General features: G+C 73.1%; 82 protein-coding genes and 1 pseudogene. 59 read left to right on the top strand and 24 right to left on the bottom strand.

Features of this window, described 5'->3' with window-relative positions; all coding sequences use genetic code 11:
- Window positions 1-374 precede the first annotated feature (374 nt).
- The 25 genes from AB0J24_RS23810 to AB0J24_RS23690 all read left to right on the top strand — a co-directional run bounded on the left by AB0J24_RS23810 (window position 375) and on the right by AB0J24_RS23690 (window position 11893).
- The gene (locus AB0J24_RS23810) at window positions 375-575 is read left to right on the top strand and encodes a hypothetical protein (protein ID WP_358685004.1); all 201 of its coding nucleotides are present in this window, start codon (window positions 375-377) and stop codon (window positions 573-575) included.
- Window positions 576-654: 79 nt separating this feature from the next.
- Window positions 655-1410 carry a DUF2786 domain-containing protein gene (locus AB0J24_RS23805; protein WP_358685001.1) on the top strand — a complete coding sequence of 252 codons (756 nt, stop codon included), beginning with the start codon at window positions 655-657 and terminating at the stop codon, window positions 1408-1410.
- Between the two features lie 74 nt (window positions 1411-1484).
- Window positions 1485-1664 carry a hypothetical protein gene (locus tag AB0J24_RS23800; RefSeq protein WP_358684999.1) on the top strand — a complete coding sequence of 60 codons (180 nt, stop codon included), beginning with the start codon at window positions 1485-1487 and terminating at the stop codon, window positions 1662-1664.
- A gap of 88 nt (window positions 1665-1752) precedes the next feature.
- Window positions 1753-2085: a hypothetical protein gene (locus AB0J24_RS23795; RefSeq protein WP_358684996.1), complete on the top strand. Its 333-nt coding sequence runs from the start codon at window positions 1753-1755 to the stop codon at window positions 2083-2085.
- Between the two features lie 67 nt (window positions 2086-2152).
- The gene (locus tag AB0J24_RS23790; protein ID WP_358684994.1) at window positions 2153-2389 is read left to right on the top strand and encodes a hypothetical protein; all 237 of its coding nucleotides are present in this window, start codon (window positions 2153-2155) and stop codon (window positions 2387-2389) included.
- The gene (locus tag AB0J24_RS23785) at window positions 2386-2643 is read left to right on the top strand and encodes a hypothetical protein (RefSeq protein WP_358684992.1); all 258 of its coding nucleotides are present in this window, start codon (window positions 2386-2388) and stop codon (window positions 2641-2643) included. Before AB0J24_RS23790 ends, AB0J24_RS23785 begins: the two co-directional genes overlap by 4 nt.
- 109 nt (window positions 2644-2752) lie before the next feature.
- Entirely contained in the window at window positions 2753-2902 is a 150-nt protein-coding gene (locus AB0J24_RS23780; RefSeq protein WP_358684989.1) for a hypothetical protein, read from the top strand.
- Complete coding sequence (locus AB0J24_RS23775) at window positions 2892-3290, top strand: hypothetical protein (protein ID WP_358684987.1); 399 nt, start codon at window positions 2892-2894, stop codon at window positions 3288-3290. The genes AB0J24_RS23780 and AB0J24_RS23775 overlap by 11 nt, the downstream gene beginning before the upstream one ends.
- 2 nt (window positions 3291-3292) lie before the next feature.
- Window positions 3293-3637 (top strand): hypothetical protein, encoded by a 345-nt coding sequence (locus AB0J24_RS23770; RefSeq protein WP_358684984.1) that lies wholly within the window; start codon window positions 3293-3295, stop codon window positions 3635-3637.
- On the top strand, window positions 3634-4134 hold the full coding sequence (locus AB0J24_RS23765; protein ID WP_358684981.1) for a hypothetical protein: 501 nt from the start codon (window positions 3634-3636) through the stop codon (window positions 4132-4134). The genes AB0J24_RS23770 and AB0J24_RS23765 overlap by 4 nt, the downstream gene beginning before the upstream one ends.
- A 71-nt stretch (window positions 4135-4205) precedes the next feature.
- Window positions 4206-4595 carry a hypothetical protein gene (locus tag AB0J24_RS23760; RefSeq protein ID WP_358684979.1) on the top strand — a complete coding sequence of 130 codons (390 nt, stop codon included), beginning with the start codon at window positions 4206-4208 and terminating at the stop codon, window positions 4593-4595.
- A gap of 699 nt (window positions 4596-5294) precedes the next feature.
- The gene (locus AB0J24_RS23755; protein ID WP_358684976.1) at window positions 5295-5654 is read left to right on the top strand and encodes a hypothetical protein; all 360 of its coding nucleotides are present in this window, start codon (window positions 5295-5297) and stop codon (window positions 5652-5654) included.
- The gene (locus AB0J24_RS23750; RefSeq protein ID WP_358684974.1) at window positions 5651-5890 is read left to right on the top strand and encodes a hypothetical protein; all 240 of its coding nucleotides are present in this window, start codon (window positions 5651-5653) and stop codon (window positions 5888-5890) included. The genes AB0J24_RS23755 and AB0J24_RS23750 overlap by 4 nt, the downstream gene beginning before the upstream one ends.
- A gap of 82 nt (window positions 5891-5972) precedes the next feature.
- Window positions 5973-6812, top strand: a complete 840-nt coding sequence (locus AB0J24_RS23745) for a hypothetical protein (RefSeq protein ID WP_358684971.1) — start codon at window positions 5973-5975, stop codon at window positions 6810-6812.
- Entirely contained in the window at window positions 6809-7246 is a 438-nt protein-coding gene (locus AB0J24_RS23740) for a hypothetical protein (protein WP_358684969.1), read from the top strand. Before AB0J24_RS23745 ends, AB0J24_RS23740 begins: the two co-directional genes overlap by 4 nt.
- Complete coding sequence (locus AB0J24_RS23735) at window positions 7243-7689, top strand: hypothetical protein (protein WP_358684967.1); 447 nt, start codon at window positions 7243-7245, stop codon at window positions 7687-7689. The genes AB0J24_RS23740 and AB0J24_RS23735 overlap by 4 nt, the downstream gene beginning before the upstream one ends.
- Window positions 7674-8213 (top strand): hypothetical protein, encoded by a 540-nt coding sequence (locus AB0J24_RS23730; RefSeq protein WP_358684964.1) that lies wholly within the window; start codon window positions 7674-7676, stop codon window positions 8211-8213. Before AB0J24_RS23735 ends, AB0J24_RS23730 begins: the two co-directional genes overlap by 16 nt.
- A complete protein-coding gene (locus tag AB0J24_RS23725) occupies window positions 8210-8446 on the top strand; it encodes a hypothetical protein (protein ID WP_358684962.1) in 237 nt (78 codons plus the stop codon). The genes AB0J24_RS23730 and AB0J24_RS23725 overlap by 4 nt, the downstream gene beginning before the upstream one ends.
- Window positions 8443-8787: a hypothetical protein gene (locus tag AB0J24_RS23720; RefSeq protein WP_358684959.1), complete on the top strand. Its 345-nt coding sequence runs from the start codon at window positions 8443-8445 to the stop codon at window positions 8785-8787. The genes AB0J24_RS23725 and AB0J24_RS23720 overlap by 4 nt, the downstream gene beginning before the upstream one ends.
- Window positions 8774-9373: a dCTP deaminase gene (dcd, locus tag AB0J24_RS23715; protein WP_358684957.1), complete on the top strand. Its 600-nt coding sequence runs from the start codon at window positions 8774-8776 to the stop codon at window positions 9371-9373. Before AB0J24_RS23720 ends, dcd begins: the two co-directional genes overlap by 14 nt.
- Window positions 9370-9585, top strand: a complete 216-nt coding sequence (locus AB0J24_RS23710) for a hypothetical protein (RefSeq protein ID WP_358684955.1) — start codon at window positions 9370-9372, stop codon at window positions 9583-9585. Before dcd ends, AB0J24_RS23710 begins: the two co-directional genes overlap by 4 nt.
- Window positions 9585-9992 carry a hypothetical protein gene (locus tag AB0J24_RS23705; protein WP_358684953.1) on the top strand — a complete coding sequence of 136 codons (408 nt, stop codon included), beginning with the start codon at window positions 9585-9587 and terminating at the stop codon, window positions 9990-9992. The genes AB0J24_RS23710 and AB0J24_RS23705 overlap by 1 nt, the downstream gene beginning before the upstream one ends.
- Window positions 9993-10549: 557 nt before the next feature.
- A complete protein-coding gene (locus AB0J24_RS23700; protein ID WP_358684950.1) occupies window positions 10550-10999 on the top strand; it encodes a hypothetical protein in 450 nt (149 codons plus the stop codon).
- A 182-nt stretch (window positions 11000-11181) separates the two neighbouring features.
- A complete protein-coding gene (locus AB0J24_RS23695) occupies window positions 11182-11373 on the top strand; it encodes a hypothetical protein (RefSeq protein WP_358684947.1) in 192 nt (63 codons plus the stop codon).
- Window positions 11374-11410: 37 nt separating this feature from the next.
- Entirely contained in the window at window positions 11411-11893 is a 483-nt protein-coding gene (locus AB0J24_RS23690) for a DUF1353 domain-containing protein (protein WP_358684945.1), read from the top strand.
- Window positions 11894-11914: 21 nt separating this feature from the next.
- Here AB0J24_RS23690 and AB0J24_RS23685 read toward each other — a convergent pair whose 3' ends face one another.
- Both AB0J24_RS23685 and AB0J24_RS23680 read right to left on the bottom strand, forming a co-directional pair.
- Window positions 11915-12565, bottom strand: a complete 651-nt coding sequence (locus tag AB0J24_RS23685) for a hypothetical protein (protein ID WP_358684943.1) — start codon at window positions 12563-12565, stop codon at window positions 11915-11917.
- Between the two features lie 590 nt (window positions 12566-13155).
- On the bottom strand, window positions 13156-13332 hold the full coding sequence (locus AB0J24_RS23680; RefSeq protein ID WP_358684940.1) for a hypothetical protein: 177 nt from the start codon (window positions 13330-13332) through the stop codon (window positions 13156-13158).
- 376 nt (window positions 13333-13708) lie between these two features.
- On the opposite strand from AB0J24_RS23680, the gene AB0J24_RS23675 reads away from it, so the two are divergent.
- The 7 genes and pseudogenes from AB0J24_RS23675 to AB0J24_RS23645 all read left to right on the top strand — a co-directional run bounded on the left by AB0J24_RS23675 (window position 13709) and on the right by AB0J24_RS23645 (window position 20115).
- On the top strand, window positions 13709-14764 hold the full coding sequence (locus AB0J24_RS23675) for a tyrosine-type recombinase/integrase (protein WP_358684938.1): 1056 nt from the start codon (window positions 13709-13711) through the stop codon (window positions 14762-14764).
- A gap of 143 nt (window positions 14765-14907) precedes the next feature.
- Complete coding sequence (locus tag AB0J24_RS23670; protein ID WP_358684935.1) at window positions 14908-15495, top strand: hypothetical protein; 588 nt, start codon at window positions 14908-14910, stop codon at window positions 15493-15495.
- Window positions 15496-15693: 198 nt separating this feature from the next.
- Window positions 15694-15834: a hypothetical protein gene (locus AB0J24_RS23665; RefSeq protein WP_358684933.1), complete on the top strand. Its 141-nt coding sequence runs from the start codon at window positions 15694-15696 to the stop codon at window positions 15832-15834.
- A 4-nt stretch (window positions 15835-15838) separates the two neighbouring features.
- Window positions 15839-16042 (top strand): hypothetical protein, encoded by a 204-nt coding sequence (locus AB0J24_RS23660; RefSeq protein WP_358684931.1) that lies wholly within the window; start codon window positions 15839-15841, stop codon window positions 16040-16042.
- Window positions 16039-16188: pseudogene (locus AB0J24_RS23655) on the top strand (hypothetical protein); the annotation flags it as partial. The gene AB0J24_RS23660 and the pseudogene AB0J24_RS23655, both read left to right, overlap by 4 nt.
- 16 nt (window positions 16189-16204) lie before the next feature.
- Entirely contained in the window at window positions 16205-18010 is a 1806-nt protein-coding gene (locus AB0J24_RS23650; protein WP_358684929.1) for a glycoside hydrolase family 16 protein, read from the top strand.
- Window positions 18007-20115 (top strand): hypothetical protein, encoded by a 2109-nt coding sequence (locus AB0J24_RS23645; RefSeq protein ID WP_358684927.1) that lies wholly within the window; start codon window positions 18007-18009, stop codon window positions 20113-20115. The genes AB0J24_RS23650 and AB0J24_RS23645 overlap by 4 nt, the downstream gene beginning before the upstream one ends.
- A gap of 67 nt (window positions 20116-20182) precedes the next feature.
- Here the strand turns inward: AB0J24_RS23645 and AB0J24_RS23640 are convergent, their stop codons facing one another.
- From AB0J24_RS23640 to AB0J24_RS23605, 8 genes are all read right to left on the bottom strand, one after another.
- The gene (locus tag AB0J24_RS23640; protein ID WP_358684925.1) at window positions 20183-20431 is read right to left on the bottom strand and encodes a hypothetical protein; all 249 of its coding nucleotides are present in this window, start codon (window positions 20429-20431) and stop codon (window positions 20183-20185) included.
- Between the two features lie 83 nt (window positions 20432-20514).
- Window positions 20515-21027: a hypothetical protein gene (locus AB0J24_RS23635; protein ID WP_358684922.1), complete on the bottom strand. Its 513-nt coding sequence runs from the start codon at window positions 21025-21027 to the stop codon at window positions 20515-20517.
- A complete protein-coding gene (locus AB0J24_RS23630; protein WP_358684919.1) occupies window positions 21024-21842 on the bottom strand; it encodes a ParA family protein in 819 nt (272 codons plus the stop codon). Before AB0J24_RS23630 ends, AB0J24_RS23635 begins: the two co-directional genes overlap by 4 nt.
- A 469-nt stretch (window positions 21843-22311) precedes the next feature.
- Entirely contained in the window at window positions 22312-23259 is a 948-nt protein-coding gene (locus tag AB0J24_RS23625) for a hypothetical protein (protein WP_358684916.1), read from the bottom strand.
- 4 nt (window positions 23260-23263) lie between these two features.
- Window positions 23264-23623 carry a hypothetical protein gene (locus tag AB0J24_RS23620; RefSeq protein ID WP_358684914.1) on the bottom strand — a complete coding sequence of 120 codons (360 nt, stop codon included), beginning with the start codon at window positions 23621-23623 and terminating at the stop codon, window positions 23264-23266.
- A gap of 457 nt (window positions 23624-24080) precedes the next feature.
- A complete protein-coding gene (locus tag AB0J24_RS23615) occupies window positions 24081-24974 on the bottom strand; it encodes a Scr1 family TA system antitoxin-like transcriptional regulator (protein WP_358684912.1) in 894 nt (297 codons plus the stop codon).
- Between the two features lie 4 nt (window positions 24975-24978).
- Entirely contained in the window at window positions 24979-25521 is a 543-nt protein-coding gene (locus AB0J24_RS23610; protein ID WP_358684910.1) for a DUF6879 family protein, read from the bottom strand.
- Window positions 25515-25721: a hypothetical protein gene (locus AB0J24_RS23605; RefSeq protein ID WP_358684907.1), complete on the bottom strand. Its 207-nt coding sequence runs from the start codon at window positions 25719-25721 to the stop codon at window positions 25515-25517. Before AB0J24_RS23605 ends, AB0J24_RS23610 begins: the two co-directional genes overlap by 7 nt.
- Before the next feature lie 268 nt (window positions 25722-25989).
- Here AB0J24_RS23605 and AB0J24_RS23600 point away from each other — a divergent pair, with 268 nt between their 5' ends.
- The 8 genes from AB0J24_RS23600 (at window position 25990) to AB0J24_RS23565 (ending at window position 30948) form a co-directional block, all read left to right on the top strand.
- Window positions 25990-26223 carry a hypothetical protein gene (locus AB0J24_RS23600; protein ID WP_358684905.1) on the top strand — a complete coding sequence of 78 codons (234 nt, stop codon included), beginning with the start codon at window positions 25990-25992 and terminating at the stop codon, window positions 26221-26223.
- Window positions 26205-26453, top strand: coding sequence for a hypothetical protein (locus tag AB0J24_RS23595; RefSeq protein ID WP_358684903.1), 249 nt, complete (start codon window positions 26205-26207; stop codon window positions 26451-26453). Before AB0J24_RS23600 ends, AB0J24_RS23595 begins: the two co-directional genes overlap by 19 nt.
- A gap of 6 nt (window positions 26454-26459) precedes the next feature.
- Window positions 26460-26714: a hypothetical protein gene (locus AB0J24_RS23590; RefSeq protein ID WP_358684900.1), complete on the top strand. Its 255-nt coding sequence runs from the start codon at window positions 26460-26462 to the stop codon at window positions 26712-26714.
- Window positions 26715-26971: 257 nt separating this feature from the next.
- A complete protein-coding gene (locus tag AB0J24_RS23585; RefSeq protein ID WP_358684897.1) occupies window positions 26972-27283 on the top strand; it encodes a hypothetical protein in 312 nt (103 codons plus the stop codon).
- Window positions 27280-27720, top strand: coding sequence for a hypothetical protein (locus AB0J24_RS23580; protein ID WP_358684894.1), 441 nt, complete (start codon window positions 27280-27282; stop codon window positions 27718-27720). Before AB0J24_RS23585 ends, AB0J24_RS23580 begins: the two co-directional genes overlap by 4 nt.
- A 1-nt stretch (window position 27721) precedes the next feature.
- Window positions 27722-28693: a hypothetical protein gene (locus tag AB0J24_RS23575; protein WP_358684891.1), complete on the top strand. Its 972-nt coding sequence runs from the start codon at window positions 27722-27724 to the stop codon at window positions 28691-28693.
- A 117-nt stretch (window positions 28694-28810) separates the two neighbouring features.
- A complete protein-coding gene (locus tag AB0J24_RS23570) occupies window positions 28811-29191 on the top strand; it encodes a hypothetical protein (RefSeq protein WP_358684889.1) in 381 nt (126 codons plus the stop codon).
- The gene (locus tag AB0J24_RS23565; protein ID WP_358684887.1) at window positions 29188-30948 is read left to right on the top strand and encodes a hypothetical protein; all 1761 of its coding nucleotides are present in this window, start codon (window positions 29188-29190) and stop codon (window positions 30946-30948) included. Before AB0J24_RS23570 ends, AB0J24_RS23565 begins: the two co-directional genes overlap by 4 nt.
- A gap of 74 nt (window positions 30949-31022) precedes the next feature.
- Here AB0J24_RS23565 and AB0J24_RS23560 read toward each other — a convergent pair whose 3' ends face one another.
- From AB0J24_RS23560 to AB0J24_RS23495, 14 genes are all read right to left on the bottom strand, one after another.
- Entirely contained in the window at window positions 31023-32003 is a 981-nt protein-coding gene (locus AB0J24_RS23560) for a hypothetical protein (RefSeq protein ID WP_358684885.1), read from the bottom strand.
- Window positions 32004-32415: 412 nt separating this feature from the next.
- Window positions 32416-33006, bottom strand: coding sequence for a hypothetical protein (locus AB0J24_RS23555; protein ID WP_358684883.1), 591 nt, complete (start codon window positions 33004-33006; stop codon window positions 32416-32418).
- Window positions 33007-33067: 61 nt separating this feature from the next.
- Window positions 33068-33424 carry a hypothetical protein gene (locus tag AB0J24_RS23550; RefSeq protein ID WP_358684880.1) on the bottom strand — a complete coding sequence of 119 codons (357 nt, stop codon included), beginning with the start codon at window positions 33422-33424 and terminating at the stop codon, window positions 33068-33070.
- Complete coding sequence (locus AB0J24_RS23545) at window positions 33421-33843, bottom strand: ribbon-helix-helix domain-containing protein (protein WP_358684878.1); 423 nt, start codon at window positions 33841-33843, stop codon at window positions 33421-33423. The genes AB0J24_RS23550 and AB0J24_RS23545 overlap by 4 nt, the downstream gene beginning before the upstream one ends.
- Before the next feature lie 65 nt (window positions 33844-33908).
- Complete coding sequence (locus AB0J24_RS23540; RefSeq protein ID WP_358684875.1) at window positions 33909-34733, bottom strand: hypothetical protein; 825 nt, start codon at window positions 34731-34733, stop codon at window positions 33909-33911.
- Window positions 34734-34814: 81 nt separating this feature from the next.
- Window positions 34815-35021 carry a hypothetical protein gene (locus tag AB0J24_RS23535; protein ID WP_358684873.1) on the bottom strand — a complete coding sequence of 69 codons (207 nt, stop codon included), beginning with the start codon at window positions 35019-35021 and terminating at the stop codon, window positions 34815-34817.
- A gap of 72 nt (window positions 35022-35093) precedes the next feature.
- Window positions 35094-35297, bottom strand: a complete 204-nt coding sequence (locus tag AB0J24_RS23530; RefSeq protein WP_358684870.1) for a hypothetical protein — start codon at window positions 35295-35297, stop codon at window positions 35094-35096.
- A complete protein-coding gene (locus AB0J24_RS23525; RefSeq protein ID WP_358684867.1) occupies window positions 35294-35545 on the bottom strand; it encodes a hypothetical protein in 252 nt (83 codons plus the stop codon). Before AB0J24_RS23525 ends, AB0J24_RS23530 begins: the two co-directional genes overlap by 4 nt.
- 80 nt (window positions 35546-35625) lie before the next feature.
- On the bottom strand, window positions 35626-35883 hold the full coding sequence (locus AB0J24_RS23520; protein ID WP_358684864.1) for a hypothetical protein: 258 nt from the start codon (window positions 35881-35883) through the stop codon (window positions 35626-35628).
- 58 nt (window positions 35884-35941) lie between these two features.
- A complete protein-coding gene (locus tag AB0J24_RS23515) occupies window positions 35942-36346 on the bottom strand; it encodes a hypothetical protein (RefSeq protein ID WP_358684862.1) in 405 nt (134 codons plus the stop codon).
- A gap of 185 nt (window positions 36347-36531) precedes the next feature.
- Window positions 36532-36819 (bottom strand): WhiB family transcriptional regulator, encoded by a 288-nt coding sequence (locus tag AB0J24_RS23510; protein ID WP_358684859.1) that lies wholly within the window; start codon window positions 36817-36819, stop codon window positions 36532-36534.
- A 93-nt stretch (window positions 36820-36912) separates the two neighbouring features.
- Entirely contained in the window at window positions 36913-38211 is a 1299-nt protein-coding gene (locus tag AB0J24_RS23505; protein WP_358684857.1) for a hypothetical protein, read from the bottom strand.
- Between the two features lie 93 nt (window positions 38212-38304).
- Entirely contained in the window at window positions 38305-38976 is a 672-nt protein-coding gene (locus AB0J24_RS23500; RefSeq protein WP_358684854.1) for a hypothetical protein, read from the bottom strand.
- 43 nt (window positions 38977-39019) lie between these two features.
- On the bottom strand, window positions 39020-39409 hold the full coding sequence (locus AB0J24_RS23495) for a hypothetical protein (protein ID WP_358684851.1): 390 nt from the start codon (window positions 39407-39409) through the stop codon (window positions 39020-39022).
- A gap of 1229 nt (window positions 39410-40638) precedes the next feature.
- Between AB0J24_RS23495 and AB0J24_RS23490 the strand changes: the two genes are divergently transcribed.
- The 19 genes from AB0J24_RS23490 (at window position 40639) to AB0J24_RS23400 (ending at window position 51712) form a co-directional block, all read left to right on the top strand.
- A complete protein-coding gene (locus tag AB0J24_RS23490) occupies window positions 40639-41775 on the top strand; it encodes a hypothetical protein (RefSeq protein ID WP_358684849.1) in 1137 nt (378 codons plus the stop codon).
- A 449-nt stretch (window positions 41776-42224) separates the two neighbouring features.
- The gene (locus tag AB0J24_RS23485; RefSeq protein WP_358684846.1) at window positions 42225-42494 is read left to right on the top strand and encodes a hypothetical protein; all 270 of its coding nucleotides are present in this window, start codon (window positions 42225-42227) and stop codon (window positions 42492-42494) included.
- A 56-nt stretch (window positions 42495-42550) separates the two neighbouring features.
- On the top strand, window positions 42551-42940 hold the full coding sequence (locus AB0J24_RS23480; protein ID WP_358684843.1) for a hypothetical protein: 390 nt from the start codon (window positions 42551-42553) through the stop codon (window positions 42938-42940).
- 87 nt (window positions 42941-43027) lie between these two features.
- Window positions 43028-43369 carry a hypothetical protein gene (locus AB0J24_RS23475; RefSeq protein WP_358684840.1) on the top strand — a complete coding sequence of 114 codons (342 nt, stop codon included), beginning with the start codon at window positions 43028-43030 and terminating at the stop codon, window positions 43367-43369.
- Complete coding sequence (locus tag AB0J24_RS23470) at window positions 43366-43809, top strand: hypothetical protein (protein WP_358684838.1); 444 nt, start codon at window positions 43366-43368, stop codon at window positions 43807-43809. Before AB0J24_RS23475 ends, AB0J24_RS23470 begins: the two co-directional genes overlap by 4 nt.
- An 81-nt stretch (window positions 43810-43890) precedes the next feature.
- Window positions 43891-44175, top strand: coding sequence for a hypothetical protein (locus AB0J24_RS23465; RefSeq protein ID WP_358684835.1), 285 nt, complete (start codon window positions 43891-43893; stop codon window positions 44173-44175).
- Between the two features lie 20 nt (window positions 44176-44195).
- Window positions 44196-44975 carry an FAD-dependent thymidylate synthase gene (thyX, locus tag AB0J24_RS23460; protein ID WP_358684833.1) on the top strand — a complete coding sequence of 260 codons (780 nt, stop codon included), beginning with the start codon at window positions 44196-44198 and terminating at the stop codon, window positions 44973-44975.
- On the top strand, window positions 44972-45313 hold the full coding sequence (locus tag AB0J24_RS23455) for a hypothetical protein (RefSeq protein WP_358684831.1): 342 nt from the start codon (window positions 44972-44974) through the stop codon (window positions 45311-45313). The genes thyX and AB0J24_RS23455 overlap by 4 nt, the downstream gene beginning before the upstream one ends.
- Before the next feature lie 50 nt (window positions 45314-45363).
- Complete coding sequence (locus tag AB0J24_RS23450; RefSeq protein WP_358684828.1) at window positions 45364-45729, top strand: hypothetical protein; 366 nt, start codon at window positions 45364-45366, stop codon at window positions 45727-45729.
- Window positions 45729-46259, top strand: coding sequence for a hypothetical protein (locus tag AB0J24_RS23445; RefSeq protein WP_358684826.1), 531 nt, complete (start codon window positions 45729-45731; stop codon window positions 46257-46259). The genes AB0J24_RS23450 and AB0J24_RS23445 overlap by 1 nt, the downstream gene beginning before the upstream one ends.
- Before the next feature lie 155 nt (window positions 46260-46414).
- On the top strand, window positions 46415-46954 hold the full coding sequence (locus AB0J24_RS23440; RefSeq protein ID WP_358684823.1) for a single-stranded DNA-binding protein: 540 nt from the start codon (window positions 46415-46417) through the stop codon (window positions 46952-46954).
- A gap of 138 nt (window positions 46955-47092) precedes the next feature.
- Window positions 47093-47599, top strand: coding sequence for a hypothetical protein (locus AB0J24_RS23435; protein ID WP_358684820.1), 507 nt, complete (start codon window positions 47093-47095; stop codon window positions 47597-47599).
- On the top strand, window positions 47596-48006 hold the full coding sequence (locus tag AB0J24_RS23430; RefSeq protein ID WP_358684818.1) for a hypothetical protein: 411 nt from the start codon (window positions 47596-47598) through the stop codon (window positions 48004-48006). Before AB0J24_RS23435 ends, AB0J24_RS23430 begins: the two co-directional genes overlap by 4 nt.
- Entirely contained in the window at window positions 48006-49754 is a 1749-nt protein-coding gene (locus AB0J24_RS23425; protein ID WP_358684815.1) for a DEAD/DEAH box helicase, read from the top strand. The genes AB0J24_RS23430 and AB0J24_RS23425 overlap by 1 nt, the downstream gene beginning before the upstream one ends.
- Window positions 49751-50101, top strand: coding sequence for a helix-turn-helix transcriptional regulator (locus AB0J24_RS23420; RefSeq protein WP_358684812.1), 351 nt, complete (start codon window positions 49751-49753; stop codon window positions 50099-50101). The genes AB0J24_RS23425 and AB0J24_RS23420 overlap by 4 nt, the downstream gene beginning before the upstream one ends.
- Window positions 50098-50340 carry a helix-turn-helix domain-containing protein gene (locus tag AB0J24_RS23415; protein WP_358684810.1) on the top strand — a complete coding sequence of 81 codons (243 nt, stop codon included), beginning with the start codon at window positions 50098-50100 and terminating at the stop codon, window positions 50338-50340. Before AB0J24_RS23420 ends, AB0J24_RS23415 begins: the two co-directional genes overlap by 4 nt.
- Window positions 50337-50765 (top strand): RusA family crossover junction endodeoxyribonuclease, encoded by a 429-nt coding sequence (locus AB0J24_RS23410; protein ID WP_358684807.1) that lies wholly within the window; start codon window positions 50337-50339, stop codon window positions 50763-50765. Before AB0J24_RS23415 ends, AB0J24_RS23410 begins: the two co-directional genes overlap by 4 nt.
- A gap of 198 nt (window positions 50766-50963) precedes the next feature.
- Window positions 50964-51116: a hypothetical protein gene (locus tag AB0J24_RS23405; RefSeq protein WP_358684804.1), complete on the top strand. Its 153-nt coding sequence runs from the start codon at window positions 50964-50966 to the stop codon at window positions 51114-51116.
- Window positions 51113-51712, top strand: a complete 600-nt coding sequence (locus AB0J24_RS23400) for a hypothetical protein (RefSeq protein ID WP_358684801.1) — start codon at window positions 51113-51115, stop codon at window positions 51710-51712. The genes AB0J24_RS23405 and AB0J24_RS23400 overlap by 4 nt, the downstream gene beginning before the upstream one ends.
- The last annotated feature ends 55 nt before the right edge of the window (window positions 51713-51767 follow it).

Below are 51767 nucleotides of genomic sequence, written 5' to 3'. Positions count from 1 at the left end.
GAAGAATAGTCCAACGGCAGCCGCTGAAACGACAAGAAGACCGATGAGTCCCGCGACCCACCTGCGCCTCCGGCGCCCCTGTTGAATCCCGTGCACGGACGAAACTCGCAATCTGCTAGAGCAGCGTTACACCGGGCGGACGGCAAGTCGATCTAGGTTGCATCGAACTTCTCGAGCGGCGAGGCGGCTCGCGGTGAGGGTGGCGAAGCGGGCGCGCGGATCCGAGTGGCGAGGCGGCGGGCGGGGACCGGACTACTTGTCGGATCCATTCCAGGCCGGACTGGTTCCGATCGAATCACCGGAGGGTGTTGACGTAGCCGGACGCCGTGATGTACCGTATAGATGTACGCACCGCCGATCACCCGGAGGACGACATGACCACCCGCCCCGCCACCGCCGACCAGATCGCCGACCGCATCGCCGCGGTCGCCGCCAGCTTCGAGTTCGACCTCCCCACCGCCCCCGCCCGCCCCGGCTGGGAGCGCCGAAACGCCGAGCTCAAGGAGTTCATCGCCGACACCCTCGCCCCGCAGCTCCGCGCCGCCCAGGCCGCCGAGCGCGCCACCGCAGCCTGACCACCCCCGGCCCGGGGGGCGGGCCCCATCCCGCCCCCCCCGGCCACGCACGCCACACCTCGCACCCCAGGAGAACCCCATGACCAACGCCACCAGCCACGTCACCCCGCCCGCCACCGGCGGCCCGTCCGAATCGACTCTGTCCCGGATCCGCGGACTCCTCGCGCAGGCCGAGAACACCCCGTACGCCGAGGAGGCCGAGGTGTTCCGCGGCAAGGCGTTCGAGCTGATGGCACGGCACGCCGTCGACGAGGCCCTCGTCACCGGGCCGGTCGAGGCCGACGAGATGGGCGAGACGTCGGTCGACATGTCCGGCGCCTACGGCCGGGCACGGGCACGGCTGCTCGGTGGGATCGCCCGCGCCATGAACTGCTACGTGCTGGAGTGGCACCGCAAGCGGGCCCAGGACCCGGAGCGGTGCACGGTCTACGGCCGCCGGTCGGACCGCGAGCGGGTCGAGCTGCTGTACACGTCGCTGCTGCTCCAGGCGACGAACCAGGTCGCCCGGGTGCAACCGCGGAACGTCATCGGGGCCACCGCGGCGGACGTCCGTGCGGCGCGTCGCGCCTGGTACGTGGGGTTTGCGTCGGCGGTGGAGGAGCGGCTCACGGAGAAGGTCACCGAGGCGGCGGCGGGCACGGGTGCGGAGTTGGTGCTGGCGGACCGGTCGGCGGCGGCGGAGAGCTACGCCCGGGGGCTGCACGCGGCGGTCGGTAAGCCGCGGTCGAGCCGGGTCACCGATCGGGAGGCGCTGCTGGCGGGCGTGGAGGCGGGGCGGCGCGCGGATCTGGGGACGAGTCGGCTGGGTGGTCGGCCGGCCCGCCAGCTCCGGTAGGGGTGTTGACGTAGCGGGGGCGAGCGACGTACCGTAAGGGTATACGCACGAACGGCACCCCAGGAGGCAACACCATGAACCGCGCCAAGGACTTCACCCCCGCCAACCTCGGCCGCTCCGTCGAGAACACCCGCACCGGCGACGTCGCCGAGTTCCTCGGCACCTCCGCCCTCGACCCCAACGTCATCAACATCGCGCTCCTCGACGGCAGCGAGATCGCCGCCCCCGCCGCCGACTGGGACCTCGTCTACTGACGGACCCCCCGGGCATCCTGCCCACACCACCGGCGCCGCCCCGGCCCCATCCGGGGCGGCGCCACCCCACCACCCCAGGAGCACCACCATGACCGTCCTCGCCGACCGACCGGCGCCACCGTCCCCCGCCGTCATGCCCACCCGCACCGCCGTCCGCGTCGAGATCCGACGCCCCCGCTCGTGCGTGTCCTGCATCCGCCACGACGGCGGCCGCGCCCGCCCACACTCCGCGGTCCGATTCCACACCCGCACCGGCGCCGCCGCCGGTGAAACGACCGTGTGGCGGCCGATCGCCGAATGGATCGCCGACCAGGCCGCCCGCGGCTGGGACGTCATCGCCCACGACACCGACACCGGCGAGGCATACCTCGAGCACCGCGACGGCCGCACCGCGCACGTCGCCGCCCGCACCAGCCAGTAGCCCGCCCCCGGCGCGCCGCCCCCATCGGCGCCCGGACCGGCACCACCTCGCACCCCAGGAGACACCTGTGCCCACCCTCGACGTCCTCGACGTGCCCTCGGCGCTCGACCGCAAGCACGAACCCGACCCCGAACCCGGCCGGCTCCACCACCCCACCTACGGCGTCCCCGCCGGGCACACCCGCTGCCTCCGCTGCGGCTGCACGTTCCCCGTCGACGGCCCCATCCCCGGTGGCCGCTGCGAGGTCCGCGGCGCCGCGTGGGCGCGGATGGCCGAGCGCGACGAGCGGGCGACCGTCCGATGAGCGCCCCCGCCCTCACCTCGACCCGCACACCGCTTCTCACCGTCGCCGACCTGCGCACCCTCCGCGCCCGGCACCTCGCGAACGCCGTCGAGTGCTGGCGGCACGCCGACCGGCACCGCCCCGGCAGCGACCCCCACGAGGTGTGGGCGTCCCGCGCGATCCAGCACGGGAACTGGGCCCGGCAGCTGCGCGTCATCGCCGACCACCGCACCCGCACCGGCACTGCCCCGGCGGGGGAGGTGTTCCCCCGATGATCCGCATCGTCGTCGTAGCCACCGCCGCCGCGGCCGCCGCCGTGGCCGCGCTCCTCGCCGCCGCCGGCTGGGCGGTCGCCCAGGAGGCCGACCACCAGCGCCGCCACCGGTGACCGCGGTCGCCCGGGACGTCGCCGCCGCCGCGGTCGTCGCCGCGCGGTGCGCCATCGAGCCGTGGCTCGCGTTCGCCGTGATCTTCGGCGGGATGTTCCTCCCGCCGCCCGCACCGACCCGACAGGAGAGCGCCCGTGACCAGTGAGGGCGACATCGTCACCACCGCCGACCTGGACCGGCTGCCACTCGGGACGGCCGTCGTACTGGAGCCGGACCCGCCGCGGTACCTCGCGCCGGCCGGGGCGCTGCTGCGGATGCCCGAGGGATGGCGGTCCGCCGACGACGACGGCGCCGTCCGGAACCCGACGCTGCCGGGCCGGTTCCGGGTGCTGTTCGTCGGCGCCCACGACGACGCGGCCACCGCGGTCGTCGACCCCGACGACCGATGCCGGTGCGGGCACGTCGCCGCGAACCACGAGCGGGTGGCGGGCCGCTGCCGACACCGGTCGTGCGGGTGCACGGTCGTCCGGTGGCGGCCGGTGCCCCCACGTGGCCGTAACGCCACCCGCCCCAGGGAGACAGGGAGAGTGTGACCGTGACGACGATGTCCCCCTGGCTGCGCCACACGGCGACGTTCCTCACCGGCGCGGCCGTGTCCGCGGCCCTGTGCCTCGGGGTGATCGCACCCGCCCTACAGGAGACGCCGACCCCGCCGTCGGACGTCGCCGCCTACATCGACGAGGTCCAGGACGTGATGCAGTCCCAGTGGCCGTCGCGGGAGCTGGTCGCGATGGGGGAGATCGCCTGCGGCATGAAGGGCACTCACACCCAGCAGCAGCAGCTCGACGCCGTGTCGGACGCGTACCCGTCCCTGGGGCGTACGGAGGTCGTCACGGTGCAGGTGACCGCGTTCGGCCGACTGTGCCCGGACCGGCCATGACCACCGGCTGGGACATCGTCAACGCGATAGCGCAGACGATCGGCGCTCTCGGCACGGCGGGAGCACTGATCGTCGCAGTCCAGGTCTATCGGCGACAGGTCAACGACCAGAGGCGCGACCAGGCAGCCCAGGTGGTGGTGACCTACACGGAGGGCGTCGTGCTGTTGAGGAACCATTCCGACCGTCTTATTCGGCCGTTGATCGTGGCTGGTGCGGACGAGGGGAGTCAGCGCGGCTTCACGCTGGTGCCGTCCGTGCTCGGGCCCGGCGAGCTCCGCGAGATCCCGATCCCCGCCGGGTCCCTTGGAGATGACGAAGGGAAGCCGTCGAATCACGCCGTGGTGACCTTCGTCGATGTGCGTGGTCGCGTCTGGATGACCGACAGCCGGGGGACGCTGATGGAGGGGGGCCTGCCGCCGGTGCTGGAGTGCCTCGCTCCCGACGTCAGGAGAGCAAGGCTGCGGCGCCAGAGGCTATGGGCTCGACGCTTTCGATAGCTTTAGCGCATACTCACTGGTGAGGTCCTCGCTGCCGCACGGCGAGGGACTGACCTATGGGGAGGTCCGTCATGCCGATCCGCCCTGACCAGTTGCACCGTTACCCGCCGGACTGGGATCGCATCGCCTACGACGCGAAGGTCCGCGCCGGGTGGCGGTGCGTGTGCCTCGGCGAGTGTGGCCGCGTGAACGGCCACCTGGAGCCGCTCGACGGGCGGTGCCGGAACCGGCAGGGGATGCCGGCGTACGGGTCCGGTGCGCTGGTGATCTTGCAGGCGGGGCATCGGAACCACACCCCGGAGGACGTCCGCCCGGAGAACATCGCGGCGTGGTGTCCGGGGTGCCACCTGGCGCATGACCGCCCCCGGCAGGTCGCGGACGCCCGGGCTCGTGCGCTCGCGGAGTTGGGCATGGTGCCGTTGTTCGATGCGGCGGATCTGGTGGGGGCGTCGGCCGGTTGACGCGCGGGGGGCGTGTGCCGGGTAGCACAGGTTGGTGAACCGGCGGTTCGTCGGGCGCGGTTCGGCCCGGTGGGGCGGTTGCGTATATGGGGGGCCGTTGGTCCCTATCGGGCGTCTGACCTGCGGTGTTACCGCCGTAAGGTGACTGCAAGATGCAACATCGGCCATGGTGGACATCACAGAATCCACATTGGCGCGTGATCGTTCTTGCGCTCTCAACCGTCCCACCTGCGCACAAATGAGACAGAACAACCCAGACCGCAAGATCAACCGCAGCGACCCGGGCCCGTCACCCACTGGAGTGGTCCTGCATCACACCGCGCGCGGTGTAGAACGGCAACGCACCTGATCGGTCCGCCCCCATCCGGGCCCCAACCCGGGGACCGAACAGATGCAACACCTGCCGAACAACCCCAAGGCGGCACACGCATGGCCCAACCCCAGGCCGGCCCGTCACACCCCGACGGAACGGACCCACACGCCCCGCGCGCCACCCCACGCACGGAGCCGAACCGCCAGGCAGGCCCAGACCGCGCCGGGCGACACCACGTCGCCCGGCGCGATCAATGACCGCTTGCTCGGTCTCGCCCGGGACGCCGTTACAGCGCTCCTCACCGCGGCAACCATCGCCGCGCTGACACCGCTCCTACGCCGACCCCTCGCGCCCTCTCACCCCCATCCCTGTGAGGACGAACCCGCATGCTCGACGCGCTGCTGCGCGCCGCCGGAATCACCGCCGGTGACGACACCGCCCCCCGCCCGGTCCCGAACCGGGCCGACCACCGCCGCGCCGGACGACGCGGCACCACCGGCGGCCCCCGCCCGGTGAACCGCCCCGGCCCACTGCCTCGGCACCCCCTCGCCCGCCGCGACGACTGGACCGCCGCCGACCGCGCCGCCGCGGCCCGCCTCGACGCCGCCCACGCCGCGAACGCCGCGCTCCCCGCCGACGAACAGGAACCGTGGATCTCCCCGGCCGTCGAACAGGGCTACCGCGACCGCCGCGCCCACCGGAAGGCCCAGCGCGCCGCACGCCGCGCCACCCGAGCCGCCCGGTGAGCGACATCCGCCTCGTCCTCGCGCACCCCGGCGAGCAGGTCCGCCCCGCCGCCCCCGGCGCCGGCTACGTCGCCGAGTTCGACGCCGCCGTCACCGCGGGCGCACTCTGCGTCTGCGGCGGAGTCGTCGGTGGATACCGCACCGACGCCCCCCACCGCGAGAACGGCGAACCCCGCGGCGTGTGCCGGTGCTTCCGGGCCCGCGCCCGCCAGGTCCCCGCCGGCGCACGCCGCTGATCCACGCGGCCGGCCCGGGGTCCGCACCCCGAGCCGCCCCGGGCCGGCCGCCACCCACCAGGAGCAAGGACCGCACCCCCTGATGCCTGAGCACGACCCCACGCTCCCCGCCGGCGCCACCGGCCGATGCGTCCGCGAACGGGACTGCGTCGACGCCGTCAAGGCGGCCGCCACCCCCGGCGGCCCACCCGTGTACGTCGGCGCCCCCACCACCGGCGGCGCGTTCTGCGACACCTGCGTCCGCTACCTGCGGTACGCGATCGCCGGGCTCCCGTACGACGTCGCCGAGCTGTCCACGCTGCTCGCGCCGTCCCTCGCGGTCCGCTACCGGTCCCCGGACCTCCCCGGCCCGCCACCCCGGGTGAAGCTGCACTCCCCGATGCCGTTGGACGGCACCGCCCTCGACCTCCAGGCGCTCATCGACCACGAGGTCACCTCGTGGGCGGAATCGGTCGCCGACTTCGCCGGGGTCGACTGGGACTCCGACGTCGCGGCCCGCTCCTCGCAGCGCCGCCGCGTCCACGACGGCGCCCAGCTCCTCGCGTACCGCTACGAGTGGCTCCTCGGGATGCCACCGGTGTGGCACCGCGTCCGGTCCGCGGGGGAACGCCCCACCGACGGCTGGCCGGTCGAGTCGATCGACCGCATGGAACCCGACGACCACGGTGACCTGTGGATCGAACGGGACGGCGTCGAGGGTGCCCTCGTGATGTTCGCGCTGCGCCGCACCGTCGAGGGATTCGCCGGCCGCACCCCGTCGGACCGGTGCAAGCTGCCGTGCCCGAAATGCCAGCGTCCCGCCCTGGTCCGGGAACACCGCAACCGGCGGATCGTGTGCCGGTTCTGCTGGCACCCGATGGGCGACAACGAGTACGAGCGGATGCTCGACGAGCTCGCCGGTGGCCTCGGGGTGCTCCGGTGATCGCCCAGCGGCGCCCCACCCGGGACCAGCGCACCCGCCACGACCGGCACGACCGCCGCACCGCCCGCCCCGGACGGTCGGCGTGGCCGATCCCGACGGACCGGCCCATCGACCGGGCCCGGACCCTCGCGAACGCCGCCCTCGACGCCCTCGCCGCCGCCGACCCGGCGGCGGCGGACCGGATCCGCACCCAGGCCCACCAGTACGGCGAAACGTGGCTCGGTGCCGCACCGCAGCCGGCGGCGGGGGAGTGGTTGACCCGGGAGGACGTCGCCCGCCTCGCCGGGGTCGAACCACAGACGGTGTCGCTGTGGACGACCCGCGGCACCCGCGCCGGGCACCTGATCCGCCACCCGGACGGCTACGCCGAGCGGGAGGTCGTCGACTACCTCGCCGCGCTCCGCGGCGCACCCCCCACCGAGGAGACTCCATGATCCACATGTCCGGGCGGGCACTCGCCTGGGGCGCCTGCACCGTCGCCGTGATCATCGCCCTGGCGTTCATCGCCGTGTACGGGTTCGGCACGTTCCGGAAGGAGACCGCCGAGTTCCGCGGCGACGTCGCACAGAACGAACGCGTCACCGCGGACCCGAACTACCGGATCGCCGCCCACGACCGGTTCTACGACCTGTGCGCCGCGATCCAGTCCCGCGAGGCGTCGATCACCGCGCAGCGCGCCGAGCTCGACACCACCGACGACCCCGCCCGCGCCGGGCAGCTCCGCCAGAACCTCACCGCCCTGGAGGCATCCCGGGCGTCCGCGATCAACCAGTACAACGCCGACGCCCGGAAGGAAGGGACCCGCGCCGAGTTCCGGGCGTCGGACCTCCCCGCCGAGATCCCCCAGGAAGGGCCCACCCGATGCGACGCCTCCTGACCGCCGCCGTCGCGGCCGCCGCCACGCTCGTCCTCGCCGGCTGCGACTCGCAGCCGTCCACCGCCGACCGTGAAGCCACCACGAACCTCGGTGCCTACGACCAGCTCCAGGCCAACCAGCCCGCCGCCGGGATGTCGTACTCCCCGGCCCGGAACACCCTGAACCGGTGGGCGGAGCAGTGGTCCGAACCGGGGAAGCTGTCCTACGTCTACCTCCTCGCGCAGGGCACCGGGCAGCCGATCGGCTACTACGTGCTCGAGGGAATCCCGGTGTCGTACTGCACGTCGCTGACCCCGACCGAGCAGCTCCACCGGTTCGGCGCCGAGGGGGCCGGTGTCACGCGGCTCCCCGGGATCGACGGCACCTACTACTCCGGGTCCGGGTGCGATCAGTACTTCGGCCTGGAGGCCGGCACCGGCACCATCCTGGAGTTCGGCGCCGGGGTGTCGTACCTGCTGTCCGAGCGGCCCCTCCAGCTGGACGCGGCGCCGCTGGCGACGACGACCGTGGAGTCCGCCGGATGAGCATCGACCACCGCGCCACCGCTGACCGGTTCCTCGACCTGGCCCGGTCCGAGTGGGACGACGGCCACCACGAACGCGCCGCGCAGGCCGCGACCGTCGCCGTGCCGTTCCTCATCGAGGCCGCCCTCCAGCAGGTCACCCTCACCCGGGACCCCGCCGCCGGGGTCGACTGGGTCGGGATGATGCGCGGCGCCGCCGAGCACCGTGCGGCGGCGGGGGAGGGGCACCTGTGATCCCCGAGCAGATCACGATCCGGCCCGGGGCGGCGGTGTCCCCTCGGGTGCTCGCCGCCGAGTTCCCACCCGAACCGGGTGGGAACGCGATCGCCGTCGACCACCGCGGAGTCGCGTTCCAGCGACTCCCCGGGGAGATCGACCGCTGGTCCACGCGCCGGGATGTTCTGTGGTTTCCCGCGCCGCGCCCGGAAGGGTTCCGCGGGGAGTCCCGCACCTGGCGGCAGCTGCACGCCGACGGCCCCGTGATCGTCGTGTGGGAACCCGAGGGGCGGGACCGCGACGCCGCGGCCGCGCTCGCCTCGTGCGCACCGGAAGGGGCCCCGGATGCCGCTGTCTGACAGCGAAATCGAGCGCGTCCAGTTCGAGCGGATGCTGGTCGACCCGTACGACCCGGCGCTCGTGCAGCCGGCGTCGCTGGACGTCCGCCTCGGCGGCGAGTTCCGCACGATGCGGGCACCCGGGCTGCTGCCGGGCGACTCCCCGTCGATCGTGTACCCGTCCCGCGGGGTCTACCCGAGCTGGGACACCTGCCACCTCGAGTCCCGCGACCCGGACGGGCGGCGGCAGGTGTTCGTCATCGAACCCGGCGACTTCGTGCTCGCCCACACCCTGGAAACGGTGCGGCTCCCCGCCGACGTCGCCGCGAAGCTGGAGGGGAAGTCGACCCTCGGCCGGTGCGGGTTGGTCGTGCACGCCACGGCCGGGTTCATCGACCCCGGGTTCCACGGCCAGATCACGTTGGAGTTGTCCGTCGTGGGGCCGTGCCGGATCGCGCTCGAACCGGGGATGCCGATCGGGCAGCTCGTGTTCGACGTCCTCGACCGGCCCGCCGAGTACCCGTACGGCGCCGCCGAGCTCGGATCGCACTACCAGGGGCAGCGGGGCGCCACCGTGCCCGGCGGCCGGACGGCGGACGCCCGGTGAGGGGCCCGATCCTCGCCGCCCGCGTCCTCACCCCGGACGAGCCGCCACCGGGCCGGCCCGCGGTCGTCGCGACCCACCGAGATGGCATTCGGGACTGGACGGTGGTGTGGCGTGGCCACCGCGGGCAGCGCCGCGAGTCCCGGTTCGGGCGGTACCGGACCGCCATCCGGTTCGCGACCGACCTCGCGCGGCTGCCCGAGCGGAGCCGGTGATGGGGGAGCGCGCCGACTTCGACCGGACCGACCGGCCCGCGACCGCGCAACCACCGCCGATCCCGACCGGTGGGGCGTCAGTGCACGTCGCGGCCGCCGACGACGCGACCCGGTACGGCTACGTGAGCATCGCCGGGATGCTGCGGGACCGCGCCGAGTTCGGGCTCCGGAAGTACGGGACCCCGCTGACGGCGTGGAACGGGAGGGACCCGGTGTGCGACGCCGCGGAGGAGGCCGCCGACCTGGTGGCCTACCTGCGGCAGGCGATGGACGAGGGTCGCCCCGTCGGTCACCTGTACTGGCCGGTGCTCGCGATCGCCGAGCACCTGGCCCGCGCACAGGACCAGGACGCCGGTACCCGGCGGGAACGACCGGATGCAATTGCGGACACGCCCGCCCCCGGGTGATCCACTGCGGCCGAAACGGTTTCGTGTATCGTCCCGTCACGTCGGCAGAGGTGTCCCCGCACACCGGCCCGACCCCCGGACGAACCAACGCCCCGCGCCCCACCAGGTGCGGGGCGTTCGTCGTTTCCGCATCCCCTGACCTGCGAGAACCCCGACGGGGTGGCGCCTTGCTGGCGCAACCACATGGACGACCGCGCGGCGCGTCCACCCCGCCCGTTCCGCAGCCCTACCCGTCTCCGTCGACAACCGTCCGATGACGCCCCGGTGCGGGGGGCGTCCGGCGACAGCTCCGGAGACGCGGAGCGCCTGGCCAGCGACCCCCCGGAGAGACAACCGGCGGAGGGCGCGGCCAGGCGCTCCACCCCATCGACCTCGGCCCGCCGTTCCCCCTCGCGAACCCACGGGTTCGGCGGCGGCCACCGGGGGATCGGGTCGCCCGGCACCTGCACCAGCCGCCCGGACAAGCCGGTCGGCACTGAGTACAGACGAGCATCCGACGTTCTCGCCGGGCGACCCGCACCCCCTGCCACCGCACCCCTGACCAGGAGGAACCCCGCATGCCCGTGTCCGTCCGCTACGCTCACCCCTTCGGCGACACGATGGCGACGCTCGTGAAGGAACACCCCACCGGGGTCCGGGTCGTCCGCACCACCCACGGCGACGTCGAGGTGCTCGACGGGTCGAACGGAGTCGTCGGCGTATACGGGCCGGGCGCGTTCGTCACCGCCGACATCCGCTCGGAGCCGGCCGCCCCCGAGGCCATCGACGACGCCGTCCTCCGCGCCAGCCAGATCACGTTCTACGGGCCCGCGGACGGATTCACCGACACCGCCGACCCGGCGGGCCCCGACGGTGACGCGGCCGCCGACGAGGACGACGACGCCATCGTCGGTCTCGTCGACAAGCTCCTCGCCGCCGTGGAACGCCGCGCGAACCGCAACCGCAGCATCGACACCCCGGACGGCCGCGACCCCGGCAGGTGCGCCACCGACTGCTGCGGCGGCTGACCCGGCCATGACCCGCCACACCGGCCGGGCCCTGGACCGGGCGGGCCGCGCCGTCATGACGCCGGCCACTGGATCGGGACCCGCGTCCACTGGACGGCCGGGGTCCGCACCACCCACCTCGGGCTCCGCCTCCACCTCACCGGCCGGTGGCTTCTCGACCGCGCGGCAGCGGCGGGGGAGCGGTGACCCCGAACGCCGTGTTCGCGCTCCGGCTGATGGGCGCCGCGCTGATGCTCATCGCTGGCCGGCAGCTGATCGTCGCCGTGCTCGGCCCGGTCCCGGACTGGGCCACCGCGGTCACCGCCGGCGCGTCCCTGTCGCTGACCGCGGCGTCGCTGACGTTCGCCGTCGCCGCCCGCCGCGACCAACCGTGAGGGGGTCGGGATGCCGTTCACCTCGGACGTTGTGACCGTGACCAGCACCAGCGGTCCGCTGTGGGTGCTGAATGAGCCCCTCGAGTACGACGGCCGGTGGCAGCACTTCACCGTCCCCGCCGGGTTCGGCACCGACTTCGCGACGATCCCGCAGGTGCTGCGGTGGTTCATCGACCGGACCGGGGCGCACACCCGGGCGGCGATCTTGCACGACTGGTTGGTCACCGACGGCATCGAGACGGGCGTGGTGACGCACCGGGACGCGGATGGGATCTTCCGCCGCGTCCTCCGGGAGACCGGCACCCCGTTCGTCCGCCGCTGGATCATGTGGTGCGGCGTCCGGTACGGGTCCCTGTGGGGCGGCCGTCGTGACGGCTGGTGGCGGGATCTCCCGCTGGTCGCCGCGACCACGGTGCTCGCCGCACCTGTCGTTGTCCCTCCGACCGTCCTCGCGGCCGCCGCCTACACGGCGTACTGGCTGGCCGAGGCCATCGTCGGGATTCCGGCCAGGCGCCGGTGAGCCGGGCCACCGGGCCTCGGCCTACCCGCCGAGCGCCTTGAGGTCCGGTGGGTTCCCGTGCCAGCCGTCCGGCCACCATGACCCGTCGTGCAGCCGGGGATGGCGGCGGTGGCGGGCGAGTGCCCACGCGACGAACACCAGCTCCGCCCACACGGAGTTGACCGCAAGCTGTACCGAACCGTTGGGGGTCATGCCGGTGAACGCGAACACCTCGGGCTGAGGAAGGTCCCCCTGCGGGATCGCCCCCCACGGCCAGGTGAAGAACCCGTTCGTCGACTGCATGTACATCCCGAGGTAGCTGACGAAAATGGTTCCCTGGTCGACGACGTGCCAGTGGGGAACCATCGCGGCGGCCGCCTGCTGCCGACGCCGCTTGTTACCGGCGGCGCTGGCGCCGAGTGTGGCGGCCAACATCGTCATCCCCAATAGACCAGTGCCACCGACGATGGTGTGTCTCGTTTCGTAGGTCCCGTCACCGGTCGCGCTGAATTCCTCAAGGGTGTAAGGGCCCTGGACCCAGATCCGTTCGTTGGGGGCGAACATGGGAGCGAAGTCCGTGCGGACTTCGATCTCGGGCGGCGGAACCCGGTTCGCGAACAGGTGGCTGGCGATCTTGCTGGTGTAGTGCAGGGCGACCGACCGAGCGTCATGTCGAGGGGCAGGCGGTTCCACACGGTGTCCCATCGTCGAGGGAGGGCGCGACAGTGCGTCGTCGACGGCGCGGCCGTTGTTACGTTTAGCCGCTGCGTCAGCACCTCATCGTAGGCCGACCCCTGTCATTTCGGCATGAACTGGTTGCCACCCGGCGCCTGCCCCGCAATGCTGTTCCGGTCGGAGAGCACGCTCCGACCCGGGTATCGGCGAACGGGGCGTGACGGTGAGCAACGCACGAATCTTTTGGATCATCTGGTGCACCATGTGGGCGCTCGGATGGTTGCTGATCGGGTTCCTGACCTTCGGCATGGGCTGGCTTATGGTGCCGGTGTCACTGCTCGCGATCCTCATTCCTGTTGGGCGGCAGGATCCTCCGCCGAATCCGCAGTGGAACGCCCCCGGACAGCAGCACTTCCCCTCGGCCGGGCCCACCGGCTGGGTCCCGGGACCGCCGCCCGCCCTGCCGCCCGGAGGCCACCACGGAGGCACCCCGGGGCCGGCGCATGAGCCGCACCGGCACCGAGCGGAGGGCGACCGCTGACCCCAGACGGCCCCACCCGGAAACCGGGCGGGGCCGTCGTGTGCCTCGGGCGGGTGCGCCGCGCCGGCTATGCGGGCGGGACGATCACCCCCGCGGTCCAGCCGACCGCGAAGACCAGGATGGTCACGAGGACGAGCAGGACGCAGACCCGGCGGAACGCGACGCCGTCCCGGCCGTAGATGATTCCGCCGAAGGATTCCGGGTTTAGATACCCGGGTGCGCCCCGGTTACTGAGGTCGCTCATAGCGAGTTATCCTGTCTATAGTCGGTCATCCGATCCCGAGTTCGCTCGGGCGACACGACGAGACGCGAGGGGCAGGGCCGTGCAAGGGCCCTGCCCCTTCGTCGTGGCGCGGGAGGAGCTCGGTCTTCGCCACCAGCTGCACGCTGACCGGGACGGTCTGCAGTGCGGTGTTGGTGCGGCTCCAATGGTAACGGTCGAGGCTCGATGACATCATCGGTGACAGCACAGCCGGGATATGACGTCATTCGTGACGTCACTCTGCGGCTTGTCGGGCAGGTGCGGAGCGTGGACGTCGGGTCCTGCCATCGCTCGGCGGGCTCTGGATTTGGCAGCCGATAAGGCATCTTATCGGCTGTTGAGCGGGTAGGATCGGCGCATGCCGCACCCGCCCGAACCTGTCAACGCCACTGTGGTGCCCGTCACCGCCTCGGGTTCCGGGGCCGCGCCGGTCCCCTACACCGCCGTCGACCGACACCTCGACGACCGCACCCGGCAGATGATCGCCGACTCGGTCCCCGACAACACCAGCCGCACCTACAAGGCCGCCCGTGCCGAGTGGCTCGACTGGTGCGTCGACAACGACCGCGTCCCTCTGCCCGCCACCCCGGAGACACTCACCGAGTTCGTCCGGCACCTCATCGACCGCGACCGCGCCCCCGCCACGATCTCCAGTCGCGTCGGCGCCATCCGCACGATGCACCGGCTTGCCGGGCACCGAGACCAGCCGGCCATCGACGGCGCACTCCAGCTGCTCCGCGGCTACAAGCGCACCCGCGCCCAGGCCGGCCGCGGACAGCGCGAGGCTCGCCCGATCACCCGCGACGACCTCGTCCGGATGGTCGGCACATTCCCGACCGACACCTACGTCGGCCTGCGGAACCGCCTCGTGCTCGTGCTCGGGTTCGCGATGATGGCCCGACAGTCCGAGGTCGTCAGCCTCCACCTCGGCGACATCGCGACCGTCCCCGACGGGCTCGAGGTCACCGTCCGCACCTCCAAGACCGACAAGGATTCCGCCGGCCGCGTCGTGCCATTGCCGCCGGCGTCCCTGCCCGCGGTCTGCCCCGTCACCGCGTACACCACGTACCGCGCCCGGCTCGGGGAGCTCGTCACGGACCCCGCCGCCCTCGAACCGACGACGCCACTGCTGCGGTCGGTCACGAAGCACGGCACCCCGCGCGCCGGCGCCATGCCGGTCCGGGTCGTGTGGGAGATCGTCCGTACCGCGATCACCCGCGCCGGGATCCCGGACCCCGAGGCGTACAGCCCGCACAGCCTCCGCGCCGGCGGCCTCACCGCCGCGCTCCAGGCTGGCATTCCGGTTGGCATCGCAGCACGTCACGGTGGGTGGAGCCCAACCTCGCCCGTCGTGATGAAGTACGCCCGCGCCGCCGACCGTTGGCGCGACAACGCGATGCGGGGCGTGCTGTGACTACCCCCGCGCCCGCGCAACCTGTCATAAGTAAGGGCCCTCTGGCTCCCCCCGGACCCGCTGAGAGCGCCTGGCTGATCCACTTCACTGGACGGCCCGAGTGGCGACGCCCGAACCCCGGGCGCGATCCGAAGATAGCGGAGATGACTCCACAAGATCGGCTGACGTCGATCCTCTGGGACGGTGCGATCCGCTCGACCATCCCGTTCGGGGCAACGCAGCACGCCGTCAGCATGTCCGAGGCATCGGCGGATCACATCGCCTGGCTGGTGAAGGAGCAGGGGTTCCCGCCGTGGGGCGTGATGTTCGGCCGGCAGGCGGTCTATGACGCCGGGGGCGGGCCGGTCTGGTACGCGCGTCCCGAGCAGTTCGCCGCCGTCCGGGGCACCGCCGCCGCCGAGTGGGCCGTCCGCTACGAGACGACCCCGACATCCCGATCGGATTGGACTCATGAGCGGGAGTGGCGCATCCACGGCCCGACGGTGAATCTCCGTGAGCTCGTCCCGTTCGGGGTGCTCGTCGGCGACGAGGCTTGGCAGCCGCTCCGTTGGGAACGGCACATGGTCACCGCAGACGGCACGCCGACGCTGGACCACTCGGCCGCCGTCGACGAGCGTGAAGGCTATTGGGTTCCGGCCCGACCGATGTGGCCTCTGCTCAAGTTCCACATCAGCCCCGACACAGGACGTCTTGCGCCTGCGGGATGGACCCTTCCTGCCGTAGGCCAATAGCCGACGGGGTGTCGGTACCCGGTGGCATCGTGGCAACCGTGGCGTACCACGCGATCACCTGCACCGACACCGAGTGCGACCCGTCCTGCGAGATCGGGGACCCCAACACTCCCGGCGGCCCACGCGCCGCCTCCTGACCCACACCCCCGAGGGCCCCGTCGACCGGCGGGGCCCTCGCCATGTCCGGAGGACGTCACGATGCGCACGAGGATGATCGCGCTGGCCGCGTTGGCGGCGTCCGCGCTGCTGATCGGTGGCACGTCCGTCGCGAACGCAACACAGGACGAACCCGCGGATGCGCCGACCGCGGTGTGCGTCGGCTTCCGCCGCGGGGGGTGACGGCATGGTGCTCCAGCTCGCGTCCCGCCTGGACGTGTTCATCGCGCTCTGCGTGGCCGTCGCCGTCGGGGTGATCGTCGGGATCCCGATCGGCACCTGGATTCAGTCGATCACCCGGCCGTGGTGTTGCGACGGGTGCGCCGCCGCCCTCGCCGCACGCCGCCACCGCTCCCCCGCACCGCGCCGCAAGGAGGCACCGCACCCATGACCGCCGAGCGCCCCACCGACGGGATCGCCGACCTCGGTGAGATCGTCGCCGTCCCCACGGGGAAGCTGCGGCTCGCCGACGACAACCCGCGCCGTATCCCGCCGGCCGCGGTCGACGCGGTGGCCCGGTCCCTGGCCCGGTTCGGGTGGCAGCAGCCGATCGTTGTCGACCCGAACTATGAGGTGCTGGCCGGGCACACCCGGACCGGCCGGGCCGTGGAACGCGTCGCTGTACCAGGTAGGCGCCCAACCCGGCCGCGGAATCTCGTTCGCGCTCCGCCCCGGCGACGGAGGCGAACCGGAACCGCCCGACTCCGACGAGGCCGCCGTCCGGTTCGGCTGGGGCGCGCCGCTGCCGGCGTCGGACGAGTTCGACACCCCGGGACTGCCCGACCCGGTCCGCTGGTCGACCTACGGCTACGACCACGACGCCAACGGAGGCGCCGGGGCGCACGGCACCTGGCCGAACCCGCACGGCAACGGGCTGCGCAACTCGCAGAACGCCTCCGTCATCACCGAGGGCGGTGAGACGTTCCTGCGGTTGCGTGGCGATGCCAACGGCGACCAGGGTGCCGTCGCGTCCCGGTTCGACCAGCAGTACGGCCGGTGGGAGATCCGGGCCCGGTTCGACCGGGACGCCGCGACGGGCACCCGCCCGATGAACGCCCTCGGCATCATCTGGCCCGAGAGTGAGGTGTGGCCCGAGGACGGCGAGTACGACTTCCTCGAGACCCCGTCCGGCGCGGCGGCGGCGCAGGCGTGGATCCACTACCCGCACCAGGCGTGGACCCCGCAGCGGAACAGCCAAGAGCAGGCGATCCACCCCGGCGGGATCGACCTGACCGAGTGGCACAACTACGGCTTCGAGTGGGACACCGACGGCGTGCGGTGCTGGGTCGACGGGGAGTTCTGGTACGAGTTCTCCGGGATCGGGGACGGCGCCGTCCCCGATCAGTGGCCCGGCGAGGAGGAGGACTACCGGGTCGCCCCGATCCAGGACATGCCGTCCGGGCACCTGACGCTGCAGTACGACAACTTCGCCGACGGCATCACCGACACGCCGCAGGCGGGCACCTACGACATCGCCTGGGCCCGGATCTATCCCCCGGCGGCGCGGCAGATCGGGCCCGGCGCGTTCGCCGGCCGGGACCGCGCCGTCGGTGTCGGTGACACCGTCACCGTGACGGGGTACGCCGGGGCGGCCGCGACCGGGCATGCCTGGTCGATCGTGTCCGGCCCGGACCGTCACGGCGAAACCGTGGCGACCACGGCGGTCGCGGAGTTCACCCCGACACTGCCCGGGACGTACGTGCTCCAGTACGCCGCGACCGGCGGCGGCACGTCCACCGACAGGATCAAGGTGCGGGCCCTGCCCGGGCCAGAGTCCACCGTCCGCGTCAACCTGGCGTTGAACCCCCAGTTCGGCGCCGTCCCCGGGTCGGGTCCGGCGATGTGGTGGGGCGGCGAGCAGGTCACCGTGACCGGCGTCGACGGCGTCACCACCGGCCTGGGAGCCGACGAGGGCGAGTGCGCGACGGGCCGCTTCCTGGTGTCGGACTCGAACTGGCACGACGGGGACGACCGGATCACGGTGTCCGTGGTCGTGATCGCCGAGTCCGCGACGACGGTCACGTGCGGGGTGGACTTCTACACGGCCGTCGATGGTGGCTCGTTCATCCCGGACGGCGCGCGGGTGTCCAACTCCACCAGCGTGGAGTGCCCGGCCGGCGTGCCGACGCGGATCGTCATCCGCGACCAGCCCCGCGACCCGGGCGCCCCGCCCAACCCGGTCACCGGTGAGCCACACCCCTACAGCCTGCGGCAGCCGATGATCGTCCCGTCCAACGCGGTCGCCGGGCTGGTCACGGCCCGGTCGGCGGATGGTGTCCCGTTCGTCATCACCGCGCTCATGCCGGAGGCCGGTGTCGACGCGCCCACAGGTAGCCCCGGACCAGGAGGTGGGCAGTGACCCGACCGTATTTCGACGGCACCCATCCCGACGCGGAGTGGACCGGCGCCCCGCACAACTCGACGTCGTGGACCGACGCCGAACCGGCCCCGCCGGTGGTCATCGCCGTACCCGAACCGGCGGACGGGTCCGGCACCGCGGCCACCCCGACAGCGGGCGTCGACGTCGGCACCGGCGGGGCACCCGGGGCGGGCGCCGCCACCCCGGGCCGGGTCGCGGTCACCGCGGCAGCGGCGCCGGCCAGCGCGAACGGCTCCGCGGCGACCCCCGGGCTGTCCGCCACGGCGCACGCCGAACCCGCCCCGGCCACCGGGTCGGGTGCCGCGGCCGCGACCACCGCCGTCACCGTGACAGCGTCCGCGACCGGTGCCGGCTCGACCGCGACACCCACGGCGTCGGGTCGAGGTACCGCCGACGCCCCACCGGCGACCGGGTCCGGGCAGACGGCCGCCGCCGCCCGGGTGACGGTGCCCGCGGTGACCGCCGCGGGCGTCGGGGCGGCGAGCGCCCCGGCGGTGTCGGTGCCCGGTGTGGCGCGCCCCGAGCCGGCTCACGGTTCAGGGACGGCACCGGACCCGGCCACGACCACGACCACAGGCCCGGTGGGCGCGGCCGGGACCGGTGTCGCGGCGGACGTCGAGGTGTCGACGTCGATCCGTCGCACCCCAGCCGCCGCCGACGGTGTGGGCGCGGCGGCCGCGCCGGTCACGATGGCCGCTGCCGTCGCCGACTCGGCTACCGCGGTCGGGACGTCCCCCGAGGCGTCAACGGCCGTCACGGTGACCGCTGGCCCGGCCCGCGGTGCGGGTGCAGCCCACGCCGCCGCGACCGGAGCGGCCACCACCGAGGTCGTCGCCGACCCGGCCCACGGGTCCGGCACCGCCGACGCCCGACCGGTGACGGGCGCCCTACCGGGACCGGCCCGCGGTGACGGCCGGTCGACTCCGCCGACGGGCCGCACACGCCGACCCGTCACCACCAGCGGCACCGGTGCCGCGGCGGCCGCCGCCGGGATCGCGGCCCGACCCGACCCGGCCAAGGCCGCGGGCACCTCGACCGCGACCGTCGCGGCCAGCGCGTCGATGGGCACCGCCACCGGCACCGGTTCGGCCGCGGCGGCATCGGTCGTCACCGCCCACCCCGTCCCGGCACACGGAGCCGGTGCTGCCACCGCGTACGTCACCGGCGCGACCGGTCGGCCGGCGCCGGCGCACGGGCACGGTGGCGCCACCACCACGCCCGCGGTGTCGACACCGGCGGCCCCGGCGGTCGCGGCCGGGCACGCCGCCGACCCCGGCCCGGAGGTGGACGCACGCCCCACCGCGGGGCGGGGTGTCGGGACGCCCGCCGCAGCGACCACCACGGTCCGGTTGGGGGCGGTCCCCGCGGCCGCAGGCGGAACCGCGGCCGCGGGCAGCGTCGTCGCCGCCTCGGCGGCCACCCAGCTCGGCCACGGTGAGGCGACGGCACCCGGGACGCGGGTCACCGCCACCGCGGCAGCCGCGACCGGCCACGGTGACGCCCCCGACCCGGAGGTGTCCGCCTCGGTCCGGGACGTCATCGACGCGGCGACCGGTGACGGTTCCGCTGCCGCGTCGACGGCCGTCGACGTCCACCCCGACTCACCGGGTGGGCACGGCACCTCGACGGCGCCCGGCCCGCGGGTCGTCGCCCGCCCGGCCCCGGCCCGCGGATCGGGTGGGGCGACCGCTCCCCCGGTGCGGATCGACATCCGGTCCGGCACGGCGGCGGCGTACGGCGCCGCCGCGGCGAAGGCGAAGGCGAAGGCGCTGCCGGCGTCGGCGCGTGGCCGTGGGATCGCCGTACCGGTCGACCTGTTCGGCCGGTTCGTGCGGATCATCCCGGCCCACGGTGTCGGCACGGCACCGGTGCTTGCGCCGACGTCGACCCGCACCGTCTCCCCGGACGGCGCGGTCGCGACCGGCGTTGCCGGGGATCCGGCGGTGTGGGTGATCGCCCGACCGGAACCGGCGCGCGGGTCGGGCACGACCCGGGATGTGCGGGGGCCGTCGTCGTGGCAGCCGCCGTACCGGGTTCGGGCCCGTCGGGTCCACGACGTGACGGCGCGGATCGCGGTGTCCTGACCGGGAACGAGATCGGCCCCCGCCTGCACCACTCGGTGCGGACGGGGGCCGTTCGTCGTGCCAGTGGTCAGACGGCGAGGCCGGCCTTCACCACACCGGACGCGAACGCCGTGTACGTCAGGAACGGGTCCTCTTGCTTGGCGCGGACGAACGCCTCCCACAGCGCGGTGCTGGCCTCCTCGTGGAGGCGGACCGTCGACGGCGGTGTCTTCCGTCCGCGACCGACGGGGCGCGGCGGGGGCGGGCTGTGCTCGGGGTCCGGTGGGGCCGCGGACCAGGTGATCGTCCCGGTGATGGGCTGGGTCGGTGCGGGCATGGGGACCGCTCCTTTCCTGGGGTGGTCCTACCTAATCGGCCGCTGTTGCGGTGTTGCAACCGACGCGCCGGGCCCGTCTTACATCACTGGCCCGGTTTGCGTGGCTTGCGTCCGCGGCGCTTCGTCGCGGGCGGCATCCGGAACGGTTTCCCACCGTTGAGCCGCTGCTCCAGCTCGGCCGCGACCTCCAACATGTGCGCCTCGACGTCCGCGCTCATGTTCTCGGCGACCTCGTCCGCGGTCTCCGGATTCCGTGACGCCCAGTAGATCGCCGCCCGGTACCGGGCGAACGGGGCGTCGTCGACGTAGAACGACCGGTAGTCCTTGCGGCCCGGCTCGATGTCCGGGTCCTCCAACGCGTTCAACACCGGTGGCGTCGGCCGCGCGGAGCCGGGGCGGCGGGTCGCTCGTCGCGGCGTGGGCCGGGACGGCTCGACGGCCGTCTCCTCCGGGGTGGCCGGTTCGGGCTTGGCGGCCGGCGCCACCGGTGCGGGGACGATCGTGGGGACCGGCGGGGCCTCGGGCGCGTCCGGGTCGACCGGGGCCGGCCGGTTGAGGCGCTGGCGGAGCCGGTCCGCCTTCGACGGCGGGTTCACCGGAGCACCCCGGCCGGGTGGTCACCGCGGCCCATCAGGTCCCGCTCGAGGAACCCGCGGAAGATCCCCGCGAGCCCCTGTGCGGCGACGTCGGGGCGGTCGCCGAGGCGTTCGCCGACCTGGAATGCCTCGTTCACTGCGGCCCGTCGTGGCACCTCGGCACGGACGTCGTCGCCGAACTCGTCGAGGGCCTCCGCCCGGATCGCGTCCTCGATGCCGGTGCGGACGTCGAACCCAGTGATGACGACCCCCGCCCACCGCAGGGCGTGCGAGCGCTGGATCTTCCGGACCCGATCGCGGGCCTCGCGGGCCTTCCGGATCGCGTCGGTTGTCGGGCCGATCGGGGCGTACGCGACGTCGGAGGCGTACATGGCCTGTGTGACGAGGGCGCCGGTGCGGCCTCCGGTGTCGATCAGGATGAGGTCGTACCGCTCGTAGAGCTCGGCGTCCTCGAGGATGTCGTGCAGTAGGTAGGCGTCGCCGATGGCGACCTGGGAGAACCCTTGGAGGCTCGCGCCGGCCGGGATCAGGTCGACCCCGGGCCACGCGGCCGGTCGGATCTCGGCGAGGGCCCGCTTCGCGCCCTTCTCCGAGTCGTCGGCCCCGGAGGCGATCCCGGCGTCGTTCAGCACCTCCCCCAGCCCGGTCACGTGCGCCCCAGCCCCTTGCCGGTGCGAGAGGTTCTGCTCCGGGTCGATGTCGATCAGCAGCGTCCGGTAGCCGGCGCGTGATGCCTCGCCCGCCATCGTGAGCTGCCACAGCGTCTTGGCCGTCCCGCCCTTCCCCGACAGGACGACCGCGGTCGTAGCGGTCATGTGTTCCTCGCAAGTTGGATATGGCGGGCGTGCGGGGCCCGCATCGCCCGGCAGGCTAGCGGGGCACGGCTGGCGTACCTAACACCTCGGGTGTGGCACGCCCGCCAGGTGTTGCACGCCCCTCGGGTCTGACACGCGTGCCAGGCATTGCTCACTTGGCATGCGTTCCTTGTGATCCACGCGTTCGTAGCCCTTGACGCGATCAACGTTCTGCACGCATGGCACATCACCGTTGCGTGCTGGGCCTGCCTTGCCCATGTTGCAAGGCAGGTGTTCCGGGCCTCCAACGTGTCGCACACTTCCGACACTTCTCGGGCCTGATCTACAAGACGGGCTCTAGTTACGTTCGATGCCCGCCGGGCGTCCCAGGCATGGCACCTGTACCGGGCCCTAGACACACGAAGGGCCCGCCATGCCCTCCGGGTGACGGAGGCATGACGGGCCCGGTGTGCCCGCGATGTAAGAGACGCTAGACGGTCGTGAGCTGCGGTTCTGCGGTGCGCTCCGACGGTGGCACGATCCCGCGGTCAGCGAGTCGGCGCTTCACGCCGGACGCGGTGCGGTTGCCGCCGACGACACGGTCCGCGGTGAGGAGGACGGGTTCGTTCCCGAGCGCCCACTCCTCGGTGAGCCAGTGCTCGAGCTTGGCCACCTTCGTGTCGCCGGGGAGGGCGTCGTAGCGGGCCTGCCAGGCCGGGGATCCGGGTTCGTAGTCGGCGGAGTCGTGGACGTACACGCGGGGGATGGGCCCGGTGGCGACGTCCGGCTCCGGCGCGGTGGCCGGTTCGGGGGCGATGTCCGGCTCGGGGGTGGCGGTGGGCGTCTCCGGTTCAGCCTCGACGGCGGCGGGGGCCGTGACCGGGGCGGCGAGGCGGGCGGCGTCGGCTTCCTTGCGGACGAGGATCAGGGCGTGCGCCATCCGGTACGCCAGGACGGGGAAGACGATCCCGACCGCCATCGAGATCACGAGCAGCGCCCATGCGGCGACGGCGTCCGGTCCGGTAAGCAGGTCGAACAGTGCCCGGGTGCGGTCGAGGAGGAGCTCCAGGCCGCGGTTTTCCAGCCCGATCGGCGAGGTGGGTCCGGGTGCGAAGGTCAGGGCCCGGTCGAGGGCGTTCCCGACGATCGAGGCGGCGATCATCTGGCGGGCCAGGGTGCGGCCGTACCTTTCGATGTCGCTGCCCTGCTCGCCGGTCACCCACATGACGACGCCGACGACGGCGCCGGCGTCCAGGGCGACGGGCAGCAGCCATGCGACCCACCCGGACACTCCGAGCCACATCGCCAGCATCGTGAGGTAGTAGCCGGACATCCCGAGGCCGGCGAGGAACAGGGCACCGGCCGCGATGTACACGGTTCGGCGGGCCCAGGGTGACATCCCGGCGGTGATGGTGGCAGCGGTGCGGGCTGCGGTCACGGTGCTAGTCCTCCGTGGTGCGGTCGTAGCGGGATGGCCGGGTGGGGTCGCCGTTGTCGACGCGCTGTTGCACGGCGGACCGGGAGATGCCGACCTTGTCTGCCATGCCCCGGTAGGTGGCGAGGCCGGGGTTGCGGACGGCCTCGTACATGCACGGGTCGTAGGCGCCGGTGACGCGGGCGGCGATGTGGGTGAGGTCGACCTGCCGCTGGATGTAGTCGTCGGCGGTCTCGGGGGCGGCGATGATCTCGTCGATGAGGCGGAGGGCGCGGGCGGCCTTGCCGCTGGGCGGGGTCGGGGGTGTGGGCGGTGCGGGGCGCAGCGCGCGCGGTGCCCGCTTCGCCGCGGGGCTGCTGTCGGTCACGGTGTTCTCCTTCGGGGGTGCGCGTACATCCTTGCAGTACCCATACTCATATACCGTTCCGGTACATCGCAAGGTGCTGCACATGAACGCACCGACCGAGTGAGCACGCGCACGCCGCCGCGCACGCACCGCACACACCCCGTGTGCGCGGCCGGCACACACACCCGTGCGCACCGCCGTGCGTGCCGCACACACACCCCGTGCGCGCGCCGTGCGCGAGCACTGCGCGTGCGCGTGCGCATCGCCGTGACCTGCGAAACTCACCCGCGCTCACGCGCAACGCGCACCCGGACCGACTGCTGCGCGTGCACGCCGAGCTCGTGGAAGCTCACCCGCCGGGGTGCGCGCACCGGCGCCCACACTGCGTGCGTGTGCCCGCCCGGGCTGCGCGTCCGCGCACCGACCGAGCTGGGTGCGTGCGCGCCGGGGTGCGCGCACTCGCGCTCACCCGCGGCGCTCACCCGCGGGCCCACCGGAGACGATCACCGATGCGCGCCAGCTCCCCGAGCATCGCCTCCCCACGCAGTGCCCACCTGCGGAGCACACCGAGCCGTTCGCGGGCCTTGTCGATCGCACCCGGGTCCGCGGTGTTCCCCGGCCCGACCAACGACGCCAGGACCGCGTGGGGGTCCTTGTCCGGGTACTCGTAGAGGTCGATGCCGGCCATCGGGAACAGGTACACCGGCCGGCCGTCGTCGTCGGTGACCTCGTCGGGGACAAGGCCGATCTCCCACGCGGGCCGGGTGCGTTCCAACTCGGCGATGTGCGCGAGCTGCGCGAGCCGCACGTCGAGCGGCATCGACGCACCGGTCAGTGCGCCCGTGGTGAACAGCTGCACCGCGGGCAGCTCCGCGCGGGCGACCTGCCGCCGCACGCGTTCACGCACGAACTCGTCCTCGGCGGCCGCGTCGATACCGGTGCCGCTGCGCGCGATCGCGCGCATGTACTCCTCGGTCTGGAGCAGGCCCGGCACCATCGACGTCTGGAAGGTGGTCACGGTGTGCGCGTCGCGCTCACGGTGCCGCCACCGCCGCTGTCCGAGTCCGGGGCGCTGCGTGAACACGGTGCGCACCGGTGTGAACCCTGCGCGCTGCTCGTGCACGTCGCGCGCAAGCCGGATCGCGCGCTGCACATCCGCACGCGCAGCGCCAAGCGCAACGGCGAGCCGGCCCGCGTCCATCGGGGTCGGGGCGAGTGCCCCGGATTCGAGGCGCGCCACCTTGGACTGGCTGAAGCCGGCCAGCTCACCGGCCGCGGCCTGGGAGGTTCGAGGTGTGCGTGCGGCGCGGAGCTCGCGCAGTAGTTGCGCAAGCTCCGCGGCCGCGGTCCCGTCGTTGCCTCCCGCCGTCATCGACTCAGGCGACCCGCGCGGTGCCGGTGTGCGTGCCCGCCCACCACTGCGTGAACGGCTGCGCGCGCTCCCACAGCAGGTCGCGCACACCGATGAGTGTGTCGGCCTCGGTGCCGTGCTGGATCTGCGCGCCCTGGAGTGCGCCGTGCGCGTCGTACACGGAGCGGATGACGTGCCGGTCGTCCAGGACGAAGAAGTCCCCGACGCGTTCGTGGGTGCGGTCCCCGGTGGGGACGACGAGCACGCGCACGTCCTCGCCGGCGGCGACGTTGTCCGGGTATCCCCAGGTGCAGGCGTACCGCTCGTAGTCGGTGATCGGGGTGTGGATCACGCGCAGTCGGCGCCATGCGCGTCCGGCTGCGGTTGCCGTTCGCAGGGTGTCGAGCCACGCGGTCTTGTCGACGGTGGGGCCGGGTTCTCCGCGGAGGAACCGCTCGTAGTCGCCGCCGTCGGATGCCGCGGAGTACGCCGGGAGGGTCTCCAGGCGGAACAGGTCGCGGTGGTGGTGCTCGCGGATGTACGCACCGAGCTCGGCGAGGGTCAGCACTTGCGGGCCTCCTCGTACACGTCGCGGGGGATGATCAGGGCGGTCTCGTTGGCGGGGAGAGGTCCCAGCTCAGCGAGTGTTTCCGGGTCGGCAACCCGATAGCCGCGGACGAGGATTTCGCCGCTGTCCAGCTCGTAGATCCGTGCGCAGTCGATGCCGTTCGGGCAGTCCTCCGCGGCAACCGTACGGATGATCTTCATGGGCCTTCCCCTCCCAGATGACACACCGGTCACGTGAGTGTCCGGGGGTCGTCGCGCGCCAGTCAACGCCATCCGTGCATGACGCGTCACGGCGGGTCTCGGGGCGCGATCCGGGTGGAAGCACGCCTTGCACTATGCACGTTCATCCGTGCATAGTCGAGACAGCCGCCCAACCCGGGTGACTCGGACCCGGCCGGACCTTCCCCCCGGCCGGTGCCACCCCCGGGTTGGGCCCGGCTCACGCCCCACCGCACAGGAGGCACCGCACATGCCCACCCCACTCACACCGGCACCGAACGGCAGCGCACCCGCGCTTGCCGATCGCGTTGCCGGACGACTGTTCGCCCTGGTCGCGGCCGTGTTCGTGGCCGCGATGGTCGGGGCGGCGGCACTCGATGCCGCCGGCCTGCCGCAGGGCTCCCTCGACCGCGCCGCCCTCGGGGTGGTCGCCGCCGCCGCCGCGACCGCCGCGGTGTCCCGCGCGTGGTCGGTGAACCGCTGATGGCGGCCGAGCTCGTGCAGCTGGAGGTGTTCCACGACGGCCTGCGGGTCGGGACCACCGACACGACTCGCCTGGACCTGGACGATGACCGGTCGACGAAACAGCTCGACTCGCTGCTCACGTCGGCCGCGGAGCGGCACGGCCGCGGCCCGTTGTCGGGCTACCACCTACGGGTGTTGGACCGGCATGGGAACCGGGTGTTGCTCGACAACTTCCGCGTGACGGGCTGACCTGCGATGACGGGACGCCGGAAGGGCACCGGACAGGCCGTGCGCCGGGTGGAGTCGATGCGGCGGGCGATCGCGATGCACACGGCGCGGGTCGCCGCCGCGACCACCCCCGTCGATCAGGTGCGTCACGCAAAGGACCTGGCGGTGGCGATGATCCGGCGGGCCGCGCCCACCCACCCGGCGGCCGCCCGGCGTGCCGCGAACCGCATCGTCCGCGAGGTCGGCCGCACCGTCCGCGACCTGGAGAAGGAGATCCGATGACGACCGTCGAGGAGTCCTCGTCGTACACGCCGGTCGAACCCGAACTGGGCCAGACGGCAAGCGCACGAGCACGAGCAGCAGCAAACCCGGAGAGCGCCACCGCGGGGCCCCTACGCGCGCAGCCGCGCGCGGGCGCGCGCGCGAGGCAGACGGTAGCCGCTGCCGGTGCGAAGTACCAGCAGGCACGCGAACATCGGCGTGCCGTCACCGCCGCCCGGGGGAGTGGACCCGCCGCCGTCGAGGCGCCCCGGGAGTCGGTGTGGGAGATCCAGCCGCCGTCGCTGGCCGAGCTCACCCGGCAGGCCCTCGCCGGCCCGACCCGCACCCTCCACCTCCCGGACGGCAAGGTCGTCGAGGAGTCCGTGGACTGGCCGGACTGGCAGGTCACCGCCTGGAAGGCGTGGCAGCTGTTGACGCTGGTCCTGATCGGGGTCCCCGGTCACATCCTGCTGTGGGCCGAGCAGCGGCCGTCCCGGTTCCTCGCGCTCCTGTCGATCGTGGGGCTCGCGGTGTTCCTCGGCTGGTACGGCGGCGAGATCGCCGCCACGACCCCGGAGGTGACACCGTGATCGACGCACTCGGATCGGTCATGTTGAACGCGGGGTTCCTGCTCGTCGGGGTCCTCGGGTGGCGCATGTTCCGCGGGTCCCCGCCGCGGCTGCCGAAGCTGGCGACGATCCTCATGGGCGTCGGCGGTGTCGCCGTCGCCACCCCGATCGCGTGGGCGCTCGGGTTCGTCCAGGGGATCCTCCCGTCAACCGTCGCCGGGTTCTTCACGCTGGCGCTGGCCGTCGTCACCGTGGTCGTCGCGTGGGACGTCATCAACGAGCTGCTGCCGAAGATGGGCAAGGTCGCCGGCGGGTCCGCGACCTACGCGACCGGGTTGAAGGCGGCCGCCATCCCGGGGCTGGCCGTCGCGACGGGCATCGTCGCGGCCAGCTGGTACGCGTCGGCGTTCTCCACGGTGGGGAGCACCCTCGCCGACATCGCCGCGCAGGTGACGTGACGTGGAGCTGATCCTGGCGTTCATCGTCGCCCACATGATCATGAAGGCGCGGGGGGACACCGCGGCCCTCTCGACCGACCCGCCCGCGAACGCCGGCCGGATGACCCGCTGGGCGCGCCGCACCATCGACGACGCCGTGAACCAGCCACCCCGACGGCCGCGCCGCCCGCGCCCCGGTGCCGCCGGGATCGCCGACCGGTTCGCGAACTGGCGGGACCGCACCGCCGCCCGGCTCCAGGGCCGCGCGGAACGGCAGTGGGACCGCATCGAACACGATCAGCGCAACCGGCGACGGCTCCACGGCGGCGACGACCCGCGCAGCTGGTGGCGCCGCACCCGGGACCAGGCGCGGACCTGCCCGAAGTGCGGGCACGGCGGCATCACCGGTCACCGCGGCGACTGCACGTGCACGGCGTGCCGGTGCCGCCACCAGGTCGAACCCCACTGGGGCGCGACCCCGCGCCCGGCCACCCCGGATCCCGACACCACACCGACACCGACCGGGTCCGACGGCCCGGCCGCCTCCACCGACCCCACCGCGCCGGCCCCCACCGACCCGGCCACACCGCACGCACCGCACACCACCGATGAGAGGACCCACCCGATGACCGCACCGACCTCACCGTCCGCCCCGGTATCTCCGATGTCGCCCGCCCCGGTGTCCCCGGGCGCGACCCGCCCCGCCGCCACCGGCGGTGCGGCGTCGACGAACAACCTGCCGCCGCTGGACGCCTCCGACATCCGCCTGTCGGATGCGCGGGCGCACTTCAACGCGTACGCCGCGAACGTCACCCTGATCTCCGAGGGGCTCCGGTCCCGGGAGGTCGACGCCCAGACCACCGGCAAGATCGCCGACCTCGCCGCGCAGTTCCGGTCCCTGGTCGCGGACATCAACCGCGAGTACGGCGCCGTCGAGCAGGCCGTCAACGACTCCCGCCACGTCGCGCAGCGCGACGCGTACCGGCACCGCTGACACCCCCGCCCCAGTCCCCGGGGGACCTGCTCCTCCGGGGTGGTGGTTCCCACCCCACCAGGCCCGGCCGGGCCCCAACCCGGCCGGGCCGCCCCACGTTCGGAGAGGACCCGCACCGTGCTCACCCGATCCCGCCCCCAGGACCCGCACTACCGGGCCGAGCTCGAGGTCATCGGCGACGTGTTCGAGCAGGCCGCACGCCGCCGCGAGGCCGAGCAGCGCCGAACCCGGCCGTCGTGGTGGCGGCGTGCCCTGCGGGCCGGGTGGGTGCACCGCGCCCAGGCCGTCCCCGTCGTCGTGATCGCCGCCCTGCTGGTGGCCGGGTTGGGGATCCGCGCGGCCGCCGTCCCGGTGGCGTTGGTCGCCGGCCTCGGAGTCGCGGCGCTCGGGGGATGGTTCTGGCGGTGGGGGATCGCCGCCGACCACCCGGCCGCGGCCGCGCTGCGCCCGGTCCTCGCGGTGGCGTACCTGGTGGCGTCGGCCGTGGTGGCGCCGTGAGCATCTGGCAGGCGGTGCACCCGATCCTGGACCCGGCGCTCGTCGTCGGCGGCGCGGCACTGTCGGTGTCGTGGTGGGCGCGGCACGCGATCCGCCGCCCGGTGGAGCTGCCACCGCCACCGATCACCGAGCTCGCCGAGACATGGCTCGAGCACGTGTGGCGGACCCGGGTCGCCGGCGACGAAGAGAACGGCCGCGGGTGCCTGCCGGGGACGACCCTGGAGGACGTGCGGGAGTTGACGACCGGGCTGTCCGGGTGGGAGGCGACGATCCGGCTGCGGCCCGGCCGGCAGACGACCCGCGACGCCGAAACGGCCGCCGACATGGTGTGTTCGGCGTTCGAGCTGCCCGCCGGGTCGGTCATCATCGAGCCGACCGCGGACCGGAACCAGTCGATGGCCCGCCTCCAGGTGATCCAGGGGTCACCGCTGTACGACGTGCGCGTGTGGGACCCGGCCACGATGCGACTGGACGTGGCGTCCGGGTGCGCGCGGGTCGGGACGTTCGCCGACGGGTTCCCGGCGCATCTGCGGTGGTTCGAGCCCGGGTCCGGCGCGACGAACCTCCTGGTGGCAGGCGCACCCGGGTCCGGCAAGTCCCAGTTCATGTCGCTGCTGCTGGGGATCTCCGCGCGGGCCACGTTCACCGACCGCGACGGCGTCACCCGGCCGCTGGTGGACACCTACCTCGGGTGCGGCCAGGAGGGACAGAGCTTCCCGGACTGGGCCCGGTCGAGGCATCTGCGGTGGATGGCGACGACCCCGCAGGAGATCACGTGGATGGTGCACGCCTTCCGGGAGATGATGATCGCCCGGTCGCAGTACCTGACACGCCTCGAGTGGACCGACGGCCAGGGCCGCGTCCGGCACGGCATGCCGCACTGGGATCCGGTCGCGTCCGGGTTGCCGCTGGCGCAGCTGGTGCTCGACGAGGCCGCCGCCGCGATCGCGACGAACCCCGACCTCGCCGGGTGGCTGCTGGACATCGCCCGCCGCGGCCGCAAGAACGGGATGCGGGTCGTCCTGGCCTCGCAGTCGCCGTCCGCGGACGAGCTCGGCGGGAACACGAACCTGCGGGCGATGCTGTCCGCCGGTGGGGTCGTGGTGTTCCGGGTCGGCGACGGCAACCACGGCAGCATGGCGTTCCCCGGTGGGGAGTGCGGCAACCCGGCCGAGATCCCGCAGGTCACCCCCGACGGTCGCCCGTTCCAGGGGGCCGCGTTCACGGTCGGCCCGGACGCCCGCCCGCGGGCGATGATGCGCACCTTGAAGATCACCGACCCGTTCGGTGAGGCGCAGGCCGCACCGGTCACCGACCCGGACCCGGTCGACGCCGCCGGCGCGGGCCGGCTGCTGTTGGAGTTCTGGACCCGGCAGGAGGCCCGTTGGCGCGGGGAGAACCCCGAACCGGCCGAGCTCGCCCGGATGGCGAAGGAACACGCCGACGCGCAGCGTGCCGCCCTCGACGCAGTGGTGGGCGGTGGCGACACCCCGGACTCTGCACCGGCGCGGCCCGCTCCGGGTTCGTCCCCGGTCGGACCGGACGACCGGCCCGCGATCCGGGCCCTGATCCTCGACGCGGTGTCCGCCGCCGCCCGCGACGACCGGGACGCCACCACCGCCGAGATCAAGAAGGCGTGCGCGGCGTGGTGGTCCGCCCGATCAGTCAGCAACGAGCTCGCCGACATGTCCCGCGACGGCGGCCCACTGGTGAAGGTCCGCAAGGGCGTCTACCGGCGGGCGACCTCTCCTGCGTGAGCCTTGGGAACGCGGACGGCCCCGCAGCTTAGTGCGGGACCGTCCGTCAACCAGTCAACTCAAGGGTGTCCCGGCTACCACCGGATAACCTTCGGGTACTCACGTACCGTCCCCTCGAACGGATCCCACGACGTCGGGTTCGTCCCGACCCGCCAGGTCGTCGTGGTGGTATGGCCGGGGAGCCGGTTGTCGTTCTTCTGCTGCTCCTCCAGGACGAACACAGCGTTGTGCCCGCCCTCTGTGTGCACCTGGTCCGGCACAGCGATCTCGACGATCCGCTGACCGGCCCGCATGAACTCCGCCTCGGCCTTGCACTCATTCTCGCCGCCGGTGCCGCCGATGGCCGTGTCCACGCCCTTAACCAGATCGTCGAAGAGCCCCAAGACCTGCATCCGGGCATCGTTCTTGGCCACAACGGTGGAGGCCCCGTCCTTCGCGGACTTGGCCTGGAGCAGAAGGTCGAAGGCATCGAGGCCGGACCAGACGGTGCCATCGAGCCAGCAGGTCACCCCAGCGACGCGCCGTCGTGTGTCCACCACCGACTCCGCGGTCTCCACCGCGTCCGACCAGGTCATCATCGCGGCGCCGGACGAGGGCTGCCCCTGGCAGATCCGGTCGATCCTCTGGTGGTATTCCGGCGAGGCCAGCATCTCGGTCGTCGCCCAGTCCAACCCACGCTGCTGGATGTTGCTCGTCGAAGTCTGCAGACCTTCGGCGTCGGGGGCACGGTTGAGGAGCCCGGCGTAGAGCATCCCGGCGAGGTCCTGCGGGTCGTTGTCCCAGCGTCCGCGAGCCTCGGGGCTGGTCATCGCCTTGAAGGAGAAGTCGAGGACTCCCCAGTGGCAATCTTCGGCTGCGAGCTTCAGGTCCCGCTCGCGCTCTGCCTCGCTCGGAGCCCTAGTGAAGGCGTGTTGGTAGATAGCGGCCAGTTCACTGTCCGGTGTGCTGTCCCGTCCGTCGGACAGCGTCACTGTGGGGGCGGGCGGTGTGGCGGTGACGGCGGGGGCGATTCCGATGAGCGGGGCTGCTACGGCGGCGGCGGCGAGCAGCCCCACGGATCGGAGTCGGCGACGATGGCTGCGGGTGATCATTTGGCGACCTCCGGTCACTCGTTGGTGTAGTGCAGGAGATTAGTCGCGGATGGCGCCGAGTCCACCCCTTCTTCGCGCCTTTGTGCGCATTCACCCTGTCGTCGTAGCGGCCGAGCCGGGAAGCAATAGACCTTCTGTGCAATTGCACGATGGCTGCAAGTGCGCTCGCCACGAGGCCTGGTGCAATTGCATGCGGCGGACAAAGGCGCACGTCAACGGCTTGCAGTGCAATTGCACATCCCTGCAATTGCATCTGAGATTTCGCATGCGGACGTTTGCAGCAGCGAGTATTCTTGATCCCGCTTGAATTCACTTAGGTGCCCTAAATGCGGGATCAGTCGGCAATATCTCTGCCGGTTAAGGAGCTGTCGGGTGATTACTTGACAGTGCCCGCGTCGGCTAGAAATGCATTGAGGGCGTACGCCTCGTCCTCGGCGTCCTCCTCGCACGAGCACCGGGTGCGGGTCTCGCACCAGTCGCACAGCGGCATCGGCACCAGCCGCTCCGCGAGCGGCATCCGCGACAGCTCCAACGTGCGGTCCGCGGCCACGTCGAAGTGCCGGGCGCCGATGACCGACCGCAGCTCGTCCATCCGCTGCACCCGAATCAGCACCTCCACCGCGACGATCGGTCCGCCGTCGATGTCGGTCTCGTAGCGGTGCTCCGGGGCCATCCCGGGCCGGCCGGGGAGCCGCACCACGCCGACCCCGGAGTAGTACTGGCAGCCGTGCGTCTCGACGCGGAACGCGACGTCCGGGGCGTACTTGGCGAGGTCCGCGGCGATCGACTCGGACGTGTCGCCGTACACGCCGTGGGCCTCGTAGGTCGAGCCGAGCGCCACGGTGTCGGCGGGGACGTCGTCGGCGACCGGGGACAGTTCGTAGCGGTCGAGGATGTCGAGCACAGCCCGGGCGGATGCCTCGGGGACGTCGAGCAGGTGCAGGGTGACGGTGGTGCGGTCGGCCATGACGGTCTCCTGGGGTATGTGGGTGGCCGGGTCGCGGGATGGGGCCCGCGGCACCGGCCGGTTACAGGTCGGCGGCGACCTGGTGGGCGGTGTTCAAGTCCGCGACGAACGACGTGAGGCTGAGCCGGGTGTCGTGGAGTGCGTCGGTCAGGTCCGACGCCGCCCCGGGTGGGGTGATGCGGGCGGCCGCGGTGGCGAGTTGGCCGATGACCTGCTCCAGGCGGGACGCCGCCGTGGTCAGCGACCCGAGGGCGTCGTACACGGTGACGGTCTCGGTGACGGCGCCCGGTGACCGGGTCGCGTTCGCGAGGTACCGGACGAGGTCCGCGATCACCTCGGCGGCCACGGTGGTGTGGTCGTCGGAGTGCGGTCCGTCGTAGGGGAAGTGCTGCTCGGTGATGGCGCGGCCGTCGGTCACTGGTCGCTCCCCGTGGACTGCCGGTCCAGATGGTGGGCGACGTAGCGGCGGATGGCCTCGTTGCGGGTGATCCCGGCGGCCTCCGCGGCCGCGTCGACCTGTTCGGTCATGCCGGCCTCCGGGATCCAGGTGATCGAGCGCTCCGAGAGCGGGGCGTCGGTGGGCGGCAGCGGGACGGCGGGCAGTGCGGCGAGCTGCTCGGGGGTGAGGGTGAGTCCGTCGCGGATCGCGGCCCGCATCATGTCGGCGCGCGTGGTCTTGCCGGGGGCGGCCTTCGCGGCGGCGGTGAGCGCGGCGGCCTGCCCGACGCCGGGCCGCCAGCGGGCCTGGGCGGATTTCCCGCGGCCACCGCGGGGCCCGGTGTCGGGGTTCTTGACGACGCCGACGGTGCGGGCGGTGTGGGCGTTCTCGGTGGGCATCGTGGGTCTCCTGGTCGGGGGCGGGCCGCGGTCCGCGGCCCGCCTATGTCAACACACCCGGTGGGTTACCGGACGGCGGCGAGCGCGCCGCGGCGGGCGCCGTACCGGTGGGCGGTGTCGGCGGCGGGTTCGGTGGCGGGTCGGGGGCCGACGATGACGGCGCGTTCGGCGAGGGTCCGGAGGAGCGCCGCGGACGGGGCGATGTAGGAGGCGTGGCAGCCGTCGGTGCAGGTGTGCCAGGTCCCGAAGTTCTCGCCGTTGGTGGTGATGTCGGCGCGGCCGCGCATCGGGCCGTGCCCGTTCGGGCACGTCGGCGCGGTCGGGGTGGCCGGGTCGATCCCGGTGGCGGCGTTGCGGGCGTCCTCCTTGGCGAGGGAGTGGTCGTAGCCCTCGCAGGCGCAGGCGCCCATGACCTCGAGGCAGCCGGGGCACAGCTCGTCGTCGATCTCACCGCCGTCGACGGAGACGGCGTCGTCGGCAAGCTCCTGGAGCTCGGCGGCGTTCAGCTCCTCGTACCGGGCGTCCTCGCTGTCGGTGGGCTGCTCGATCTCGCGCGGGGACGGGGCGACCAGGCCGCCGAAGTAGATCGAACAGAACGAGTGACGGCCGTCGGCTTCCGCCAGGGCGGGCGCGGCCAGCTCGTGGAGGCGGTTGCTGATCTCCTGCGCGCGGCGGGTGGCCCAGCCATAGCCGCCTGCGGGCTCCTCGCCGGCCAGCTCGGCGATGAGGACGGTGTCCGGGAGGTCCTCGACCGAGATGTTGACGGCGGTCATGAGGGACGCGGTCTCTTTGCGGACGGAGATCCGGAGGCCGTATAGCGGGTCGCCGTCGGTCTTGGTGGCGGTCCGGATGGCCTTGCGGATGTCGGCGGCGAGGGCCTTGGCGTCCATGTCGGTACTCCTGGGGTGTGATGGGGGGTGCCGGGCGGGCGGCGCCGGGCCCCGGGTCGCGTCACGGGGCCCGCCGGGCGGTCAGCAGCCGGTGCAGGCGTCGTCGATCAGCGCCAGGCCGTTCTCGACCATCTCGTCAACGGTGGCTGCGGCACGGGTCTCGGCGGCGTTCTCCGCCACCGCGGACGCGGCGTGCCAGGCGCAGCCGAGGGTGTGGTCGCCGCCGCAGCGGCGGGCGATCTCGGCGGCGGCGGCGTCGATGGCAGCGGGGGCGGTGTTCGTCGTCATGGTGGTTCCTCCTGGGGTTCCGGGGTGGGGCCCGGTTGGTGAGTACACCTTTACGGTACATCCAGCCGATGACTACGTCAACACCCCTACGCGGGGGAGTACCTCCACCACCTCGCCGGCCGACTCGACGAACCGCACGACCCGCGCCATGCAGCCCGGGTCCGGGCACACCGGTGTGGACCGGCCACGCTCGTCCGGGGTGCCGGGCGCCTCGACCCAGGACACCTCCCGGGACGCGACCGCGTCGTGGCCGTCGCACCACACCGCGGCGGTCACCGCCGCAGACCCCGGGCCGCGGCCCGGCGCGCCTCGATCGACGCGTCCACGGTGTCGTAGGCGGCGCGGGTGATCAGCTGCCAGACGACGGCTGCGCCGAACGCGAGCCCGGCGGCGGTGAGGAGCTCACCGCGGATGGCGAACGCGGCCGCCATCACGAGACCGACCGCGAGGGTCATGTAGGCGCCGACGAACAGGCCGAGGGCGGCGATGGCGTGGCGGGCGGCGGGGGACTGGATGGCGCGCATGGCGGTTTCTCCTGGGGTGTGGTGTGGGTGGTGGATCCGGGCCGGGCGCCGATGGGGGCGGCGCCCGGCCCGTGGCGGGGTCAGGACTCGCGGACGCGCATCCAGGTCGCGAGCTCGTTGCCCTGGACGGTCCAGGTGTTGCGCTTGGTGATCTCGCGGACGGAGGCGGGGACGGTGTCCGGGTTCTCCATGACGCCGAGGAAGTTCATGGCGCCGTGGGAGGTTTCGCGGCCTTCGGTGAGGCGCAGGAGCATCCCGTGGGCGAGGACGAGGTCGCCGTCCTTGAGCTCGTAGGTGTTGACCTTGTCGTGGTTGCGGGTGGCGGTGGTGATGTCCATCGGGTTCCCCCTGGGGTGCCGTTCGTTCGTATACCTTTACGGTACATCGAGCGCACGCCTACGTCAACACCCCGTCCGGTTCGGCTGGTAGCCACACCCCGACCCCGTGCTCGTCAACCGACGGGATCACCCAGTCCCGTCGATGCCGGAACATCGGCACCGACGCCGGGTCCCGCGCCTCACCACGGATCACGAACCCGTGGTCCTGCCCCCAGCGGCGACCCTCGCCGGTCTGCTCCACCCAGCCGTGGCAACCGGTCGTCGCCGACCCGCACATCAAGATCAGATTCCACGGGGTGTCCAGCACCCCGCCCCGGCGGCCACCCGCACCGCGGGCACGGCGATGCTGGAGGCTGTACGCCCGCCCGGGCAGATACATCCGGCACAGGTCGCACGACCACCCGGACCGGGCGAACACCAGCGGCTCCAGGTCGGCCCGCGACCAGTCCACCGGCACAGGCACGTCCCTCGACGGCGCCTTACGGCTACGTGCCTGCGCCGGGCGGGGTGGGAACCACGTCTCGCCCCCGAGGGGGCGGCGCGGCACAGACCTTCCCCCGGGCGGTCCCCCCTTCGCAAGAGGGGGTGCGCTACGCAACGGGGTGCGGCGCGCTGGTGGGCCCGTCCGCCGTAGCGGCCCACCGCGCTTCACGCGGCGACGACCGCAGCCGAGTCCCCCTCCGCGCGCCGGCGCCGTATCAACAGGCGCCGCTCACCCTCGGACATCCCACCCCACGTGCCGTGCTGCTCGTCGTTGTCGAGGGCGTGCTGGAGGCACTCGACCCGCACCGGGCACCGGGCGCAGATCCTTTTCCCCGGGGCGGTCGGTTCCCCCCGGTCGGGGTGCCAGAAGTCGCCTCCCACCTCCGCGCACGCGGCGTCCGCGGCCCAGTCCTGGGCGGGCGGGATGATCGACGACGGGTCGAATCCGGTCATGACTGCGCTCCCTGGGGTCAGGTGGGATGGACCGGCACCCGGGCCGCGATGGGGGCGCGACCCGGGGCCGGGTGATGCGGTGGAGAGGTGAGGTCAGGCGGCGTCGCGTTCGGCGACGTCCTCCGGGACGGGGGAGCGGCCGTGCTGCTCCCAGTAGGCGGCGACCTCGGCGCCGAGCTTCGCCAGGAACACCTTGTTCCGGCCGGCGAGCCCGAGGTTCTCCAGCGTGACGTCCCGGCCGTCCAGCAGTCCGAGCACGTCGTAGCCGGCCGCCTTGGACTTCCGGGCGTGCTCCCGGTTCGCGGCCGCTTCACCGGCGGACCGGGCACCGAGGATCAGGGTGACGCCCTTGATCGCGGTGTCCCGGAGCTCGTCGTCCGGGATCCGCGACGGTTCGGGCCGCTGCTGCGGCGGCCGGCCGTCACCGCGGGGGGTGCTGGCCGGCCGCGGTCCACGCGGGACGTCGCGGCCGCCGTCGTGCTCTGGGGCGCCGATCTCGTCGACCTCGTCCGGCATGTCGACGTCGGCGTCCGGGACGATCGTGCGCGGCGCGCGGGACGTCCCGGCCTCGCATCCGATCCAGTCGAACACCACCGTGCCGAGGTTCAGATCCCCGATCCGGGGTGCGGGCGCTTCAAGTTCCTTCGCGTACTGCGGGGCGGCGACCGATCGGAGTTTCATGACCTCGGCGCGGCCGTGGCCGTGGAGTCGGAACCACGCGGTGACGTCGAACGGGAGGTCCTTGCGCGCCTCCAGGGTCCAGTCCTTCTGGCCGGTGGGCTTCTCGCCGTCGAACACGGTCGCCATGCGCTCGCGGGCGGTGAGCACGACCGGTCCGGGCCAGGTGAGGACGTACCGCATGAAGTTGCGGTGTCGCTTCCGGATGAGGTTCCACAGGTCGGGGGACATCTGCGCGTCGTAGTCCGCGGACCACGGGATCGAGGTGTTCCCGCTGCGCTTGGCGATCTTCGCTGCCTCGCGGCGGCGGGACCGGTCGTCGCCCATCTCCTTGAGCATCTGGTCGATCGCCGTCATCGAGTCGACCGCGAGGGGGTGCGGTGGCTCGTTGGATTCTTCGGCGGCCTTCGCGAGCCGCCAGTGGGCGTCGAGCTGCCCGAGCATGTCGTCCCAGCGGCCGTTGTGGTCGATGATCTCGTAGTTCACGCCGGGGAGGCGGCCGTACTCGTCGGCGGTCTGCTCTCCGAGTCCGACCTCGAGCCAGAACATCAACCCGAGTGCGGGGTGCGCGGACAGCATCGCGGCGGTGCCGGACTTCCAGCTGCCTTCGGGGCCGGACAGCAGGATTCGGGGCCAGCCGGGGCGGCCGGTGGGCTTCCGGCGGCGTGGTTGGGCAGGTGGAGGCGGGGACGCGTCACGGGACACGGTGGTCATCTCCTGGGGTCAGGGTGGGCACCCGATGGGGGCGGGTGTGAGGTGGTGCGACCCCCGCGCACCGGGGTGGGGCCCGGTGCGCGGGGCGGGGTGTCAGTTGTCGGCGGGGTCGGCGGGTGCGGGGATCGCGAGGAGTGCGCCGAGGTGGCCGGGGTCGTCCGCGAGTGCGGTGAACTGTTCGGTGGCGTCGGCGGCGAGCTTCACCGAGGGGACGCCCTGGCGGCTGCGGTATGCGATGCCGGGGGGTGCGTCGTCGTCGATCTCGCCGCCGGGGCCGACGACCTGCCCGGCCTCGTCGCTGGCACGGAGGATGTCCTCGACGGCCCACCCGGGGACGGTGCGGCTGGTGTGGACGAGGTCGGCGACGACGTCATCGGGGGCGTAGTCGCGGAGCGCCGCGATGACGTCGGCGGTGCGGCCGGGGGCGAGTTGGTCGTGGTCGCGGCACAGGTCGTCGTGGTGCTCGCGGATCCAGTCGTGCAGCGCGGGTTCGTCGGTGACGGTGTGCTTCGGCGCGCTGGGCTTCGGCACGGTGACGGTGGCGAGTTCACGGTCGGGGTCGGCGGGGTTGTCGACGACGAACCGGGCGCCGGGGCGGAGGAGTCGCTCGGTGCGGGCGTGCTCGATGAGGCTGGTCCGGGCGCCAGCGAGGCGTTCGGTGAGCAGCTTGTGCAGGGCGAGCATGGTCGCCGCGGTCTGTCCGTCGGCGGGGAGGACGGACGGCGATGGGGGCGCCGTCGTCGCGACCTGGGGTGAGTGGGTCATGCCGCCCACTCTATACCCCCGCCAATGGCAGGGGCAACGGGTGTCAGGCTGCCGCCGCCGGCGCCACACCCTGACGGGTCGGCCACTGCATCTCGACCAACGAGTAGCCGGCCGCCTCCCACGCCACGATGCACGCCGCGAGTACGGCCCGCGCCGACGATCCGGCGTCCTTCAACGCGGTCACCACCGCGCGGGAGTCGTCGACCGACATCGGGTAGTAGATCCGGTCCTGCTCCCCGGTGGACGGCGGCGCCGACGACTGCACCGGCAGCCGGTCGAGCTGCCCCTCGCGGGCGAACCGGGCGGCCTGGGTGAGCCAGCCGTGGATCACGGTGGACCCGGGGACGCCGGCGACCAGCAGGCCGTCGTTGAACGACTTCACCAGCTCGGGCGGCAGGTCGACGCGTGTCCGTCGACGTCGGGTCTCACTCACGTACTGGAGGGTAGACGCCTGTCGCCTGTTTCGCAGCAACCCCGCACAGATCCGTGTCGACCGGGTTGCCGATCGGCACCCCGCGACACGCGTCCCGGCGTGTCCTCCCTTGGATCTGGTGATCGCGCCGGTACGTTCCGCGGACGCACGTCTCCCCGAGTTGCTTGGCGGCATGAGGGGAAACGGCGGACCAGCTGTCCAAACCAGGGCCTCGTCTACGGGCCCGTGACCTTCGGAGCAAACCCCGGACCAGGGGGTTCCTCCCGAAAGGAACGTCGTGACTGTAGGCGCGATCTCGGCATGCCCGCAACACGCCACGCCGGGTGGCGTGGTAGTTCCCGCGCGGATGAAGGGCACCCTCGCCGAGCGTCTGCTCCAGGTGTTGACCCATGCCAGCGACGACCGCGGCCGCATCGCCCGGACGCACGGCGATCTGGCGGAGGAGCTCGGGACGTCCATCCGGCAGGTGCGGCGGTCGGCGGCGGACCTTGTCGCGGCCGGCCTGCTCGCGGTGGATCGTCCGGCGCAGCGGGACGGCCGCTACTCACCGAAGGTGTATCGCCTGGTCACGCACTCGCGGGACCGTGTTACGCCGCAAGGAGTAACACGCGGTCCACGTTCGGTGACATACCCGCCGATGGCACCACGCACCACTCCCGCACCGGCGGCAGCTGGACGGGGGGCGGTGTAGTGGCACACCGCGAAACCACACCCGCGGCCGGGCAGCAGGGTCCCCATGACCCCGTGCGCTGCCCGGCCGCGGAGGGCGCCGAGTCATCGGTGGTGCACTCACCTACTCGGCTCACCGTTCGACGCAGAGCGCTGGTTCCCACCCCAGGAGCGCCAGAGGCGATCCCACAGGAACCCGTGATGCCGTCGAACGGTTGTCTCATGTCGACCGTCGGCGCACTCGCCGTTGGTACGGTGTCGACGCCGTGCGGCCGGGGCAACTATGGCAGACCTGTCGTGTTCTGTCTCGCACACCCGGCACATAGAGTGACCCGCACGACCCCGGAATCACCCACAGCGACGAGGGACTCCGGAGGGCTACACCCGCACGCCGGCCCGCCCCCATCGGGCCGCACAACTCCACACCGCACGCTCACGCGCGCACCGGGCCCCATCCCGGCGCGACGCACCCACCTGCACCCCAGGAGCACGACCATGAGCACCACCACGCCCGGCGACGCCGGGCAATCGAACGCGCCCCGCCTGCGGGGTGGTCGCTGGTGAGCATCACCGCGATCAGCGCCGTCCTCAAGTCCGACGTCGGCCCCGTGAACAAGCGGATGCTGCTCGTCGCGATCGCCGACAACGCCACCGACGTCGGCCTGTGCAAGCCCGGGATCGAGTACCTCGTCGGCAAGACGACCATCGCCCGGTCGACTGTGTTCCGCCTTCTCGGGGAGCTGGAGGCAGAGGGCCTCCTGGAGCGGCGCGAGCGCCGCCGTGCGAACGGCTCTCGGCGATCGAACGCGTACCGGCTGAACATCGCGGAGCTGGAGCGGCGACGCCGCGTCGTCTCGAAGAAGGAGACGGACGAGCTCGAAGCGCTGTTCGAGGACGACGACCCGACGGAGCTGGACAACGGCGTCACCGCAGGTCAGCCGCATGGTCCCGCTGCGAGACCATGTGCCGACGAGCACGATGAACCCGCAGGTCAGCCGCATAGTCCCGGAGCGGGACCTAGTAGCCGCATGGTCCCGGAGCGGGACGGGGGTAGTCCCGGAGCGGGACGTAACGGGGGTCCCGCAGCGGGACCCCTTGAACCGTCATTGGAACGTCAAGGGGGAACGGGGGGTGCCAGCGCCGCCGTCGATCGTTCGACCGCCGAGCCGGTGCCGGACCGTAACGGCCCCCCCTCCCCGGTGATCTTCTCGATCCACGACCGGGACACCTGGCTCTGCCGGCAGCACCGCGACGCGCCGCCCGCGGCCGACGAGGACATCCCGGCGTGCGGCCCGTGCGGCCGGACGGTCCGGTGGGCACAGACCGATCGTCGCCGGAAGGGGCTCCCGACGGAGCCCGGTCCGGATGAGCTTGCCGACCTGGAGCGCGAGCGGGACCGCCAGCGGGCCCGTGCCTGCGGCTGGTGCGACGACCGGTTCGTGCTGGACCCGGAGACCGGGTTGCCGTTCGAGCCCGCGGTGCGGTGCGACCACGAGACGACGGCGCCAGCCGCGGTGCGCGAGCTCGTCGAGGCGGGGTCGTCGACGCCGGTGCCGGTGTCGTCGGCGGAGGCGCGGGCGGCGGCGATCGCGCAGGTCCGGGCGTCGTGCCGGCCAGCGCGGCCGCGTCGGGGCAGGTCGTCGGGTGCGCCGCCTGCGGGGGATGCGCAGGTCGGTGAGGCTCGGGTGTCTGCCTAAGCGGTACGAAAGTGTCGGAGGTCACGGGTATGCATCGGGTTCGTGGACACGGATCGGGACCTGACGGATCTCGGGGTGAAGTGGGCCGCCGAGGTCGAGGAGCCGGAGGAGCTGTCGCCGGACGAGGTGTTCGTTCGACCGGCGGCGACCCGGGAGGACCGCGAGGTGGAGGTCGCGCGGTTGCGTCGGACCCTCGGGTGGGGGCCGTCCCGGGCGTCAAGACTGGCGGTGCCGTGCCGGTGTGGCGCCGCTCCGGGGGAATGGTGTCCGCGGCCGGGTCGCCGCAGGTCACGGCCGATGGGGCATCTGTGTTCGGGGCGCGGCGCGCCGGTTTGACCCCTGCCAATGGCGGGGGTAACGTTTCGGCTGTCCGGAACACGGCCCCACCCGTGCCGGCCACCCCGAGAACACCCCAGGAGCCCCGCCGTGCACAACCAGCCAGCGCCGCCATGACCGCCCGACGCGCCAGCAACAAGCGCGCCGACCGCGCCGAGCGATACACGCACCGCCACCCCGACCCCAACGACCCCGACACCCTGATCTCCCACCACCCCGACTGCCCGCACGGCACCGAACGCGGCTACGTCGAGTACGGATGCCGCGGCGCCGACTGCACCCGCGCCGGAAGCACCGCAGCCGCGACCCGCCGCCGGAACCGGATCAACGCGAACGCCTCGACGCTCCGCATCTGGAGGACCCCGCCACCCGAAACCTCGTGACACCCCCGGCCCGCCCCCATCGGGCCACCACCCGCACCACACCCCAGGAGCACACCGTGACGATCACCGCGCCCCCGCGGCCCGGCCGGCACCGCGCCCACGAACCCGCCCACGACCAGCGCGGCCGCCGCCCCGCCGCCGCGCACGAGACCACCCAGGCGATGCGCGCCGTCGACCGCGCCGCCGACCAACTCGCCCCCATCGCGCTGCCGTTCCCGGAGACCGCCGGCCTCCTCATCCGGCACCCCCAGACCGGGGCGCTCGCGGTGTCCTGCGACGGCCCCACCCGGGAAGATCCCGGCGCCGAACGGTTCCCGTGCTACGCGGTGATCTCCGGGCACCAGCTCCACCGCGACCGCGACGGCCGCCCCCGGATGTGGCTCACCTACCGGGAAGCCCGCACCGCCGGCTGGCACCTCGTCGGCGACGTCCACGACCTGCTGTAACCCCGCGGGCCCCATCCCGCACACCGCCGCCCGCGCCGGGCCCCATCCCGGCCGGTCGGCTCCCACCGCACACCCCAGGAGACACCCGTGCCATCGCTCGGATACGTGCTGCTCGGGCTCGCGCTGATCGTCTGCGCCGGCCCCTGGCTGCTCGCGTGGCTCATGCCCGCACCGCAGCCGCCACCGGTCGCCGACCCGGACGACATCGCCCGCACCGGCATCGCCCCACCCCCCGCCGTCCCCGGCCCGCGTCGCCCGACCGGCCCGCCGCGCACCACCCAGTCGTGGCCGCCGTCCGGACCGGCCCGGTCCACCGCCTCCGGTGCGCACCGGCCCGCGCGACGCACCCCGCCGCACCCCGCCGGTCGGCACGCCGTCGACACCGCCACGGCCCGCGTGCCCGCCCGCACCGAGAGGAACCCGCGGTGAACGCCCCCGAACCCCGAGTCGAAACCCGCGACGTCGACCCCGAGCTCGCGAAGGAATGGCTCGGCCAGAACATCCGGAACCGGCCCGTCAAGTGGCGGAAGGTCGACCAGTACGCCCGCGACATCGCCGCCGGGCGGTGGCAGCTCACCGGCGACGCGATCCGATTCGACACCACCGGCAAGCTCATCGACGGCCAGAACCGGCTCCACGCCGTCATCCAGGCCGACACCCCGATCCGCACGTTCGTCATGTGGAACCTCGACCCGGACGCGCAGGACGCGATGGACTCCGGGGCGGCCCGCACCGCCGGGGACGTCCTCACGATGACCGGTGTCCCGAACGGTCAGGCCGTCGCCGCCGCCGCCCGGATCGCGATGGCGCTGGAGGTCGGGAACAAGACCAACGGGGTGCGGCTGACGAACACCGAGGTCCAGCGGTAGGTCCTCGACAACCTCGACATCACCGAGGCCCTCGACATCCTCAGTCGCCGTGACGCCCGCCTGATCCCGCTGCCGCCGGCGGTGCGGCTGTTCTGCACGTTCCGTCTCGCACGGATCGACCGCGAACAGGCCGTCGAGTTCTTCACGCAGCTCGCGACCGGTGTCGGGCTCACCGACAACTCCCCGATCCTCGCGCTCCGCCGCCGCCTCGGTGGCGCCTCCTACGGCGCGGCCCGCAAGACCAGCGCCGACGAGCAGATCGCCGCGGTGTTCCGGACCTGGAACGCGTGGCGCGAGGGCCGTCCCCTCGCCCGCGTCCTCACCACCACCCGGGCCGGGGCCACCACCATCCCGGACCCCATCTGACCTCGGAAAGAAGCCCACTCATGCCTGACATCGCCACCCCCCGCGTCGAGATCATCGGCGTCACCGACTTCCAGAAGCCCGCCGGTGTCCCGTGGGACCAGGGGGACGCCGTCGGTGGCGCCGCCGCCGCCGAGTTCGCCGGCCGCGCCTGCTACCAGTCGTGGAACAAGCCGAACCCGGCCACCGCCACCGTCGACGGCTACATCCGGCACATCCTCGAGGTCGGGCACCTGTCGGTGCTCGAGCACGGCACCGCGACCCTGTACCTGACCGGGGTGTCCCGGTCGTTCACCCACGAGGGCATCCGGCACCGGCACCTCAGCCCGAGCCAGCTGTCCCAGCGGTACGTCCCCGAGCGGGAGGCCGCCGTCGTCGTCCCGGACGTCATCGCCGACGACCCCGAGCTCGCCGACATCTTCGACGACGCCGCCCAGTACGCCCTCGACGCCTACAACACGCTCCTGGACCGGCTCACCACGAAGTACGGCACCAACTCGACCGCGGCGAAGAAACTCGCCCGGCAGGCCGCCCGCGCGGTCCTGCCGAACGCTGTGGAGACCCGGATCGTGCTGACCGGGAACTATCGGGCGTGGCGGCACTTCATCAACCTGCGCGCCACCCCGTCCGCGGACCGCGAGATCCGGGAGGTCGCCGTCGCGGTGCTCCGCGCACTCCAGGCGTGCCCCGGGTCCGCCCCGGTGTTCGCCGACTACGAGTTGGTCACCTACCACGACCACCCGGATGCCCCGGTCACGACGATCGCCGTGTCCGACCTCGCCGACGGGGACACCGACCGGTGAGCGCGCGCTGGCCCGACGCGCCCGCCGCCCGCGAGATCGTCGCCCTCACCGCCTGCCAGCAGGCACCGCCGATCACCCGGGACACCGACGGCGTGCTCTACCTCGTGCACCTGGTGCGGGTCGCCGCGAACGGCGGCACCCCCGGCCCGTTCCTGTGCGGTGTCGACCGGTTCGGTCCCGACGCCGGGTCGTGGTCGATCGGCGGCGGCGTGTCCGGGCCCGCGGTCCGGCAGGGCCCGTGCCCGGGGTGCGTGACCCGGTGGCGGCGCGACTACCCCGGGATCACCGAGGTCCGCGGGTCGGTGGGGGCCGCCGAGCTCATGGCCGCACGCGGCTGATGTCGATCACCATCGGGGGGCCGCCTCGCGGCGCCGAGACGGTCCGCCGCGTGGTGGTGCTGCGCGGCACCAGCGCGGCGGACTGGACCCCGACGTTGCCGGGCGCGGCGTGGGTGTTCGGCCGGCCCGACGAGAACGGGTTGCGCAAGAAGGTGCGGGACCGGTCGCTGTGGGCGAACCGCGGCGGCCGGCTCGCGCTGGCCGACTATCTGGCGGCCCGCGCCGATGACCGGGTGATCGTGTGGTTCCGCCTGGACGGCGCCCACCACGTGCACATCTACGACGGCCGGGGACGTCTCGTCGACGACGTCACCGGTGAACCAACCGACGAGGACACGGCCCGCGCGTTGGCCCGCGCGGAGTGGCACCGGCTCCGTGAGGACGCCGCCGCCGAGCCGTGGCGATGGGAGACATGATGACGACCACGACGATCCGCGCGGGTGGGCCCCGCCGGCTGGACGTTCCGGCGCTGGAGTGGCGGACGCCGCCGTGCCCGGCGTGCGGCCAGGACACTGACTGCGACGGCGACACCTACTGGTGCGAGGGCTGCGCCTTGACGTGGGACGGCGGCTACGACTCCCCGGGGCGCCCGGCTGACGAGGACGCCCCGCAGTGCTCGGCGATGATCGCCCCGTTCGTCGACAGCCGTTCCGAGGCGATGCGGCCGCGCTGGTACCGGTGCGTCCTCGACGACGGGCACGAGGACGACACGGGGGCGTCGACGGAGCACTACGGGCTCCGGTCGGATCTCGACCCGTGGGGCCCGGACCATCGGGACGACTACCGGTGGCGGGACGAGGGCATGCCGTACGGCCGACGCCGGGCCATCCCGGTCCCGGCGCAGGGGCCGACGGTGCCGCCGACGCACCCGTACCGGGGCCCGGGTCCGGTGGTGGCGTTGCCGCCGCGGGTGATCTCGCCGGAGGTGTCGCCGGCGTTCTTGTGACGAGGGCCAGCCCGTGACAATCGTCCACCCATAAGGTACTGTCGTATGTGCTGGTCGCCCCCATCGACCAGCAGAAACACCCCTGAACGTCCCGGAGCGACACGGACCCCATGCCGGTCGCCCCGGGGGACCCACACCACCCCAGGAGAGGCCACATGGCCGGCGAAACGATCATCACCGTCGTAGGCAACCTGACCGCGGACCCCGAGCTGCGGTTCACCCCGTCCGGCGCCGCGGTCGCGAACTTCACCGTCGCGTCCACCCCGCGGACCTTCGACCGCCAGTCCGGCGAGTGGAAAGACGGCCAACCGCTGTTCATGCGCTGCACCATCTGGCCGCAGGCCGCCGAGAACGTCGCCGAGTCCCTCGCCCGCGGCACCCGCGTCGTCGTCCAGGGCCGCCTCGAACAACGCACGTTCGAGACCCGCGAGGGCGAGAAGCGCACCGTCGTCGAGATGCAGGTCGACGAGATCGGGCCGTCACTGCGCTACGCCACCGCGAAGGTCAACAAGGTCTCCCGCGGCGGCGGCAACTCCGGAGACTGGAACCAGGGCGGCGGCGGGTACGGCTCGTCCGGCACCGGCCAGGGCGGCGGGTACGGCGGCCAGCAGGGCGGCCAGGACTACGACGACCCGTGGGGGTCAGCCCCGCCCGCCGGGTCCGGCGCGGCACAGGACGACGAACCGCCTTTCTAGGCGCACAGACCGGTGCGGTCGCCCCGCTCGTCGGGGACGGGGCGACCGCACCACCCCGCGAATCTCACCCGCGGTGGCCGGCCCCATCCGGCCGCCCCGGGGTTCCGAACACACCCACCTGACCCCAGGAGCCCAACCGTGGCAACGTCACACCTCGACTACCCGTATCCGCAGGTCGCGCCCGGCACGCTCCGGGACGCGTTCCTGATCGCCACCGCGTTCGAGGACGCCGCCCGCAGCATCGCCGCCGACTTCCCGCTGACAGCACGGATGCTCCGTGCCCGCGCCGCCCACGGTGTCGCCGCGATGCAGGCGGCGACGACATCGGAGGCCCGGCAGCGGGACGCCCGCGGCCGGTGGGTGTCCCGATCCACGAAGGTCGGACCCCGCGTCACCCCGGGGCCCGCACACGTCACCGTGGCGACCGGCCGCGGCCAGACCACCGACCTCGCGCACCGCACGATCTGCGGGAAGACCCTCACCGGCCGCTCGGTCTCGTTCGGCCCACCCGCGACCGGCGCGGACGACTGCCCGCCGACCTGGACGCCGTGCCGCGGATGCCTCCACGCCCTCGACGGCCACCCCGACCCGGCCGTCGAGCTGTTCGACGAGGCCCTCGACCTCACCCCGGCGGGTGCCGCGTGACCGCCGTCGACCTGCCCGTGCTCCCGCCACGGGTTTCCGCCGACGACATCCGGTCGGCGCTGGCGCTGTACCGGTTCGCGATCCTCGACGAGCACCGGCTCCACCGCACCCTCGAGGGGATCCTCGACGACCGCGGTGTCCGATACCAGCGGGAACACTCCCTCCGGGACGCCCGCAACGGGAAGGCTGTCGGCCGGATCGACTTCCTCACCGAGGACGGCATCGGTATCGAGGTCAAGGTCAAGGGCACCCCGGTCGACGTCGCCCGCCAGCTCCGCCGCTACGCCTCGTCCGGTGTGCTGCGGGAGCTGCTGCTGGTGACGACGGTCCGCCGCCACGCCCAGGACATCCCCACGATGGTCGGGAACGTCCCCGTCACGTTCGCGGTGCTCGGGGGCGGGTTCTGATGGCGGCCCCGGCGACCGCGCCGGCCACGGTGGGCACGCTGCGTTGGGAGAAGCCCGGGAACCTCGGCCGTCGCGGCGCGTGGGGGATCTCCGCGGCACCGCACGTGATGATCCGGGTCAAGCGACTGTTCCCGCGGGCGCTGGTGTCCCGCGCTGACGTGGTGTGGCTGACCGACACCCCGGACGTCGCCCGCGACATCGAGTGGCTGTCCGACCGGCACCCCCTGGCGATGACCGACGACGTCCGGGCCCGCCTGGAGCGGCGCGCCGCCGAGCACGTCGCCCGCGGCCACGCCGTCGACTCGATCATGTCCGGGGCGGGTGCGCTCGCACTGGAGCTGGAGCCGTCCCGGAAGCTGCGCGACTACCAGGGCCAGGCGGTGCAGCTGCTCCGCGAGACCGGCCGGATGATCCTCGCCGACGACCTCGGCCTGGGGAAGACGACCACCGCCCTCGGGATCCTCGGTGACCCGGACGCCATGCCGCTGCTGGTGGTGTGCCCGCCGCACCTCCAACGGCAGTGGCTCCGCGAGCTCGGCGAGGTGTGGCCGCTGCTGCGCGGGCACATCGTCACGAAGGGGTCGCCGTACAACATGGCCGCGGCCCGCGGGATGGGCGGCCTCCCGCCGGACGTCGTGATCATGTCGTACTCGAAGCTCGCCGGCTGGGTCGACGAGCTCGCCGGCCAGTTCCCCACCGTCGTGTTCGACGAAGCCCACGACCTCCGCACCGGCGACACCACCAACAAGGGCGCGGCCGCCGCCCGGATCGCGGACGGCGCCCGCACGGTGCTCGGGCTGACCGCGACCCCGGTGACGAACTACGGCGACGAGGTCCACAACCTGTACTCGATCATCCACCCGGACGTCCTCGGGTCCCGCGCCGAGTTTCTCCGCGAGTGGGGCGGCGGGCAGGTCGGGAACCACACGAAGGTCGCCGACCCGGCCGCGTTGGGCTCCTACCTGCGGGAACAGGGGGTGTTCCTGCGGCGGACCCGCGCCGACGTCGGCCGGGAGCTGCCGAAGGCGTTGCCGATCTACCACGAGATCGACGCCGACACCGCCGCTCTCGCGGAGGTCACCGCGGACGTGCAGGCGATGGCCCGCCTGATCCTCGACAAGACCCAGGACCGCGACGCCCGGTTCCTCGCCGCGGGCGAGCTGGACCTGCGGATGCGGCAGGCGACCGGTGTCGCGAAGGCCCCCTATGTGGCGCAGCTCGCCGACCTGGTGTTGCAGTCGGAGGACCGGATCGTGCTGTGGGGTTGGCACCGCGCCGTGTACGACATCTGGCTCGACCGGCTGGCCGACTACCGGCCGGTGATGTTCACCGGGTCCGAGTCCGACCGGCAGAAGACCGACGCGGTCCGCGAGTTCATGTCCGGGGCGTCCCGCGTGCTGATCATGTCGCTGCGGTCGGGCGCCGGCCTGGACGGGCTCCAGCAGGTGTGCTCGACCGGGATCTTCGGGGAGCTGGACTGGTCCCCGGCGATCATGGATCAGTGCATCGGCCGCCTGAACCGTGACGGCCAACGGTCCATCGTCAACGCCTACTTCCCGGTGTCCGACCACGGTTCCGACCCGGTGATGTCCGGTGTCCTCCAGCTCAAGTCCGGGCAGGCGAAACCGCTGCTCGACCCGGACGCCCCCCTCGCCGAGCCGACACAGGCCGAGGCGATGTCCCGCGTGGAGCTCCTCGCCCGCGGTGTTCTCAACCCGTCCGCTGCCCGTCAGGAGAACGCAGCATGACCATCACCACGCTCCCCACTGGCCGCCACCGCGAGCTCACCTACCGCGAGATCGAGGTCCTCGCCCAGGCGGGCGCCGGCTACACGAACGCCGCGATCGGGCGGCGCATGCACCTGTCGGAGGACACGATCAAGACGCACCTGCGGAAGGCGCGGGCGAAGCTGGACGCCCACGACCGCACCCAGGCCGTCGTGCAGGCGATCGCCAGCGGCGTGCTGGTGCTGCTCCCGACCGGGGAGGTCGCGTCGTGCATCGGGGGGTGCGCCCCGACCGATCACACGGCGCACTGCCTGGCCCGGTTCCGGGGGGCCGCCCCGGTGACGGCGGCGGGTCGGGTGTCGGCGTGACCGCCGCGGGACAGCCGGTGAAGACGACCCGGCTCACGCCGGACTGGGTGGAGGTGGAGCGGCTGCTGTCGGGTCGGTTCACCGCGGCGCAGGTGCATCCGTCGGCGGTGCGGGCGGCGTGCCGGCAGCTGACCCGGCAGGGGATGACGGCGACCGCGATCGCGGCCCGGTTGGGGACGTCGACGCGGACGGTCGTGCGGAACCGCACCCGGGACCGCGTCGAGGGGGTGGCGGGGTGACCGGCACCCGGGCGCCGTCTCGGTGGTCCGTGGTGGTCGACGGCGACCCCGTCCCGCAGGGCTCGAAGAACGCTGTCGCGGCCGGCCGGGTCGTGGAGGTGTCGGCGGCCCGGTTGAAGCCGTGGCGGGACGCGATCGCGTGGCGGGCGACGCAGGCGCGGAACGCCGCGGGTGTGTGGCGTCCGGCGTCCGGGCCGGTGGAGCTGGGTGTGGTGTTCCGGTTGCGGTGTGGCCGGGGCGGGGTTCCGGGTGCGGCGGCGACGGTCACCCCGGACGTGGACAAGCTGCTGCGGGCGGTGCTGGACGCGTTGTCGGGGGTGGCGTACGCGGATGACCGGCAGGTCGCCGATGTGCGTGCGGTGAAGCGGTGGGCGGCGGCGGGGGAGCGGCCGGGGGTGGAGATCGCGGTGGGGTTCGGGGTGTGACTCCACACCCCCGATCATGTACCGTATAGATGTGCGTCGGGGCGGGCCCCACCCCACCCCGACCACCCCCGACACCCCAGGAGCACGAACCGTGAACACCACCCCGCGTAAGACACTCCACGCGCACCGACCCGGCCGGCCAGCATGACCCCGCCGCGGACGATCCGCCGCCGATGCCCCTGCGGCGCACACCTCACCGTGTCGACACACCCCGACGACCGGCTCGCCGACGCCTGCGCCGCCCTGTTCGACACCGACCACACCACCTGCCGGGACGGCGACCCCCTCCGCCTGCGACTCGCCGCCGAGGGCGACATCCCCGACCCGCTGTTCGAGCTGGAGACCACATGACCCGCCTCACCGTGTACGCCGGCCACCTGTGCAGCGTCGTCGACGCACACACCTGCGGCGCCGGCGGCGACATGGGCCACGAACCGCAGTGCGGCCTCGATCCGATCGCCACCGTCGAGGAGGTCCGCACCGCCCTCGCCGCCTCCGACGTCACGACGAACCCGGACGGCGAGCACGACGCCGTCCCGGCTGCCGCTCCCACGGACGGGCAGGCTGACGGCCCGGAGTACGCGATCATCGAGACGAACCGCGGCGGCGGTGTCGAGTACCCGGTCGCGGAGCGGAACACGAACGGCCCGACGGGGTGGATGATCGGCGGCGAGTTCGTCCCGGACGTCGCGGTGACGCACGTCGAGCCGGTGACCGTGCTGCGCGCGTCCGCGGCCCCGGCCGACGACACCGCCGCACCGGACGGCTTCCCTGCGCTTGCCCGCAAGCTGGCTGACCTGAGCGTCGAGTGCACGTTCTGGGCCTGCCCCGGGCCGGACACCGAGCCGGAGGACATGGTCACCTGCCGAACCTGCTGGCTGATCTGGGAGGCCCGCCAGCTGTTCGCCGCTGCCCGCCCGGCCCGGGACGGGGGCGAGCCTAAGTGAGCGCCCCGACGATGGCGGTGTTCTCCTGCGGCGCCGGTGTGCAGTCGACCGCGAT

This window comes from Pseudonocardia sp. NPDC049635 (genome assembly GCF_040659795.1).
GTDB lineage: Bacteria > Actinomycetota > Actinomycetes > Mycobacteriales > Pseudonocardiaceae > Pseudonocardia.
This window is presented reverse-complemented; position numbering and strand designations above follow the sequence as displayed.

Excerpts from the sequence above, each read along its gene's own strand:
- AB0J24_RS23545 (WP_358684878.1), bottom strand. The coding sequence starts at position 33,843 with ATGCCCACCGAGAACGCCCACACCGCCCGCACCGTCGGCGTCGTCAAG.
- AB0J24_RS23445 (WP_358684826.1), top strand. The coding sequence starts at position 45,729 with ATGACGACCACGACGATCCGCGCGGGTGGGCCCCGCCGGCTGGACGTT.
- AB0J24_RS23400 (WP_358684801.1), top strand. The coding sequence starts at position 51,113 with ATGACCCGCCTCACCGTGTACGCCGGCCACCTGTGCAGCGTCGTCGAC.
- AB0J24_RS23520 (WP_358684864.1), bottom strand. The coding sequence starts at position 35,883 with ATGGACATCACCACCGCCACCCGCAACCACGACAAGGTCAACACCTAC.
- AB0J24_RS23810 (WP_358685004.1), top strand. The coding sequence starts at position 375 with ATGACCACCCGCCCCGCCACCGCCGACCAGATCGCCGACCGCATCGCC.
- AB0J24_RS23705 (WP_358684953.1), top strand. The coding sequence starts at position 9,585 with ATGGGGGAGCGCGCCGACTTCGACCGGACCGACCGGCCCGCGACCGCG.
- AB0J24_RS23615 (WP_358684912.1), bottom strand. The coding sequence starts at position 24,974 with ATGACGGCGGGAGGCAACGACGGGACCGCGGCCGCGGAGCTTGCGCAA.
- AB0J24_RS23700 (WP_358684950.1), top strand. The coding sequence starts at position 10,550 with ATGCCCGTGTCCGTCCGCTACGCTCACCCCTTCGGCGACACGATGGCG.
- AB0J24_RS23540 (WP_358684875.1), bottom strand. The coding sequence starts at position 34,733 with ATGGACGCCAAGGCCCTCGCCGCCGACATCCGCAAGGCCATCCGGACC.
- AB0J24_RS23440 (WP_358684823.1), top strand. The coding sequence starts at position 46,415 with ATGGCCGGCGAAACGATCATCACCGTCGTAGGCAACCTGACCGCGGAC.
- AB0J24_RS23600 (WP_358684905.1), top strand. The coding sequence starts at position 25,990 with ATGCCCACCCCACTCACACCGGCACCGAACGGCAGCGCACCCGCGCTT.
- AB0J24_RS23755 (WP_358684976.1), top strand. The coding sequence starts at position 5,295 with ATGCTCGACGCGCTGCTGCGCGCCGCCGGAATCACCGCCGGTGACGAC.
- AB0J24_RS23785 (WP_358684992.1), top strand. The coding sequence starts at position 2,386 with ATGAGCGCCCCCGCCCTCACCTCGACCCGCACACCGCTTCTCACCGTC.
- AB0J24_RS23675 (WP_358684938.1), top strand. The coding sequence starts at position 13,709 with ATGCCGCACCCGCCCGAACCTGTCAACGCCACTGTGGTGCCCGTCACC.
- AB0J24_RS23535 (WP_358684873.1), bottom strand. The coding sequence starts at position 35,021 with ATGACGACGAACACCGCCCCCGCTGCCATCGACGCCGCCGCCGCCGAG.
- AB0J24_RS23665 (WP_358684933.1), top strand. The coding sequence starts at position 15,694 with ATGCGCACGAGGATGATCGCGCTGGCCGCGTTGGCGGCGTCCGCGCTG.
- AB0J24_RS23760 (WP_358684979.1), top strand. The coding sequence starts at position 4,206 with ATGCCGATCCGCCCTGACCAGTTGCACCGTTACCCGCCGGACTGGGAT.
- AB0J24_RS23605 (WP_358684907.1), bottom strand. The coding sequence starts at position 25,721 with ATGAAGATCATCCGTACGGTTGCCGCGGAGGACTGCCCGAACGGCATC.
- AB0J24_RS23735 (WP_358684967.1), top strand. The coding sequence starts at position 7,243 with ATGATCCACATGTCCGGGCGGGCACTCGCCTGGGGCGCCTGCACCGTC.
- AB0J24_RS23730 (WP_358684964.1), top strand. The coding sequence starts at position 7,674 with ATGCGACGCCTCCTGACCGCCGCCGTCGCGGCCGCCGCCACGCTCGTC.
- AB0J24_RS23745 (WP_358684971.1), top strand. The coding sequence starts at position 5,973 with ATGCCTGAGCACGACCCCACGCTCCCCGCCGGCGCCACCGGCCGATGC.
- AB0J24_RS23805 (WP_358685001.1), top strand. The coding sequence starts at position 655 with ATGACCAACGCCACCAGCCACGTCACCCCGCCCGCCACCGGCGGCCCG.
- AB0J24_RS23525 (WP_358684867.1), bottom strand. The coding sequence starts at position 35,545 with ATGCGCGCCATCCAGTCCCCCGCCGCCCGCCACGCCATCGCCGCCCTC.
- AB0J24_RS23590 (WP_358684900.1), top strand. The coding sequence starts at position 26,460 with ATGACGGGACGCCGGAAGGGCACCGGACAGGCCGTGCGCCGGGTGGAG.
- AB0J24_RS23510 (WP_358684859.1), bottom strand. The coding sequence starts at position 36,819 with ATGACCGGATTCGACCCGTCGTCGATCATCCCGCCCGCCCAGGACTGG.
- AB0J24_RS23555 (WP_358684883.1), bottom strand. The coding sequence starts at position 33,006 with ATGGCCGACCGCACCACCGTCACCCTGCACCTGCTCGACGTCCCCGAG.
- AB0J24_RS23660 (WP_358684931.1), top strand. The coding sequence starts at position 15,839 with ATGGTGCTCCAGCTCGCGTCCCGCCTGGACGTGTTCATCGCGCTCTGC.
- AB0J24_RS23765 (WP_358684981.1), top strand. The coding sequence starts at position 3,634 with ATGACCACCGGCTGGGACATCGTCAACGCGATAGCGCAGACGATCGGC.
- thyX (WP_358684833.1), top strand. The coding sequence starts at position 44,196 with ATGCCTGACATCGCCACCCCCCGCGTCGAGATCATCGGCGTCACCGAC.
- AB0J24_RS23500 (WP_358684854.1), bottom strand. The coding sequence starts at position 38,976 with ATGACCCACTCACCCCAGGTCGCGACGACGGCGCCCCCATCGCCGTCC.
- AB0J24_RS23485 (WP_358684846.1), top strand. The coding sequence starts at position 42,225 with ATGACCGCCCGACGCGCCAGCAACAAGCGCGCCGACCGCGCCGAGCGA.
- AB0J24_RS23680 (WP_358684940.1), bottom strand. The coding sequence starts at position 13,332 with ATGAGCGACCTCAGTAACCGGGGCGCACCCGGGTATCTAAACCCGGAA.
- AB0J24_RS23425 (WP_358684815.1), top strand. The coding sequence starts at position 48,006 with ATGGCGGCCCCGGCGACCGCGCCGGCCACGGTGGGCACGCTGCGTTGG.
- AB0J24_RS23420 (WP_358684812.1), top strand. The coding sequence starts at position 49,751 with ATGACCATCACCACGCTCCCCACTGGCCGCCACCGCGAGCTCACCTAC.
- AB0J24_RS23640 (WP_358684925.1), bottom strand. The coding sequence starts at position 20,431 with ATGCCCGCACCGACCCAGCCCATCACCGGGACGATCACCTGGTCCGCG.
- AB0J24_RS23630 (WP_358684919.1), bottom strand. The coding sequence starts at position 21,842 with ATGACCGCTACGACCGCGGTCGTCCTGTCGGGGAAGGGCGGGACGGCC.
- AB0J24_RS23505 (WP_358684857.1), bottom strand. The coding sequence starts at position 38,211 with ATGACCACCGTGTCCCGTGACGCGTCCCCGCCTCCACCTGCCCAACCA.
- AB0J24_RS23725 (WP_358684962.1), top strand. The coding sequence starts at position 8,210 with ATGAGCATCGACCACCGCGCCACCGCTGACCGGTTCCTCGACCTGGCC.
- dcd (WP_358684957.1), top strand. The coding sequence starts at position 8,774 with ATGCCGCTGTCTGACAGCGAAATCGAGCGCGTCCAGTTCGAGCGGATG.
- AB0J24_RS23670 (WP_358684935.1), top strand. The coding sequence starts at position 14,908 with ATGACTCCACAAGATCGGCTGACGTCGATCCTCTGGGACGGTGCGATC.
- AB0J24_RS23800 (WP_358684999.1), top strand. The coding sequence starts at position 1,485 with ATGAACCGCGCCAAGGACTTCACCCCCGCCAACCTCGGCCGCTCCGTC.
- AB0J24_RS23795 (WP_358684996.1), top strand. The coding sequence starts at position 1,753 with ATGACCGTCCTCGCCGACCGACCGGCGCCACCGTCCCCCGCCGTCATG.